This window comes from Shewanella sp. CG12_big_fil_rev_8_21_14_0_65_47_15 (assembly GCF_002783505.1).
Lineage (GTDB): Bacteria > Pseudomonadota > Gammaproteobacteria > Enterobacterales > Shewanellaceae > Shewanella.
On record NZ_PFGL01000006.1, the window covers coordinates 11,361 to 69,031 of the forward strand.

At 48.5% G+C, this 57,671-nt stretch carries 47 protein-coding genes and 3 pseudogenes (1 of these 50 only partly in view); 14 read left to right on the forward strand and 36 right to left on the reverse strand.

What is annotated here, in order from left to right:
- A partial coding sequence (locus tag COW15_RS02165; protein WP_293629406.1) for a leucyl aminopeptidase family protein occupies positions 1–1,480 on the reverse strand: 1,480 nt, incomplete at its 3' end.
- 219 nt (positions 1,481–1,699) lie between these two features.
- Here COW15_RS02165 and COW15_RS02170 point away from each other — a divergent pair.
- The 3 genes from COW15_RS02170 (at position 1,700) to COW15_RS02180 (ending at position 5,697) form a co-directional block, all read left to right on the forward strand.
- Positions 1,700–3,160 (forward strand): aminoacyl-histidine dipeptidase, encoded by a 1,461-nt coding sequence (locus COW15_RS02170; RefSeq protein WP_293629407.1) that lies wholly within the window; start codon positions 1,700–1,702, stop codon positions 3,158–3,160.
- Positions 3,161–3,400: 240 nt separating this feature from the next.
- On the forward strand, positions 3,401–3,955 hold the full coding sequence (locus COW15_RS02175; protein WP_293629408.1) for a cache domain-containing protein: 555 nt from the start codon (positions 3,401–3,403) through the stop codon (positions 3,953–3,955).
- 95 nt (positions 3,956–4,050) lie between these two features.
- A complete protein-coding gene (locus tag COW15_RS02180) occupies positions 4,051–5,697 on the forward strand; it encodes a methyl-accepting chemotaxis protein (RefSeq protein WP_293629410.1) in 1,647 nt (548 codons plus the stop codon).
- Positions 5,698–5,820: 123 nt separating this feature from the next.
- Here the strand turns inward: COW15_RS02180 and COW15_RS02185 are convergent, their stop codons facing one another.
- Positions 5,821–6,753 carry a DMT family transporter gene (locus tag COW15_RS02185; protein ID WP_293629411.1) on the reverse strand — a complete coding sequence of 311 codons (933 nt, stop codon included), beginning with the start codon at positions 6,751–6,753 and terminating at the stop codon, positions 5,821–5,823.
- Positions 6,754–6,845: 92 nt separating this feature from the next.
- Between COW15_RS02185 and COW15_RS02190 the strand changes: the two genes are divergently transcribed.
- Positions 6,846–7,778 carry a LysR family transcriptional regulator gene (locus COW15_RS02190; RefSeq protein WP_293629412.1) on the forward strand — a complete coding sequence of 311 codons (933 nt, stop codon included), beginning with the start codon at positions 6,846–6,848 and terminating at the stop codon, positions 7,776–7,778.
- Between the two features lie 152 nt (positions 7,779–7,930).
- Here the strand turns inward: COW15_RS02190 and COW15_RS02195 are convergent, their stop codons facing one another.
- The 6 genes from COW15_RS02195 to COW15_RS02220 all read right to left on the reverse strand — a co-directional run bounded on the left by COW15_RS02195 (position 7,931) and on the right by COW15_RS02220 (position 16,947).
- The gene (locus COW15_RS02195) at positions 7,931–8,731 is read right to left on the reverse strand and encodes a LytTR family DNA-binding domain-containing protein (RefSeq protein WP_293629413.1); all 801 of its coding nucleotides are present in this window, start codon (positions 8,729–8,731) and stop codon (positions 7,931–7,933) included.
- Positions 8,728–9,789 carry a histidine kinase gene (locus COW15_RS02200; protein ID WP_293629414.1) on the reverse strand — a complete coding sequence of 354 codons (1,062 nt, stop codon included), beginning with the start codon at positions 9,787–9,789 and terminating at the stop codon, positions 8,728–8,730. Before COW15_RS02200 ends, COW15_RS02195 begins: the two co-directional genes overlap by 4 nt.
- A gap of 63 nt (positions 9,790–9,852) precedes the next feature.
- Positions 9,853–12,399, reverse strand: a complete 2,547-nt coding sequence (locus tag COW15_RS02205; RefSeq protein ID WP_293629415.1) for a glycoside hydrolase family 3 protein — start codon at positions 12,397–12,399, stop codon at positions 9,853–9,855.
- Between the two features lie 62 nt (positions 12,400–12,461).
- On the reverse strand, positions 12,462–13,241 hold the full coding sequence (locus COW15_RS02210) for a family 16 glycosylhydrolase (RefSeq protein WP_293629416.1): 780 nt from the start codon (positions 13,239–13,241) through the stop codon (positions 12,462–12,464).
- A gap of 107 nt (positions 13,242–13,348) precedes the next feature.
- Positions 13,349–16,045 carry a TonB-dependent receptor gene (locus tag COW15_RS02215; protein ID WP_293629418.1) on the reverse strand — a complete coding sequence of 899 codons (2,697 nt, stop codon included), beginning with the start codon at positions 16,043–16,045 and terminating at the stop codon, positions 13,349–13,351.
- A 377-nt stretch (positions 16,046–16,422) separates the two neighbouring features.
- A complete protein-coding gene (locus COW15_RS02220) occupies positions 16,423–16,947 on the reverse strand; it encodes a MarR family transcriptional regulator (protein ID WP_293629419.1) in 525 nt (174 codons plus the stop codon).
- Between the two features lie 151 nt (positions 16,948–17,098).
- Between COW15_RS02220 and COW15_RS02225 the strand changes: the two genes are divergently transcribed.
- Entirely contained in the window at positions 17,099–17,539 is a 441-nt protein-coding gene (locus COW15_RS02225) for a cupin domain-containing protein (protein WP_293629420.1), read from the forward strand.
- A 264-nt stretch (positions 17,540–17,803) separates the two neighbouring features.
- Here COW15_RS02225 and COW15_RS02230 read toward each other — a convergent pair whose 3' ends face one another.
- The 21 genes from COW15_RS02230 to COW15_RS02330 form a co-directional block, all read right to left on the reverse strand.
- Positions 17,804–18,469, reverse strand: a complete 666-nt coding sequence (locus tag COW15_RS02230; RefSeq protein ID WP_293629421.1) for a LysE family translocator — start codon at positions 18,467–18,469, stop codon at positions 17,804–17,806.
- Positions 18,470–19,124: 655 nt separating this feature from the next.
- The gene (locus COW15_RS02235) at positions 19,125–19,508 is read right to left on the reverse strand and encodes a YciI family protein (RefSeq protein WP_293629422.1); all 384 of its coding nucleotides are present in this window, start codon (positions 19,506–19,508) and stop codon (positions 19,125–19,127) included.
- Positions 19,509–19,562: 54 nt separating this feature from the next.
- On the reverse strand, positions 19,563–20,411 hold the full coding sequence (locus COW15_RS02240) for a YciI family protein (protein WP_293629423.1): 849 nt from the start codon (positions 20,409–20,411) through the stop codon (positions 19,563–19,565).
- A gap of 100 nt (positions 20,412–20,511) precedes the next feature.
- Positions 20,512–21,753 (reverse strand): RNA polymerase sigma factor, encoded by a 1,242-nt coding sequence (locus tag COW15_RS02245; RefSeq protein ID WP_293629424.1) that lies wholly within the window; start codon positions 21,751–21,753, stop codon positions 20,512–20,514.
- 205 nt (positions 21,754–21,958) lie between these two features.
- Positions 21,959–23,035 (reverse strand): DNA polymerase IV, encoded by a 1,077-nt coding sequence (gene dinB, locus COW15_RS02250; protein WP_293629425.1) that lies wholly within the window; start codon positions 23,033–23,035, stop codon positions 21,959–21,961.
- Between the two features lie 146 nt (positions 23,036–23,181).
- On the reverse strand, positions 23,182–25,185 hold the full coding sequence (locus tag COW15_RS02255) for a methyl-accepting chemotaxis protein (protein WP_293629427.1): 2,004 nt from the start codon (positions 25,183–25,185) through the stop codon (positions 23,182–23,184).
- Between the two features lie 351 nt (positions 25,186–25,536).
- Positions 25,537–26,004: a bacterioferritin gene (gene bfr / locus COW15_RS02260; protein ID WP_293629428.1), complete on the reverse strand. Its 468-nt coding sequence runs from the start codon at positions 26,002–26,004 to the stop codon at positions 25,537–25,539.
- Positions 26,005–26,013: 9 nt separating this feature from the next.
- Complete coding sequence (bfr, locus tag COW15_RS02265) at positions 26,014–26,487, reverse strand: bacterioferritin (protein WP_293629429.1); 474 nt, start codon at positions 26,485–26,487, stop codon at positions 26,014–26,016.
- A 240-nt stretch (positions 26,488–26,727) separates the two neighbouring features.
- Entirely contained in the window at positions 26,728–26,952 is a 225-nt protein-coding gene (gene nqrM, locus COW15_RS02270; protein ID WP_007645837.1) for a (Na+)-NQR maturation NqrM, read from the reverse strand.
- Between the two features lie 11 nt (positions 26,953–26,963).
- Entirely contained in the window at positions 26,964–28,022 is a 1,059-nt protein-coding gene (locus COW15_RS02275) for an FAD:protein FMN transferase (protein WP_293629454.1), read from the reverse strand.
- A 99-nt stretch (positions 28,023–28,121) separates the two neighbouring features.
- Entirely contained in the window at positions 28,122–29,378 is a 1,257-nt protein-coding gene (gene nqrF / locus COW15_RS02280; RefSeq protein ID WP_293629456.1) for an NADH:ubiquinone reductase (Na(+)-transporting) subunit F, read from the reverse strand.
- Positions 29,379–29,424: 46 nt separating this feature from the next.
- Positions 29,425–30,033: an NADH:ubiquinone reductase (Na(+)-transporting) subunit E gene (gene nqrE, locus COW15_RS02285; protein WP_006080469.1), complete on the reverse strand. Its 609-nt coding sequence runs from the start codon at positions 30,031–30,033 to the stop codon at positions 29,425–29,427.
- 5 nt (positions 30,034–30,038) lie between these two features.
- On the reverse strand, positions 30,039–30,671 hold the full coding sequence (locus tag COW15_RS02290; RefSeq protein ID WP_006080467.1) for an NADH:ubiquinone reductase (Na(+)-transporting) subunit D: 633 nt from the start codon (positions 30,669–30,671) through the stop codon (positions 30,039–30,041).
- A complete protein-coding gene (locus tag COW15_RS02295) occupies positions 30,671–31,459 on the reverse strand; it encodes a Na(+)-translocating NADH-quinone reductase subunit C (protein ID WP_293629541.1) in 789 nt (262 codons plus the stop codon). The genes COW15_RS02290 and COW15_RS02295 overlap by 1 nt, the downstream gene beginning before the upstream one ends.
- Complete coding sequence (locus tag COW15_RS02300) at positions 31,452–32,651, reverse strand: NADH:ubiquinone reductase (Na(+)-transporting) subunit B (protein ID WP_293629543.1); 1,200 nt, start codon at positions 32,649–32,651, stop codon at positions 31,452–31,454. The genes COW15_RS02295 and COW15_RS02300 overlap by 8 nt, the downstream gene beginning before the upstream one ends.
- Positions 32,651–33,985 carry a Na(+)-translocating NADH-quinone reductase subunit A gene (locus COW15_RS02305; RefSeq protein ID WP_293629545.1) on the reverse strand — a complete coding sequence of 445 codons (1,335 nt, stop codon included), beginning with the start codon at positions 33,983–33,985 and terminating at the stop codon, positions 32,651–32,653. Before COW15_RS02305 ends, COW15_RS02300 begins: the two co-directional genes overlap by 1 nt.
- Before the next feature lie 403 nt (positions 33,986–34,388).
- Positions 34,389–36,440 carry a TonB-dependent receptor gene (locus tag COW15_RS02310; protein ID WP_293629547.1) on the reverse strand — a complete coding sequence of 684 codons (2,052 nt, stop codon included), beginning with the start codon at positions 36,438–36,440 and terminating at the stop codon, positions 34,389–34,391.
- Between the two features lie 156 nt (positions 36,441–36,596).
- Positions 36,597–37,106, reverse strand: a complete 510-nt coding sequence (gene luxS, locus COW15_RS02315; protein ID WP_293629549.1) for an S-ribosylhomocysteine lyase — start codon at positions 37,104–37,106, stop codon at positions 36,597–36,599.
- 162 nt (positions 37,107–37,268) lie between these two features.
- Positions 37,269–38,381 carry a TRAP transporter substrate-binding protein gene (locus COW15_RS02320; protein ID WP_293629551.1) on the reverse strand — a complete coding sequence of 371 codons (1,113 nt, stop codon included), beginning with the start codon at positions 38,379–38,381 and terminating at the stop codon, positions 37,269–37,271.
- Between the two features lie 219 nt (positions 38,382–38,600).
- On the reverse strand, positions 38,601–38,921 hold the full coding sequence (locus tag COW15_RS02325; protein ID WP_293629553.1) for a BolA/IbaG family iron-sulfur metabolism protein: 321 nt from the start codon (positions 38,919–38,921) through the stop codon (positions 38,601–38,603).
- Positions 38,922–39,068: 147 nt separating this feature from the next.
- A complete protein-coding gene (locus tag COW15_RS02330) occupies positions 39,069–39,728 on the reverse strand; it encodes an alpha-ketoglutarate-dependent dioxygenase AlkB (protein ID WP_293629555.1) in 660 nt (219 codons plus the stop codon).
- Positions 39,729–39,891: 163 nt separating this feature from the next.
- On the opposite strand from COW15_RS02330, the gene COW15_RS02335 reads away from it, so the two are divergent.
- The gene (locus COW15_RS02335) at positions 39,892–41,025 is read left to right on the forward strand and encodes a methyltransferase (RefSeq protein WP_293629557.1); all 1,134 of its coding nucleotides are present in this window, start codon (positions 39,892–39,894) and stop codon (positions 41,023–41,025) included.
- A gap of 172 nt (positions 41,026–41,197) precedes the next feature.
- Positions 41,198–44,336 (forward strand): annotated as a pseudogene (locus COW15_RS02340) (DUF2339 domain-containing protein).
- A 56-nt stretch (positions 44,337–44,392) separates the two neighbouring features.
- On the opposite strand, the gene COW15_RS02345 reads toward COW15_RS02340, so the two are convergent.
- Entirely contained in the window at positions 44,393–45,685 is a 1,293-nt protein-coding gene (locus tag COW15_RS02345; RefSeq protein ID WP_293629559.1) for an aminotransferase class I/II-fold pyridoxal phosphate-dependent enzyme, read from the reverse strand.
- Between the two features lie 194 nt (positions 45,686–45,879).
- Positions 45,880–46,854 (reverse strand): annotated as a pseudogene (locus COW15_RS02350) (PLP-dependent aminotransferase family protein); the annotation flags it as partial.
- On the opposite strand from COW15_RS02350, the pseudogene COW15_RS02355 reads away from it, so the two are divergent.
- From COW15_RS02355 to COW15_RS02370, 4 genes and pseudogenes are all read left to right on the forward strand, one after another.
- Positions 46,847–47,368: pseudogene (locus COW15_RS02355) on the forward strand (cytochrome ubiquinol oxidase subunit I); the annotation flags it as partial. The pseudogenes COW15_RS02350 and COW15_RS02355 sit on opposite strands and share 8 nt — an antisense overlap.
- Before the next feature lie 55 nt (positions 47,369–47,423).
- Positions 47,424–48,431: a cytochrome d ubiquinol oxidase subunit II gene (gene cydB / locus COW15_RS02360; RefSeq protein WP_293629565.1), complete on the forward strand. Its 1,008-nt coding sequence runs from the start codon at positions 47,424–47,426 to the stop codon at positions 48,429–48,431.
- Between the two features lie 61 nt (positions 48,432–48,492).
- The gene (locus tag COW15_RS02365) at positions 48,493–48,627 is read left to right on the forward strand and encodes a DUF2474 family protein (RefSeq protein WP_084789167.1); all 135 of its coding nucleotides are present in this window, start codon (positions 48,493–48,495) and stop codon (positions 48,625–48,627) included.
- A gap of 466 nt (positions 48,628–49,093) precedes the next feature.
- Positions 49,094–49,480 (forward strand): GreA/GreB family elongation factor, encoded by a 387-nt coding sequence (locus COW15_RS02370; protein ID WP_293629569.1) that lies wholly within the window; start codon positions 49,094–49,096, stop codon positions 49,478–49,480.
- Between the two features lie 561 nt (positions 49,481–50,041).
- Here the strand turns inward: COW15_RS02370 and COW15_RS02375 are convergent.
- Positions 50,042–50,821, reverse strand: a complete 780-nt coding sequence (locus COW15_RS02375; RefSeq protein WP_293629570.1) for a helix-turn-helix transcriptional regulator — start codon at positions 50,819–50,821, stop codon at positions 50,042–50,044.
- Between the two features lie 198 nt (positions 50,822–51,019).
- Here COW15_RS02375 and COW15_RS02380 point away from each other — a divergent pair, with 198 nt between their 5' ends.
- Together COW15_RS02380 and COW15_RS02385 are read left to right on the forward strand one after the other, a co-directional pair.
- Complete coding sequence (locus COW15_RS02380; protein WP_293629571.1) at positions 51,020–51,910, forward strand: DMT family transporter; 891 nt, start codon at positions 51,020–51,022, stop codon at positions 51,908–51,910.
- Positions 51,911–52,052: 142 nt separating this feature from the next.
- Entirely contained in the window at positions 52,053–53,684 is a 1,632-nt protein-coding gene (locus COW15_RS02385) for a methyl-accepting chemotaxis protein (RefSeq protein ID WP_293629573.1), read from the forward strand.
- Positions 53,685–53,843: 159 nt separating this feature from the next.
- On the opposite strand, the gene COW15_RS02390 is transcribed toward COW15_RS02385, so the two are convergent.
- The 4 genes from COW15_RS02390 to COW15_RS02405 all read right to left on the reverse strand — a co-directional run bounded on the left by COW15_RS02390 (position 53,844) and on the right by COW15_RS02405 (position 56,806).
- On the reverse strand, positions 53,844–54,311 hold the full coding sequence (locus COW15_RS02390; protein WP_293629574.1) for a hypothetical protein: 468 nt from the start codon (positions 54,309–54,311) through the stop codon (positions 53,844–53,846).
- A gap of 83 nt (positions 54,312–54,394) precedes the next feature.
- Entirely contained in the window at positions 54,395–55,240 is an 846-nt protein-coding gene (locus COW15_RS02395) for an FAD:protein FMN transferase (RefSeq protein ID WP_293629575.1), read from the reverse strand.
- The gene (locus COW15_RS02400) at positions 55,237–55,791 is read right to left on the reverse strand and encodes an FMN-binding protein (protein WP_293629576.1); all 555 of its coding nucleotides are present in this window, start codon (positions 55,789–55,791) and stop codon (positions 55,237–55,239) included. Before COW15_RS02400 ends, COW15_RS02395 begins: the two co-directional genes overlap by 4 nt.
- A gap of 106 nt (positions 55,792–55,897) precedes the next feature.
- The gene (locus tag COW15_RS02405) at positions 55,898–56,806 is read right to left on the reverse strand and encodes a DUF6662 family protein (RefSeq protein ID WP_293629577.1); all 909 of its coding nucleotides are present in this window, start codon (positions 56,804–56,806) and stop codon (positions 55,898–55,900) included.
- A 557-nt stretch (positions 56,807–57,363) separates the two neighbouring features.
- Here COW15_RS02405 and COW15_RS02410 point away from each other — a divergent pair.
- On the forward strand, positions 57,364–57,671 hold the start of the coding sequence (locus COW15_RS02410; protein ID WP_293629578.1) for a Na+/H+ antiporter NhaC family protein. The gene runs 1,021 nt beyond the window's last position; only the first 308 of its 1,329 coding nucleotides appear in the window; its start codon is at positions 57,364–57,366; its stop codon lies beyond the right edge, outside the window.

Genomic DNA, 57,671 nt, shown 5'->3' on the forward strand with positions numbered 1-57,671 from the left:
ACAGCGGATCTCCTTCGGTGGCACTGCCGGCAATATCTAAGTGGGTATAAGCTAAGGGGATAGGAGCATTTATCCCATGGTCAAATAGCCCTGACGCCTTCAGTAAAAACGCCGCAGGATATTGATGTCCACGGGCAGTCACCGATGACGGCGCATTATTTGAGGATAATATTTCAGCAGCACCCGAGACATCACGGATCTTGGCAAAATCTTCGCGACGCAGGCTCGACACTTCAAAGGGTTCACCCCATTGGCTCGCCTGCCGCTGTAAAGTCACGGCACATTGCTGTGCACTCGCTACCGAGTTTTCCACCGCCGCGGGATAACCGCCATAACAACGCACAACATGTCCAGTAAGCGTTGCCACCGAAAATAGTTCAGGCTTTACCGCCGACACGGCTTTAATACGCAGATGGCTCAGTAAATCCGCCAATACTAAGCGTCCTTCGGCATCGGTATTACCAATTCGTACCCGCACGCCCGCATGGCTGGTAATGATTTCATCGGTGACGAAGGCTTCGCTGCCAATGCTGTTACGCACTAAACCCAACTCGGCAATCACGCGAATCCCCTTAGGCTTGAGCATTGATAGGGTTTTAAATAACCCCGCCACGGCAGAGGCACCGCCCTTATCACGGCTCATGCCCGCCATAGCACCGCCAACTTTCAGATCGGCGCCGCCGGTATCGTAAATCACGCCCTTACCCGCAAACAGGAAAGTACGAGTCACTTCACCTTCTGGCAGATATTCTAATTTCACCACCCGAGGCTGATGACGACCGACGGCAAAGGAGGAACGCGCTACCGCGCTGAGCAGCGGATAATCTCGCTCTAAAATATCTCTGTCTTCCACTACCGCAGTTTTGATCACGCTGCCCTTAAAGGATTGCAGACAATAATCGGCAAAGGCTTTAGCCGACATGCGCTCGGGCTCTGTACCACATAAATCCCGCGCTAATACTCGGCCCGCTTCTAAGGCATTGAGTAAATTGCTGTTATGGGTTGCTAAAGATAATAACCCAATGGCCTCAAATGCAGGTGCAAGATCCGTCGCCTCACGCAGTTCTAAGGTTTGCCACAGTTCTTGACCACAGGCTAATGCCGCGACGTCAGCGGCAAAACCAAAGCGTAGATCCTTCGATGGCACTACATATAACAGCGGACGTTTGGCGCCCGCCTCTTTGGCAATGGCAATCGCCGCCCTTGCGGCATCGGCATACACACGCACGTCTACATACTCGTCGTTCACTTGGGTGACAGGCGCGATAATCAAGCGCCCCCCCGCAAGACCCGGGGCAAACAGTAATGTCGGGCTCTTACCGACACGTTTATCCACGTGGGCACCGTGCTGAGCCAATAAACCTATCTCATCAAAATCGATGGCATCCAGATCGGGTGTCACCACCACAACCGCATCCCAACCTTCACCATCAAAAATGGCACTTTCTGCTTTTACATCAACGAAGTTAACTTGAAACATGACCCATCCTTTTTCATTATTGTGCCTGCATTATTCCCGCTCTATCGCCTAATTACCAATCTAAAAGTGGTATCGACACCTTCGAAAAAACTCGAACTGGAAACTTTGGCTGCCAGCGTAACAAAAGCCTATGATACCAAGATTAATGGGTTGCCCAGAATGTGCTAGAATGGCCGCAAATTTGCCCTATACCCACAAGACCTTATGAGGGACACACCAGTGACAGCGTTAAGTCAGTTATACCCACAGCCATTATGGCAATGGTTTGAACAAATTTGTGCTATTCCCCACCCTTCTAAACACGAGCGAGCCTTAAGCCAGTACATCCAAGCATGGGCTAAAGATAAGCAACTCGCCGTAGTCGAAGATGCCGTTGGAAACTTGATCATCCGCAAACCTGCTACGCCGGGAATGGAAGATCGTAAAATTGTGGTGATCCAAGCTCATATCGATATGGTGCCACAGAAGAATGCCGATAAAGTCCATGATTTTACTAAAGATCCTATCGAAGCCTATGTCGATGGCGATTGGGTTAAAGCCAAAGGCACCACCTTAGGTTCAGATAACGGTATCGGCATGGCATCGGCGCTGGCCATTTTGGGCTCAGATGACATCAAGCACGGTCCATTAGAAGTGCTGCTGACGATCGATGAAGAAGCCGGCATGACGGGCGCCTTCGGTTTACAAGCGGGCATGCTCGATGCTGAGATCCTGATCAACACAGATTCTGAGCAAGAAGGTGAAATTTACATGGGCTGCGCCGGTGGCGTCGATGCTCAAATTACCCTGCCTATGGTGTGGCAGGCCTCTGAGCAAAGTTACTCGGCCTTTAGCCTGCATTTATCTGGCTTAAAGGGCGGTCACTCTGGAGTGAACATTCACTTAGGTCGTGGCAACGCCAACAAGTTATTGGCGCGTTTCCTTTTTGAAAATGCCGATGAGTTAGCCCTTGAACTCACTCAATTTACCGGCGGTTCACTGCGTAATGCGATCCCACGTGAAGCCAACATCAGCTTTATGTTGCCAGAAGAAAACGTCGCTGCATTAAACGAAAAAGTCGCCGAGTTTGAAGCGCTTATCCGCACTGAACTCGCCATTGCCGATCCCGATATGCGTTTAGTGTTAAACACTATCCCAACGCCAAAACGGGTGATGAGCGAAAACAGCCAAAATACCCTGATCGATTTGCTGCATGTGTGCCCGAACGGCGTGATCCGCATGAGCGATGAAGTCGAAGGTGTCACTGAAACCTCACTCAACGTAGGCGTTATCAGCACTGACGATGAACAAGTCACTATCCTGTGCCTTATCCGCTCGCTGATCGATTCTGGTCGCTCTCAAGTCGAAGGCATGTTAACGGCACTGAGCAACCTAGCCGGAGCCGATATCGATTTAAGCGGCGCTTACCCAGGCTGGATGCCAGATAACAGCTCGCCTGTGATGGCGATAGTGCGTGAAACCTACCAAGACATTTACCACAAAGAGCCTGTGATCATGGTGATCCATGCGGGCCTCGAATGCGGTCTATTCAAGAAACCTTATCCAGATATGGATATGGTCTCGATTGGCCCCACCATTCGCTATCCCCACGGACCAGACGAGATGGTGAACATCACCACAGTCGGCCAATATTGGACATTATTGCTGGCGGTACTCGAACGTATTCCAGTTAAAGCCTAACGGTTATTATTAATCGATCCCCCAATCCAAGGCCATATCTGCAAAATTCAGATATGGCCTTATTTTTATTGCCACCCAATCTACACAACAATACCCTCGATAAAAGTTTAAGGCCGAGCAGAATAACTTGAATTTTCTACTATAGTTGTTCTGTCTAACCCTAATGTATTTTTGCTTATCACGCTTGTAGAGACAACCGCTTTTCCCCCTTCAACCCTGTGACCTTAAGGAATAGAGATCATGAAATTTGCTAAAATCTTGTCAGCCGCCGCACTGCTGCTCAGCAGTAACCTCAGTTTCGCCGAAGAAGTGCCCCAAGCCGTGATCGATCTCGCCGATTCACTGATGCCATTAGGCAGAGAAGTGGTACTAGTAGATGCCGTTAAAGCACAAAATGCCCAAGGAAAGAGTTTAGATTCGATCAAAACATTAGATGAAAAATGGATCGCCACCGCAGGGATTGATGACTTTATGTCGTCCTTGATGAACAACGCAGCGGCCAAGTTTCTTGTCACCTTCGAGGCGAGCAAACCTTACTATCAAGAAATATTCCTCATGGACAATCAAGGCGCCAACGTCGCCATGACAGCTAAAACGTCGGATTACTGGCAGGGTGATGAGGATAAATGGCAAAAATCCTTCGCCAATGGTAAAGGTGATAAACACATAGGTCCGGTCAAATTTGACGAGAGTTCACAAGCCTACCTAGTACAAATTTCTATCCCAGTAATGGATGGCGATGCTGCAGTTGGTGCCATCACAATTGGGATCAATCTAGATCAATTTGGACTCTAATCGCCAGAGAACGCCAGTGATGAACCACATTGTTTTTGCATCTGAGGTTATCGCGGCCCTCACATTTCAGAGCACCCATTAAGAAGGGCGTTATTATGGAATGGTATAAAGATCTTTCCGTTAACCAGAAACTGATTTATCCGAGCCTGCTACTCGCGGGTGTCGTCATTTTCGCCTCTTCAACGGGTATCTTAGGACTCAAAGCACTGAATAGCAGTGCCAACACGCTCGCACTGGAATACTTGCCGAGCCAATCTGAGCTGCTTCAAGCCGATAAAGAGCTGTATCAGGCTCAAGTCGCCGAACGTAGCCTGATGTTTGTTAACGTAGGCACAGATTCTTACAATAGCCTTCTAAAACAGCACACTAACAGTATTTCACTCGTTAAAGAACACCTAAATAGATTTGCCGATGTGACCACAAGTCCCCTCGCAAAAGATAAACTCAACGAATTAAACCGCAGTTTCGAGGCATGGCGAGCAAGCACCACGGAAATCAGTCATCAGCGTACCCAAAATGGTCGCAATGGCCGTACCACAGCAATTGATCTGAGCTTCGGCCAAGCCGAAGTTCAATTCGAGCAATTGCATCAAAATATCAATCAGCTTATTGAAGACTTAAACAGCAACACAGCCGCTGCGGTAACCCAAGTGGACTATGATGCTAATCATGGGCAACAGATGCAGCTAATAGCCTTAACGATCAGTATCCTGATCTGCATTATCTTTATCGTTGCGCTGCCTAAACTCATCAGCAAACCACTCGCTGTGCTACTGGCAAAAATCCACGATATTACCGATGGCGATGGCGATCTGACCGAGCGGGTTCACTTGTTCTCTAAGGACGAACTGGGCGACCTTGCCAATGCCTTTAATCATTTTCTCGATAACTTACATGGCATTATCTCGCAATTTAAACAATCCACTTCAGAGCTTAATATCGCCGCCGAAGGATTGGCCAAAACCAGTGCAACGGCAAAACATACCTTGATGGATCAACAGGCTGCCACCCATAGGATCGCCGATGCTAGCGATCACATTACCGCCTCGGTGCAAGAGGTATCGATCAGCGCCAGCCATGCCGCCGATGCCGCCAAACAAGCCGATATATTTACCGCCGATGGTCAAGCAAGAGTGAAAAAAACCATCGATGTGATCCGAGAACTCGCCGTGGATGTAGGTACGGCAGAAATACAAATCAATAAACTCGAACAGGAAGGCCAGCATATAGGCCGCGTACTGGAGGTGATCCAAGCCATTGCCGAACAGACGAATCTATTAGCCCTTAATGCAGCAATCGAAGCGGCGCGGGCGGGCGAGCAAGGTCGCGGCTTTGCCGTGGTGGCCGACGAAGTTCGCTCCCTCGCCTCCAAAACGCATCAATCCACCGAAGAAATTAAGTTGATGATCGCCAATGTTCAAAATGGCACCCAAAGTGCTGTAAAGGCGATTAACATTGGTAATGAAAAAGCGATTTCGAGCGTCGAAGCCGCCAGTAATGCCGGTGAAGCCCTAGCGCATATTGCCGAAAGAGTCAGTCAGATCAACGAGATGAATAATCAAATCGCCCTCGCTGCCAAAGCGCAAACCACTATGGCCAATGAGAGCCATCAAAATATTCAGCATATTGCCGAGCAATCGGAGGACAGCTTGCGTACCACTGATGAAATCTATGCCGCGAGCGTACAACTCTCATCAATGGCGAGTAACCTCACGGCTCTGGTCAGTCGTTTTAAACTGTAAGTTGTTGAAAGTGAAAGCTTGCAAATAAGTGACCTTTTGCAAATCAGTGATGTTTGAGAAGTGCCCTCCAACGAATAAGGGAGCATAAACCCGTCGCAGTGATTATCTGAATTCAGGTGCTCCCTAGCAGCGCTTAACCACTAAGCCTCTTGCCGCACGTAGGTTGACTAACATAGGTAACATCAGCGCGAGGATCACTATGACCATCCCCACCAGCTGAATTTCCGTCACCGCCTGCCCCATGGCTAACGCCGTTAATGCCGCAAAAACGGGCACGAGATTAAAAAAGAGCGATGCCTTAGCAGGGCCAAACTCCTTAACGCCATTAATCCAAAACAAATAACCGAGCACAGTGGCGAATAGACCTATGTAGAGCACGCTAGAAAAGGCGATTGTCGACAGTCCCATCAGCTCCTGCCAAGGGTGAAACTCACCACGACCAAGTCCTATTACGGACATAGACACACTGGCAGCGACCATGCTCAGCAAGGTAAAGGGCAACACTGGCAACCAATGGCCGACCCGTTGCGAACAAATGGTATAACCACTCCACGCCAACATTCCGGCGGTAATCATCACATCACCTTGGTTAAAACTAAAATGGAGTAATTGCTGCACACTGCCGTTGGTGATCACTAGCAGCACACCCGCTAAACCGCCCACTAAGCTAAACATTTGTTGCCTGCTGAGCCATTCACGCTGTAATAGCGCATTGACGATTGAAGTCACCAGTGGGCTGAGCGCCATAATCAAGGCGCCATTGGCGGCAGAGGTATGCTGCAGGCCATTGAATAACGCCAGATTTAAGCCGCCAACACCAACCACGCCTACCAGTGCTATGACAGTGTATTGCGCCAAACTCAATTTTGGCCAAGCCTGACGAGTAAAAACGATATATATCGCCAGAGTGACTGCCGCAATGGTAAACCGCCAGAATACGAGGGATTCCCCTGACATCTCCTCCAGCACTCGCTTAGCAAGCGGAAACACACTACCCCAGCTAAAAACACAAATCAGTAGACAAACCAATGTCATGTAAGCTGTATAGGATTTCATATCGGCCTCTGGGGAGGTAATTGGGATTGAGCTTAGTTTATAAGTTTCATATATTATTAAAACTAACAAGATTGAGAGCTTAAATTCCAAATATGAAACTTAATTATTCACTCGATGATATGCGCTACTTTTGTGCGGTTGCTCAACATGGCAGCTTTAAACAGGCTGCCGTAGCATTGGATATCCCGCTTTCAACCTTGAGTCGACGAGTTGCCAAACTAGAAGAAGACTTGTCGATACGGCTACTCAATCGCGATGCTCATCGTGTGCAACTCACCCATTCAGGGCAAAAATATTACGAAAGGAGCTTGCCCCTTTTTGAAGAATTAAACGATGTGGCGGTATGTCTTCTACAAGATAAAACACAAGCAAAAGGCACCATTAGGATCTCTGCGCCAGTGAATTTTGGCGTGCTAGTATTAGCGCAGCATTTTAATGCTTTTTTGAACCAATACCCCGACATCCACTTGGATGTACGCCTGTCAAACCAAACCATAGATATTGAAGAAGAGGCCATCGACATAGCATTTCGCGTCGGTGATCATAATGCGGCTCATTGGATTGGTCGGCACTTAACAAATATTCACTTTGTCATTTGTGGTGCCGTCAATTTAGACATGTTTCAACTAAAATCTCCCGCTGATTTGGAAGGCTTTCCCACAGTCGTCTGTGCTCCAATGTCTACCTGGAAACTGCAACACAATACCTCTGGCGAGATGCAAACTTATACACCAAGCAACAACATTCGGCTCAAAGTAGACGATATCAGCTTGCTCACTCGCGCCATACAAGACGGCATAGGTATCGGCTTTATACCCGATTATCACGCCCAGCCGCTGATTGATTCTGGTGAGCTGAGGCAAGTGTTACCCGAATGGCGCAACCAGCCAAGGGGCTGTCAAATGCTGTATCGTGATCGTGACAACATGCCCTTTCGATTGCGCTTATTGATTGACTTTATGCTCAAGCGTTTTAACGACAATCCACTGCAAAAATGCCTTATTCTGACTGGCCAGATTGATTAGGGTATTCAACTCGTCTTGCAAAGTAACAAAGCCGTGTACCTGCACTGTTTTTTATTGCAATCGTTTATACCAAAAAGACAATATAAACGTTATATATCAATCACTTTTATAACTAACAAGTATATTTATCAATTCCTCCAGCACGGTAAACCTCACCCAGCCTTGCAGCCAGATAAGCTTTCTTTTAGCTGTTTGCTGTAGGTGCGACTGACTTTCAGCGATTTACTATTGGTTAAAATAACCTTGTACTCCGAGTTAATGAGTGGTTCGAGTTTTACGACATGTTGCAGATTAACGATGGTTGATTTGTGAATACGCAAGAAGCCGCCTGGCAACACCTCGTTGATCAAACTCTTCATTCTGGCGCGCATCACAGCGGTGTCCTCTTGAGTGTGTACACACATATAGTCGCCTGCGGCATCTATCCAGAGGATATCCGGGTAGGGGATCAATTGCGCCGGGTGATGCCCGTCTTGGATCACCAATTTTTCCTGCTCAATCCGATATGCCGCACTAGGTTCAGCTTGGCGAGTGGCATTTAGCAAGATGTCTCTAACTTCCAATATTTCCTGCTTGCTCGAAGCGCTATCGAGCCTAGATGACACTCTGGCGATTGCCTCGGCCAGACGTTCTCTTTTCACTGGTTTAAGTAAATAATCCAGTGCCCGTACTTCAAATGCCTGCACTGCATACTGATGAAAAGCGGTTACAAAGATGATGGCCGGACATGATTCCGGTTGAAGCTGTTTTATCAGCTCAAAACCAGACTCGCCGGGCATTTCTATGTCGAGAAAAATTAAATCCGGCGCAGATGCACTAATGAGCGTCATGGCATCGGCAACATTACAGGCATGGCCAAGGATATCTATCTGCGAAAACGATTTCAGCCTAATTGTCAGCCCTTCGATGGCGCTGTATTCATCGTCTACCAATAAGGTCTTCAACTGCTTCATTGAGTATTCTCTGACAATTCAAGCGGGATAGTGATGCTAACCCAGGCACCACCATTTTCACCATTTCCGGCGTCAAAATGGCTGGCATCTGGATAAATCAGTTGTAGCCTGTCCTGACAATTTTTCATTCCTATACCCGCGGGGGTCTGCGCCGACAAGTTAAAGCCGCTACCGGTATCGCTCACCCTAATATGCAACCGGCTGGCATCACACCTAAAGTTGACTGAAATTGCGATATTGTTTTTTTGACCTAGGCCATGTTTCAAGGCGTTCTCAATCAAAGGCTGCACTAACAAAGATGGCATTAGCGCAGTGTTACAGTCCGTGTCTGCGCTGAGCTGTACATTGAGCCCACTCTGAAACCGACACTGTTCTATATCGAGATAAGTCTGCAGTATCGCTATTTCATCTTGCACCGTTATTTTCGCCAGAGGATCTGTGTACAAGCTATAGCGTAAGAAATCACAGAGCTTCTCCAGCATAGCCACAGCATTGTCGTTGTGCTGCTTGAGAATAAGCGTACAGATAGCATTGATACTATTGAACATAAAATGCGGATTGAGCTGGTAGCGCAACATTTTAAGCTGCGACTCTTTGGCTAAGTTAAGCGCTTCGGCCGCTTTATGCTTTTGCTCGGCATTATCCAGATAGATTTTGATGCCATAGTAGCCAGCGGTCCAGGTCGCCAGCACCGTCAAGGAGGCGGATGTCCAAGTACCGAAGTCAAACCAGGTCATCGGCAGCCACCAAGTGCCATACAACCACTGCAGAGTATGCCATTTAAACAGGGTCCACAGCAGTGAAGCCGTCAGTACACAGGCAATGTGTAAGCTGATACTGACACTCGCGGGTTGCAACCTGAACTGCGCATAAAGTTTTCTTAGCAATAAGGTAATACAAAAACCACAGCAGGTATCCAGCAGTAGATGAGGAAGGTGAATTCCCCAAGGTTCCTGCCCCGCTATTTTTATCATCAGCTCGGTAAACACGGCGTAAGCCAACCAGCCACAGCACTGGGATAACCAAAACAGCTGTTTTTTCGATTCTAACTTTATCACTTCACTACCTTAGCGCCGAAACTCGTGTCGGATGCATTTACGCCCGACACGATATCACTGTTTTTACTGCCCGCAGTCAAGCACCAGCGCTGAGGGCGCCGCCGTTTTAACCAGGGCTATGTCGGCAACTGCCAGGCTAAACTGCTGTTTTGTGGTTAGCCGCAGGGCATCCTCCGCAACCTGTGGCCGGTTTGGTGCGCCATCGCAGTGCAGCGGTATTGCCAGCGTATGCCATTGGCCCAAAGCGAGACCACTAACCAGCGGCAGGATAGATCCCGAGCGCAAGCAAGACGTTTGCTGACACATCAGCTCGATACTGACATCCGCAGCGGCCGCCTGATCGAGCCGGACTTTCAGTTGCAAAAACTTATCGCGGATGGCCGGCGATAATGCCTGTGCTCTGATGTATTTCAAGCTGGCAGTGGCATTGGCGCCGCGGCTTTGCCAAACAAATTTACGGCCATCTTCCTGATAGGCCAGATTGACTGATTGCATCGATAAACTTTCACCATCGCCGCTGACGGCTGAAGGCGCATTAATGGCTTGCTGCTTTGTGCTGCTGTCCGATAATGCCCACACCATACCCTCGGCCAGATTTCTGACAAACAAAGGTAACTGTTCGCCACTGTCGTGCGGCGGCACTGCCCGAGTCATTTCAGACAGTGGCGCCAGTGCCTGACTCTCTGCATTATGGTCTGCATAGCTAAGGCCAAAACCATAGGCGAACAAGGGATCATAGAGTTTATCGTTAATATTAAGCAGGTATTGATCATCATATTTTGGCCAAGAAAAACTAAGCTTGCCGGTGAAATCATACTGAATGGCGCCACCGCTGTCGGTCAGTAACACGTCGGCAATGCCCTGCCCCTCTGAGCCGGGGAGCCAGGCAGCCACGAAAGCATCAGACGCATTGAGTTCTTTATTCACCCATAGCGGGCGGCCACTTAAAAACACTGTCACGACCGGGATATTCTGCTGCTTTAATCTTTGCAGCAGCACTAAATCACGCTTGTCGGCATGCTGATATTCTAACTGCTGAATATCACCAAACCATTCGGCGTAAGGCGCTTCGCCGATAACCACAATGGCAACATCGGGTTTGTCGATGTACCGCCCATCCTCGCTGAGTTCGGCGCTACCGCCTGCGGCTTCAATCTGCTGACGTAAGCCTGCATATATTGAGGTCGCATTGGGAAAGTCGGCATTGGTATTGTCAGTGCCCTGCCAGGAAACGCTCCAGCCTCCTGCCTGCTTGGCAATATTGTCAGCGCCGTCACCGGCAATCAGCACTCGGCTTTTGGCCGAGATGGGTAGAATATGATTGTTGTTTTTCAACAGTACCAGTGATTTTCTCACCGCCTCTCTGGCAAGCTCGCGATGCTCTGGCGCATTAAACCACTCGGGATGTCTGGATTCCGGCCGGGCGGATGGCTTGCCACGCTCGAATACTCCCCAACGTATTTTGGCACGCAAGAAACGCCTGACGGCATCGTCGAGCCGTGCGGTAGGAATCACGCCCTCTTTCACCTGACGCAGCGTGTTGTGGTAAAACGCCTCGAAGTGCTCCGGCACCATCATCACATCGACACCCGCATTAAAGGCCGCGGCGCATTGCTCCAAATCACAACCATCGACAAACTTATGGGCATTCCAGTCACTGATGACAAAGCCATCGAAGCCCATTTGTTGTTTCAGCACTTCTGTTAACAGGTAATGGTCACCATGCACGCGTTTGCCGTTCCAACTGTTAAACGATGCCATCACAGATTGCACTCCCGCAGCGATAGCCTTGTAATAACCGGCGGCGTGGATATCCCGCAGGCTTTGTTCATCGGTTACGGTATCGCCGCGGTCAATGCCATTTCCGGTGCCACCATCGCCGATAAAGTGCTTGGCAGTGGCGATGCGATGATAAAAACGTAAAAAATCATCGCCATTCTCGCCTTGTATTCCTGTCACCATAGGGCCGGCGTAGGCCGCCACTATCTCAGGATCTTCGGCGTAACTTTCAAAGGTGCGGCCCCAACGGTCATCTCTGGCCACGGCAACGGTGGGCGCGAACATCCACTCGATACCCGTTGCCGCCACTTCCTTAGCGGTCGCTTGGCCAATTCTGTGGATTAAATACGCATCTCTGGCGGCGCCCAGACCGATATTATGCGGAAATAAGGTGGCGCCGAAGACGTTGCTGTGGCCGTGCATAGCGTCAGTCCCCCACAGAGTTGGAATGCTGCTACCATCCAGGCTGCTGTCAACGGATGCGGCATACATTTCATCGGCATACTTAAGCCAGGTTTTTGCATCGGCTTGTTTCTGACCATAAGGGGCAGTATTGCCGCCATTCAGATAAGAGCCAAAGCCGTATTGACGCATTTGCTCGACACTCAGGTAGCCAATCTCGGGTTGGACTATTTGTGCAACCTTCTGCTCTAGCGTCATCTTTGCCAGTAAAGCATCGAGCTGCCGCTCTATTGCGGCATCGGGTTGCCGTGCAGAGTGGGCTTTAGGCCAGCTAACCTGGGGAATATCGGCGGCAATGCCGCGGGCAGGCAACAACACAGAACATAAAAAAAGTGTTTTGCCGATAGCGAAATGTGGAACAAAAGACATAGTTGGATCCTTTACGTCTGCAGCGGCAATGCTATGGCATTACCGCCGCCAACACGTGCGCACTAATGGGGGATGTATTCAATAAAATCGTAATAAGCCCAGCCGTTGCCACCGAAGTACTGGCCGGGGAAGTAAAAGCCATCTTGGGAGTTGTCGCCGTGCCAATGGTTAATCATGATCTTGGTGTTATCTACCGGCCAGGCATAAGCGGGGATTTCATCGGACGCCAGATAACTATCGCCATTATCTTTATAAACTGTCCTGAGGGTTTGCTCATTACCGCTGGCGTCAAACACATACCAGCGAATGTAGTTCTGGCGCCAGTCAAAACCGATAGTCAGCAAGTTTTGCTGAATATTCAGCCCGTACTGGCCAAGATCTATGTCCTGCTCCCAGCTTTGATAGGTGCCGCCCTGAGGCTGGTAAATGACATTGGTATGCACCACATTACCAAGTGAAGGTAAAAACTCGATATCAATTTCCTGCCATGCTCGGCCGGGCGCATCCCACCATGAGGTATAGGTAAAAATGGATGCGACCGTGCCTGGGGTATTACCGGTTTTCAATGCGCCCTGCACCTTGCCGTAGTGATAACTGCTGCGACTTTGCAGCTCGGAGCAACTGCCTTGACTTAGCGCCAGCGTAATACCGTGGGAGCTTGGTGAGATCATACCCGGCGCGAAGGTACAGCCAAACGGTGAGCCATTGTCCCCACTTCTGGCAGACCACAAATTAGCGTTAAATCCCCAACTGAAGTCATCTTTAAAGTATGCCGCCTGCACCTTTGTTACTGTGCACAGGCTGCAGGCCACTAACATAATGGTCAAAAATGTATTTCTCATAACGATGTCCTGTGATTGCAAAAGAGCTTGGTCCTGTGATTGCAAAAGAGCCTGCGCCCGGACCGTATTACAGCCAGCTCAGGGCGCAAGACTAACGGGGTCCGAGCTTAGAAACTAAAGCCCGCTCTGACGCCATAGTAACGTGGCATCCCAAAGCTGCCTTTGTTAATGCCTTTGCTGGTGTTGTTCCAGTACTGCACCACTTCATCGGTAGCATTATTAACAAACACTTCGGCATACCAGCCCTGGCTTTGCGGTTCATATTTTAATGAGGCATTAACCATGGTATAGGCGTCACGTTTATCCGTGATGTAGAGCGCGGCTTCGTCACTGACAGTGAAGTCCATGTCATCCAGATGTTTATCCAGATTCCAGATAGTGGTGTAGGACTCATCTTTCCAGCTCAGGTTAAACCAACCGTGCAGATAGCCAAACCGGCCTAAATCCAGGCTATGGGTATAACTGATATTGGCGGTAAACCTCGGGGTCATTGCCAGATCGTTGCCTTTAAGATTGGTTGTCAGCTGCGTATTTTCAGGATCGATTGATTCTTCATGAGACAAGCCAAACAGATATTGAGGATCGTAATCCCACTTAGTGATCCAATCATCGCTGACACGGGCTTGAGTCCAGGTCGCATAACCTGTGATGCGTCCATTCTCATAAGGCTTCCAGTCAAATTCAAACTCGATCCCTTTGATGGCTGAGGCCGGTACGTTCTGGGTGAAATACGCAATCACAGCTTGGTTCTGGTAATCGAGTACTGGCATGCCATTTTCATCGAGAATTGGCGCCCCGTCTTCGTCTTTAACCGGCGACAGACGTTCAACATTGCCAATTGAGCCGACAGAGGCGTACTGCATATTGGTATAGTCAGTGTAAAAAAACGCGGCTTGTAGATTGAGTGAATTATCCAGAAAGCTTGATTTTGCGCCCAGCTCTAAGGTCAAGACCTCTTCAGGATCAAACTGGGTTTCGATGCGGCTTACTTCTCCGGTTCTGTCATTAACCACTTCAAAGACATCACCAATACCACCGGCCTTAAAACCCGAGGCCAGATAGCTGTACAGCATAGTGTCCTGGCTCAGGTTGTAATCCAGCCCAATTCTGAAGTCATTATTTTGCCACTGGCCTTTATTGTCATTTTCAAAATAGGAGGCATACAAAGCGGGGTCATTAAAATAATCCGCCGGCAACTCGCTCAGTGTGGTCCGGTTCAGCCAGCCTGGCGCACAGCCATCGGCATTAGAGCAACGATAAGTGCGGCCGCCTTTATCCTGTTTGGTCTCGTGGCTGTAACGGTAGCCCAAGGTAAGATGCAGATCATCGGTTAGATTGTAGGTTGCCTGGCCAAACAGCGCATAGGCATCGGTTGAACGATCCGGCTGATCCCAGAACGCTTTGTCATCCATTGGGTTGTCGTAATAACCCAGTGTCGTGGTCTTTTCATGGAAGTAATTAATCCCCGCTATCCAAATCAGATCGCCGAATTCGTCAGACTGCAGCTGAAGCTCACTCGAGTAAGACTCGGCACCGGTACCGTCAAGGAAATAGATAGCGCCGTCCCACGGGTCCAGTCCGACTTCACTGTCCTGAGCGGACGATCTGTCCATTTTTTCATAACCGAGCAGCCATACTAGGCTCAACTCATCACTCAGGCTGTAATTCAAGGTATTACGCAGATAGGTAATATCCAGGTTCAGTTCACCCGGCAGGTTAACAACGGCCTGATAGGTATTATCACTGGGCAAAAACGACGAACAATCGCCACCATATTCGGCTGGCCGATCACGCAATTGATCACAGTTAACCAAATCTAACGAACCGGCGCTGTGGTTTACATATTGCTGAAAAACGGTGTGGTTGCTAAACATCCCATGCGCGGGTTGCCACAGGGTGCTGATACGAAACGAATATTCGTTGGCATTGTTGTAAAAATCGGCCTTGTCAGCCGATGTCAGCGCACGCACACGTTGAGCCTCAGGATCTGTGCCAGCGTTGTCTATCCACCAGTTCTCCTTCTGTGTCACGGTAGAGCCAATCCCTTGGTATGAATCTTCAGAGATCACCGGAGCGTTCAGAACTTGATCACTAAGGTGGCGGGTGTCGTACTGATTCGGATCCCAATATCCTTCTAGGTAAGAATCCCGCTTTACACCTTTTGCGGCTATGCGCACGGCAAAATCGTCATTCAGTGGGATATTGACAAAGCCGTCCAGATTCTTGCTATTGAAATTACCGGCTTCGGCATTCAAATTGCCGGAAAAACCACTAAAATCAGGCTTCGCCGAGAGGACATTAATACTACCGACAGTCGAGTTTCGACCAAACAAGGTCCCCTGCGGTCCACGCAATACTTCAACCCGCTCGACATCGTACATCAGCGCCAATGCCCCCTGCATGCGGGGCGAGTAAATGCCATCTAAATGCACGCCAACGGCAGGATCGCCCAGTTCGGTGATATTGGTAGAGCGTATACCGCGCATGGAAATAACGGGGGCGGCCTGATCCGTCGCGGTAGAAATATCGAGTCCCGGCACTAAATCGGCGATGTCTTTAATATTATTCGCCCCGTTTTGCCTCAGTTGCGCCTCGCTCAGCGCTGAGATGGCAACGGGTGTTTCCATCAAGCGGGTTTTACGTTTTGTGGCCGTTACCGAAATCACTTCGATTGCAGTGTCATTTTCTACTGTGCTTGGTGTTGTTGACGTCTCCTCGCCCTTTTCCTGCTGGGCTTCCTGGCCGATAACCGGCAACGAAAACGCCATGATCATCGCCAATGTGATGCTATTAAGCTTCTGCATGTATCCATTTCCCCAAAAATGTAGGTGTGCTTAGTTGTTGCAGGTACCACTATCCTGCAGCTGTTGTTTTTTTCACCACACTAGGTGTCACTGGCCACGAAGACTATAGCGATTCGATAAAGCGAATCGCTGATAATACAAACCGATAATTGTTAGCCGCAGGAGGAATGTTTAATCTCAAAAGGAAGGGCTATGACTGTCAGTGGCGTTTGGGTTTTTATCATCATAAACACGCTGCATTATTCATGAGTGTCAATGATCAAGACATCCCGCAGTCTAGCTCGTGTATCTGACACCCGGCTGCAACTTTGCGTGAGTTGGACCTCAGTGCAATTTGCGGATTAAATCGGCGCGTTCAAAAGTCCAGTGAAGCAAGCTTAGAGCACCCCAACGCCACTCTCCAACTCAACACTCTCCAATTCAACACTCCGAGCCAACTTGGTCAACAAAGCAACCAATTGCTCCTGCTCTTTCTCTGTCAGAGCATCAACGATTTGATTCTCTAGCGCCATGTCTTCAGCAAAGGCGACTTCGATGACGGCTCTACCTTCATCGGTTAGCTGTACCAGGGAACTGCGCTTGTCATTGGGGTCCGCTTGTCGGCTGACATAACCCAATTTGGTCAGCCGGTGCAATCTATCTGTAAGACCGCTTGAAGTGATCATCAAAGTTTGAAACAACTCGGTCGGACGCAGCGAAAAAGGCGCGCCGGAACGACGCAACGTTGCCAGAACATCGAACTGTCCCGTATCCAATCCGTGCTTGCTGAAAATGGCCTCGATCTGCGGACGAGCGGCCAGAGTGATACGTCGCGCACGAGCCAGTATGCACATGCCGCGCAGCGATAGCTCAGGAATTTCTTTACTCCATTGGTGTTCAACTCGTCTTACATGGTCTTCCATCGAAAATCCTATATCTGAACTTCTGTTGCGATTATATGGCGTTACAGTATACCCACATTTACCTCGACAGCGAGACAAATTACTTCTAACATGTCTCGGTGGCGAGATAAATTACAAGCAATGGAACCCATTTTTTAAAAAGGAGATCACCATGGATCACACTTCAAAACCTATTCAAACCCATAAGATGCCCTGGATGCCGCTGACCGAGGGGCTTTGGGTAAGGCCATTACGACTTGTGGGCGAAGAGCGAACACTGCAACTGAGGGTTGATCCTGGAGTAACCATTCCACCACATAGGCATACAGGCTTCGTGCATGCGTTGAATTTAAGCGGTCATCGTCAACTTTCAAACGGTCATATCGCCGGTCCCGGTGATTATGTTTATGAACCCCCGAGTAACCTGGATACTTGGTCTTGTATCGGCGATGAGCCCTGCGTGATCCAAATCACCATGTCCGGTCGAGTGGAAAATATCGATGAAGACGGTAATCTGCTGAGCTATACGGATACGGCGAAACTGCGGGAAAAGTACCTGGAGTGGTGTAAGCAGGAAAGTCATGTACCAGTGGCAATTGGCGCATGTGACTAGAGAAAGCCGCTGCAAGCATTAGTTTCTGTCGTGATCAGCTCAGACTGGCCACGGCTTTATTGTTACGCAGTCGACTCGTTCGGACCATGATCCCAATGTGGACGCCCCTAATGCGGACCGCGTTAATAGCGGCCCAGGTTTTATAGGCCTATATGCACAAGGGTGACACACCAATACTTGGTAATCATCCTGAAGCGCATCATCTTGATGTTTTGTAATGGGTGGCCTGATTCTCGTGTGATTCTCCGTGCTGACAGAAAAGCATCAGCTTCTGTCACTCAGAGCCAACTTGATACCGAAAGACACGAACACCAGGCCAACGGTACGATTCAGCCAGTGACCTATGACGGCACTGGCCTTGAGCTTCCGGCTGGCGAAGGCCGATGACAGCGCCAGGAAGTGGCACCAGAGCATGCCATTGAGATTGAAGATGGCGCCGAGGAGGATGAAGGCCAGCGCCTTGTCCGGCGCTTCGGGGGCGATGAACTGGGGCACGAATGCCAGGAAAAACAACGCTACCTTAGGATTCAGCACATTGCTGAAGAAACCCTGCACAAAGATGCGCCGATAGGAAAGCCCCGGCAGATGAACAGGCGCTTCGGCGGCGCCGGGCTTGCGCTTGCTGAGCAGCAAGGCAACCCCGACATAGAGCAGATAGGCGGCGCCTATGAATTTAACCAGAGTGAAGGCCCAGGTAGAAGTCGCGAGGATGGCAGACAGGCCCAGGGCCGCCGCCAGAATATGAATACAGGTACCGGCACCTATGCCGAGTGCGGCGGCCGAACCCGCTCGCCAGCCCTGGCTTGCGCTGCGCGCCATGATGAGCAGGGAGTCGGGACCGGGCGTCATGTTGAGCAACAGGCCTGAGACGATAAACAGCAGCAGATCTTGGGTTCCGAACATCACATATTCCTTGGGTAGTAAATCCATTTCTGAATGGACCAAGGGCGATAATTTACTCTTAAAATCGTCCCGAGGCACGCCGAATTTGCTCATCGATTACATGCGATCTGCTGCCGCATCCAACTGTTACTCTTGCATGGCCTCGCTGTCGGTTATTCTTGGAATCTAGGGAGTACATAACAAGAATGGCCCTAATCTCCATTCAAACTCTAAATGGTTGTTCCGAATTGTAGATCACTTAATAGGATGGCAGGGCATCACTTAGCAGGCCCTCTGCGCCAAGGATGGCGCGGTGGAGCCCTCAGGGAAGAGTTCGTGGCGTGCCTGTGTGCGATGCCATGCCATAGGGCATAATTAGGACCAATTGTTTAGTGTCAAATTGATACTCCCCAACAGCACTGTTGCGCCAGTGACCTTCGGCGGCAGGGTGAGCATTGCATAGCGATTGCCGCGAACGAAAGCCATAGGCTCATGAGCGAGAGGAATGGAAGCCGAGCTGACCTTGTATATGGACATATTTGCGAACTGGCTGTTGTGCATGGACGCATTTACCGCCGGGTAAAATAGCCAGAGGCCATTTCAACAGGGTTTGCCTATTCAGGCATTAAGCTTGCGGCTAATAAAAAGGGCGGGCAATGCTCAAAGATGCAATGCCCGCCCCTCATCTGCTGCGGCGAGTCTGTCAACCCGCCTGACGAGGGCCGCCGTTGTTTTCGGCTTGCAGCTCCCGAACTGGGCGCACTTCCACGCAGCCATAGCGAGCAGGTGGGATCTTGGCCACTAGGGTGACCGCCTCGTTCAGATCCTTGGCCTCCAGCAGGTAATAACCCGCCAGCTGCTCCTTAGTTTCGGCGAAGGGGCCATCGGTAGTCAGCAACTTGCCGTCGCGCACTCGCACAGTAGTCGCCGTATCCACCGACTCCAGCGGGTTGCCACCGAGGTAATGACCCGCCAGCTGTAGCCGCTCGCCGCAGGCGATGCACTCGCGGTTGAGTTCATCCCACTGCTGCTGTGACAGCTGCTGCATGGCAGCTTCCTGGAAATAGACCAGTGCCAGATATTTCATCCTGCCTCCTGCGTTGGTAAGAAAGAGTGTTTTCTAAATGAACCCCGACCAGACTCAGCCCTTGTTCCTGCCGTTGACCATCCAGGGGATGCCAAAGGCGTCGACCAACATACCAAAGCCCTCAGACCAGAAGGTTTCGGCGAACGGCATCAGCAATTGCCCGCCTTCGGCCAGCATCTCAAAGGTCTGCCGCGCCTGGCTCAGGGAGTCGATTTGCAGCTGAACGAAGAACCCTTGGGGTTGCTGATAGCGCCCCTCCGGCACGTCCGAGCCCATCAGAGTGCCGCCGCCGAAGGACAAACAGGCATGCATTATGCCGTCGGGGGCAAAGCCGCAGCCCTCGCCCGCTTCATTGCTTTGGGGCATATCTGGCATATCGGCGAAGCGCAGCATCATCTCTATCTTGCCGCCGAGGAGCTGCTCATAGCGCTCGAACGCCTCGCGGCAGTTGCCGTCGAAGTTGAGATAGGTGCAGGATGAGCTAGGCTGGCGAGTCAGGCGGTCGAACACCTCGGCGGTCTGGGTTATGCCCTCGCCCGGGGCGAAGTCGGCCAGTTCGAACATCCGCCTCAGCTCCAGCTCGACATTGCCGTCGCCGTCGAGCCTGGGCCACTGCTGCATCCACGCCAGCGCCTCGGCCCTGTCCTTCACCTGGATGATGGTATAACCCGCCACCAGGTTATCCGTGTCTTCGAAGGGGCCATGCACCACCGACGGCTGGCCGTCGCGAAAGCGAATGCGCGCTCCCTCGACGCTGGGTTGCAGTCCTTGGCCGTCCACCAGCACCCCGGCCTCGAGCAAGCGCTCGTTGAACTTGGCCATCTCGCCAATCAATTGGTCGCTCGGCATCATGCCACGTTCTGTGCTGGCATCGGCCTTTCTGATCACCATGAATTTCATCATCTCGCTCCTTTTAAGTCAGATCCATTAAGTGAGATCCGTTAAGTTAGTTCCGTTAACTAGTCGAACCGCGGACGGCGATTTCGACAGGGGACAAAAAAAATCAGCACTTTTTTTCACACTCCTGCAGCCGCGCCTGCAGGAAGCGCCGCTCGCTCGCCTGCTGGCAGAGGCGCAGCGCGGCCCGGTAGTCCTCGGCGGCCTCGGCAAATCGTTGCAACCGGCGCAGTAAGTCGGCCCTGACGGCATACGCCAGATGGTAGTCCATCAGCTCACCGCTAGCTAAAAGTGGCTCTATCAACCTCATGGCCGATGTCGGCCCATCAGCCATAGCTACGGCCACTGCGTGATTGAGCGCCACTACTGGACTTGGAAAACGTGCGAGCAATACAGAGTACAGGCCGGCGATTTGACGCCAGTCAGTTTCCTTGTAGTCGGCGGCCTCGGCATGCACTGCGGCGATGGCCGCCTGCAGACCATAGTAACCGGCGACATCGGCGATCAGCGCCTTGCTGGTCCAGTCAAGGCCCTCGGTAATTTGCTCCCTGTTCCATAAGCTGCGCTGCTGCGCCTCCAGCAAGATGATATCGCCAGCAGCATCCACTCTTGCATGGCTGCGCGAGTCCTGCAGCAACATCAGACCAAGCAATCCCATGGCTTCGCCGCTCGCTTGCGGTAACAGGGCGCACAGCCAGCGTGCTAGGCGGATGGCCTCTGTGGTCAACTGAGTACAAAGCAACTCATCTCCCGAGCTGGCCCCGTAGCCTTCGTTGAATACCAGATAAATGATCTGCAACACGGCTTCGAGTCTGGCCCCGAGCTGCGCTAGTGGCGGGACTTCATAGGGGATGTTGGCGTCACGGATCTTATTCTTGGCCCTGACGATACGCTGGGCTATCGTCGGCGCCTTGACTAGAAATGCCCTAGCTATCTGCTCAGTAGTGAGTCCGCATACCTCCCTCAGGGTCAGCGCCAACTGCGCCTCTCTGGACAGAGCTGGATGGCAGCAGACAAAGATAAGTCGTAGCCTGTCATCTTCTATCTCGGGATCGTCCCAAGGATCAAATGTAGCCGAATGCCGTTCTAGCTCCGTCAACTGGGGTAACAGGCATTGTTCGAAGTGACTGCGCCGCCTCAGGCTGTCGATGAGTTTGTAACGGCCGCAGGAAATGAGCCAGGCTCTAGGGTTGGCGGGAATGCCTCGCTCAGGCCACTGTTCCAGAGCCGCTAGACTCGACTCCTGCAGAGCCTCTTCGGCCAAATCGAAGTCCTTGAGCAGCCGCAGTAGAGTGGCAAATGCTGGCCGTGAATTGTCTCTGAGTAGCTGTTGAATTTCTTGCGTCATCGCGCTTGTTGCCCGAGTTAGAAAGCTCAATCTCCCGAGACTAGCATGAAAATATTGAAGAAAATAAGTCCCTGCACGATAAAATCCAAAGAGGGTAAGTGTGCGTAAACCTCACTCCTAACCAGTCTTAGGCCGCAGCAAACCATGAAGGGGCTGTATGTCTGTGAGATGGGTAACGCCGTGAGGGATTTACGAAAAGTTATGGCTAGAGCGCCAAATCCAACTGGGTCAGCTGCGCTTCGGCGGCCCTACCATTTTCAATCTTGCTCGCCAGTCCAACCGATATCCCCAGTAAACGGATCCCGCGACCCTCTTGCCTTGCCATCGCCTGTGCCAGTAGATCATAAAACATCACAATCGAGACTTCATCGCTGCGGTGCTCGATGGTGGTTTGCTTGAAATCGTTAAACTTGAGTTTGACCACTTGCTTGTGAATTTTGCGCTCCTTAGCGCTGCGGCTCAAACGTAGGGCTAATTCTTGGATCAATCCCGGCATCACCTGTTGGCACTGCTCTAGGCTATAAATATCCTTCGCCAGCGTGGTTTCAACACCGACAGATTTACGCTCTTGACCGATGGAAATACCCCGTTCATCAATACCATGGGCACGTTCAATCAAGACAGCGCCAAATTTACCGAATCGCGCCAATAACTCGGGTTTAGAATAGGCTTGCACATCACCACAGGTATTGAGCCCGAGTGAGGAGAGCTTTTCGGCGGTGACTTTGCCGACACCGGGAATTTTACGTAGCGATAGCGTTTTAACAAACTCGGAAAGCGTCTCAGGGGTGATCACATATTGGCCGTTTGGCTTATTCAGATCCGAGGCAACCTTAGCTAAAAACTTCACTGGGGCTATGCCTGCCGAAGCGGTTAACCCAGTTTCGGCTAAGATATCGCGGCGAATGGCCTGCGCAATCAAGGTCGCAGAGCCCTTATATTGTTGGCACTCACTCACATCCAAATAGGCTTCATCTAAGGACAAGGGCTCAATCAATGGGGTGTAGCGGGAGAAGATTTCACGAATTTGCAGCGACACTTCTTTGTAAACCTGCATCCGCCCTGAAACCAAAATAAGATCGGGGCACAACTTAAAGGCATAGGCGGTCGCCATCGCTGAACGCACACCAAATTTACGTGCCTCGTAACTGCAAGTGCTGATCACTCCACGGCGATCGCTACTGCCGCCCACGGCTAAGGGCTTGCCACGGTACTCGGGAAAGTCGCGCATTTCCACTGCGGCAAAATAGCAGTCCATATCGATGTGAATAATTTTTCGCACGTTGAATTCCTCCAACGTCAAAAATACTGTATATAAAAACAGTAATCAAGTACTGCTCATCAATTTGAATGGAATAAGGCGAAAGCAAAAAATAAAAGGAGCCTAAGCTCCTTTTGTGAGTGCACGATAAGCCAGCCCGCTTAGGCTTAGATCTTAAATTGGCCGATATTGCGAGTGAGCGCGCGGGTCATATCCTCAAAGCCTTGCAGACTTTGGGACAGATCCTGACTCGATAGCAGAGACTGATCCGACAGCCCGCGCACATTCTCAACATTCTGGGCCACTTCCTCCGCCACCACGGCTTGTTGACCAATAGCAACGGTAATTTCTACCGTTTGCTGCTGGATTGACGCAATCGCCGTGGCAATATCATTTAGCGCCGCTTCGACCTGAGTCGTTAACGCTTGACCCGCTTTCGCCTGCTCGACACCCGACTCCATCACTTGCTCGGCTTGCAGGGCGCTCTGTTGCAGTGTTTGGATAATGCCTTGAATATTGGCGGTAGAATCTTGGGTACGGGATGCAAGAGTACGTACTTCATCGGCTACCACGGCAAAGCCACGGCCCTGCTCACCCGCCCGCGCCGCTTCAATCGCCGCATTCAATGCTAATAGATTGGTCTGCTCGGCAATATTACGGATCACACTCAGGACTTCACCGATTTGCTCTGAACTGCTGCGTAAGTGTTTAATCACTTTCGCCGCTTCAATCACTTGCTGGGATAGCGCCTTCATACCTTCGGTCGCGCGGGAAACGATTTGCGTACCATCGCAGGCCTGAGTTTGTGCCTTCTCGGCAAAATCATTCGCCCGCTGGGCACTCACTGCCATTTCTTGGCTGGTTTGCGCCATTTGCGTTGCGGCGGTGGCAACCGAATCTATTTGTTGCTTCTGCGAGGATACCGACGACACCGCTAAGTCGCAGATCTGCCGAGCATCGACAACGCCCGTGCCCACCTCTTGGGTTAAACTACGGGTATCCAACAACATTTGCTGCACTTTCTCGGCGAAGCGGTTAAAAGCATCACCCAGCTTACCTAACTCGTCTTCCCGCTGCATAAGAATACGCTGAGATAAATCGCTATCACCTTCGGCAATGTCTTCCATCGCATCGAGCAGCTTAGACAGCTGACGCCTAAAGGGCAGCAACATCAACCAAACCGTCATCCCCACTAAGATCATAATGCCGATGGCAACAAAACAGGCATTCCAAAATGCCGCCGTAACGGGAGCTTCAATCACCTCGTGGGGCAACATAAAGGCTAAGTGCCATTTTTGTTTGGGATAATCACCGCCAACGGACACAAAGACCACGCGCTGGGGAACACCATTGAAGGTGACTTCAGCAAAACCCTCGGGCTCACGCTGCATCTGCTGTCTTAATGCAGTAAAACCTGCAGTGTCCTTAAATTGACTATCGACTTGATTGGCTAATGACCCTGGAGGAAAGCGCTCGGAGAAACCAGGGAAATACACCAACTTACCTTCATCCGTCATCAAGAAGGCTTGGCCGAAATTACGGTATTTGATCGGTGCCAGCAGGGATTTACCAATAGTATCAATCAAAATATCCATGCCGCCGATCCCAATCAGCTCACCATTAGCCCCATAGACAGGGGTTTTAACCGTGGCAGAAATTGAACCATCGTTCGCATCGACCGCTGGATCGCCAACAAACAGGCCACGCTGATCAATCGCCTCCTGCCACCAAGGGCGCTTATTGGTGTAATAGTTAGGATCGCCATCGAAACGGCCATTTAGATCAAAATATTCAAAGGTATTGGCCGAGCCGAAGAATACCGATTTCACATCGCTATCACGTTCGGAGAACGACTTAAAATAGCGAATAATATCTTGGTACTGCACATCAGCGGCGAGGTTACTGCCCCGGGCATGGTACTGACTAAACCAATTGATTAACCCGGGCTCGGCAAACACCGAATGGATCACTTGCCCCTTGGCAACAAAGTAACCACTGATCTCGTTGGCTTTTAACGCTACCAGCGCCGAAATATCCGCATCCACTTGTTTACGGGTATTGTTACTTTCTTTATTAACAAGCAAAGCAGCGACTAAAGTGAGGAGTACAGCAAGCGCCCCAACGATAGTCACCACCAACTGTAAACTGAGAGAGCGTTTTATATATTCCATTAATCTTCCCGTCTGGCTGAACTATAACTGACAAAAGGCGTACAAAAACAGTTTCACACGGTAACAATTTTTACCGACTAACAACAGATGAAATGCTCAGAAAATACGTAAACAAGTATTTGTAAAGACATAAGAATAGTCATTTAACACTATTTGCTAAATTTGATAAAGATCACAGATGATGAGTTGGTGAAATAACTATTTCACAGTCAGTTAGACTATATACTCAAATTAAAGGGGAGCCGCTGTCAGTCTAAGCTCACTCAGCAAGCTCCGTCTCTTGGGGTCGCTTAGATAACATAGGGCCAGTTAAATGATGTCACTGGCCCTATTTTGAGGTACTTCTTTCAACTACATTTTCGTTTGCAGATAATTTTGCAAACCAATTCGGTCAATCAGTCCGAGTTGTTTTTCGAGCCAATACATATGGTCAGATTCAGTATCGTCGAGTAATACTTCGAGGATTTCACGGGTCTGATAATCTTGCTTCTGCTCACACAGGCCGATGACTTTACGTAAATCATCGGCAACCTTGTATTCATAGGCCAGATCGTTACGCAGCATCTGTTCCACATTTGAGCCGATATTTAATGCCTCACGGGCCGCCACATTAGGCGTTCCTTCGAGGAATAAAATACGCTGCACCAGTTTCGCCGCATGACCTTTTTCATCATCCGACTCATGGGCGATACGCTCATAGAGTTCGTTTAACCCCCAATCTTCGTACATATGGGCATGGACAAAATACTGATCCATCGCCGAGAGTTCTCCCGTTAGGAGTCGATTTAACGCATCGATGACGTCTTTATCACCTTTCATATTCAGCTCCTATGACTCGCTCATTTGTGACTGCAGATAATTTTGAATACCGGTTAAGCTAATCAGCTCCTGCTGTGACTCAAGCCAATCTAAGTGCTCTTCTTCGTCTTCAAGAATATCTTCCAGCAGATCGCGGCTGACATAGTCCTGCTCCGCCTCGCAGAGGGCGATGGCATCGCGTAAAAGCGCGAGTTGTTCCTGCACCATGGCTAAATCGCAATCGAGTATTTCTTGGCTGTGTTCACCAATACGTAACTTTTCGAGTTGTTGCAGATTAGGCAGCCCTTCCAAAAACAACACCCGCTCGATAAGCTTATCGGCGTGTTTCATATCTTGGATGGATTTTTTGTATTCGACGTGATTGAGCTTCTCAAAGCCCCAATGTTTAAACATCCTAGCATGGAGAAAATATTGATTGATGGCCGTCAACTCACAGGTAAGCACCCGATTCAGTTGCCCAACCACTTTTGGATGACCTTTCATAAGTTACGATCCTTGTTAAAGGGAAAAAGATTGATCTAAATCAAGCTTCTAGCCTAGTACAATTTAGCAACTAACTCAAATTATCTTATTTTTCACAAACTTAAAGATAAAAAGCATTCTCATTATCGCTTAGATTGGCTTGCTATCCTCCTCATTAATCGAAGGTTATTTTTTGTGCTCAAAAAATTGAGGCAAAAAAAATAGCCCCCTAGGTAGGAGGCTATTGTCGATTAAGATGATTTAAATAATTCGGTCTTTGGTTAGCTTCTCACGGCGAGCTTCTTCAGCAGCCATACGACGCTTACGCTTGTCACAGGGGTCATCACAATCGCAGGCTTTTTCAATCCCTAGCACACCCAAACCGCCACAGCTTCCTTCAACGGCTTTGCGCTTAATGAGATAACCTATCGACATCAGCAAAAAGAACAATAACAAAATCACAAATGCCGCGATAAAAGTGCTCATGTTTACTCCAACTACTTAAGGAAAGGCTTGAAGGCGTCACTATAGTAGACTTTAAATCCTTCACCTTGCTTTTCTATTAGCATTATCGCCAAGTGTTCCTTCTTGGCAAGCTCCAATGATGCTTCTGTGCCCAAAACCATCATCGCCGTCGCAAAACCGTCGGCCGTCATACATTCTTTATGCAGCACGGTCACTGAGGCTAGCTTATGGTCCACAGGTAAACCGGTACGTGGATCAATGATATGGGTAAAACGTTGACCGTCTTCCTCATAGTAGTTGCGATAATCCCCCGACGTCGCCATTGCCATAGTGCCGGGCTCGATCACCTGCTGCACCGCCATGCCATCATCGGTCGGTTTCTCTATCGCTACGCGCCAAGAGCTACCATCGCCCTTAGTGCCTTTAATGCTTAGCTCGCCGCCAATTTCCACTAAATAACCGCTTGCCTGGTATTTATCTAAAATAGAGGCGACCTTATCGACACCAAAGCCCTTGGCAATGGATGATAAATCCACATACAAATGTGCGTTGTGTTTGCTTAAACGATTGCCTTCGATAGACAATTCGTGGATGCCCGTTTTCGCCTTAGCCGCATCAATATCGGCCTGTGTCGGCACTTGAGTTGGACGCTTATCTGGCCCAAATCCCCATAGATTGACTAATGGCCCAAGGGTGATATCTAAGGCTTTATCGGTAACGTCATAGAGACGTATGCCTTCCTGCACCACTTTAATGGTATCGGGAGAGACTTCGACACTCTGCTCTAATGGCAGTTGGTTGAAACGGGATAATTCTGAATGAGGGCGATAGGTAGACATTTGATCATTGACCAGCTCAAGGGCTAAATCAATTTCTGCCTGTAGTAACTGCGCCGTCGGCATCTGCTTATTTGAAACGACTTTAATATGGTAAGTCGTGCCCATAGTGCTACCCGCTAACGAAATCACTTCGTCCGGTTTTGTACAGCCCGACATAAAAAAGGCCAGCCCAAGGAGGACTAGCCAGTTCACTGAATGCTTTAACACTGAGGTTTTTAACACCGCGGTTTTTAACGCTAAGGTCTTAGACATAGTGACCAACAACTCTTTATTGTGCCCTTAAATGCAAAAGTTGCAGATGAGAGATTATCCTCAACATCTGCAACTTTTTTCATCTCAGGCTAATGAACATTAGCCGCCGAAGTCATCCAGTAGGATGTTTTCGTCTTCGACACCAAGATTTTTCAACATACCAATTACGGCAGCGTTCATCATTGGAGGTCCACACATGTAGAACTCGCAATCTTCTGGGGCTTCGTGATCTTTCAGGTAGTTTTCATACAAGACATTATGAATAAAACCTGTGTAACCGTCCCAGTTATCCTCTGGTTGAGGATCGGACAGCGCTACATGCCATACGAAGTTTTCATTCTCAGCCGCGAGGCCGTCGAAGTCTTCCACGTAGAACATTTCACGTTTAGAACGTGCACCGTACCAGAAGCTCATCTTACGCTTAGACTTAAGGCGCTTTAGTTGGTCGAAGATATGTGAACGCATTGGCGCCATACCCGCACCGCCGCCGATAAACACCATTTCTGCATCGGTATCCTTCGCGAAGAATTCACCGAATGGACCAGAAATCGTCACTTTATCGCCCGCTTTTAAGCTCCAGATGTAAGATGACATCTTACCGCAAGGCAGTGTCAAATTACGTGGTGGAGGCGTAGCAATACGCACGTTCAGCATTATGATGCCAAACTCTTCTGGGTAGTTAGCCATTGAGTAAGCACGGATCGTTTCTTCATCAACCTTAGACTCAAGCTTGAAGAAACCAAAGTGTTCCCAGTCACCGCGGTATTTTGCAGGCACATCGAAATCTGCATATTTAACATGGTGAGCTGGCGCTTCAATTTGGATATAACCGCCAGCACGGAAGGGTACAGATTCGCCATCAGGAATTTGCAGCTTCAGTTCTTTAATGAAGGTCGCCTTGTTATCGTTAGAGATAACAGTACATTCCCATTTTTTGATACCGAAGATTTCTTCGTCAAGCTCGATTTCCATATCGTTCTTAACGTTAACCTGACAAGAAAGACGACAACCTTTACGGGCATCACCTTTGCTAATGTGGTCAAGTTCTGTTGGTAGAATATCGCCACCACCAGACTTAATCACCACGCGGCATTGACCACATGAGCCACCGCCACCACAGGCACTCGATACGAAGATACCGCTGTTAGCCAAAACGCCTAACAACTTACCACCCGCACCGGTTTTAATCGCTTTTTCAGGATCGTCATTGATGCCGATCGTGATGTCACCGCTAGCCACTAACTTAGATTTAGCGAATAAAATCACTAACACTAAGACTAGGACGATAGCAGTAAACATACTCACACCGAGGTAAACCTCGAGCGGAGTAGATTTAAAAATACCAAGAATATCCATTAACTTATCCTTAGAAGGTCCAATTCAAGAAGCCGTTTGGTGTCTCTTACAGCGACACGCCAGAAAACGACATGAAACCTAAGGCCATTAAACCAGCAGTGATAAAGGTAATACCTAAACCACGCAGGCCGTTAGGCACGTCGGCATACTTCAGCTTCTCACGGATACCGGCCATCAATACGATAGCTAATGCCCAACCTACTCCAGAGCCGAAACCAAACACCACACTCTCACCGAGCTTGTAGTCACGCTCAACCATAAATGATACCGCACCGAAAATGGCGCAGTTCACTGTGATCAAAGGTAAGAAGATACCTAATGCGTTGTACAAAGGTGGAAAGTACTTATCCAGTGCCATTTCCAGAATTTGAACCAAAGCCGCAATCACACCGATAAAGGTAATGAATTTCAAGAAGCTTAAGTCGGCTTCAGGTGCGCCAGCCCAAGCAAGTGCACCAGGAGCGAGCAGCCCTTGATAGATAACTTGGTTTGCTGGGACAGAGATAGTTAACACTACAACTACCGCAATCCCTAGGCCCATGGCAGTGGTGACTTTCTTAGACACAGCCAAGAAAGTACACATACCTAGGAAGAAGGCCAGTGCCATGTTTTCAATGAAAACAGAGCGAATTAACAGGCTAATATAATGTTCCATCGCACTTACCCTTTTGCTTCAACTTGCTCTGGCTTATAGGTACGAATAATCCAAATCAGCACACCGATCAGGAAGAACGCACTTGGCGGCAGTAATAGCAAACCGTTTGGTTGATACCAGCCACCATCAGAGATCTTGTGCAGGATTTCAACACCGAACAGCGAACCGTTACCAAACAGCTCACGCACAAAACCAACGGCTAACAGAATTGCACCGTAACCTAAACCGTTACCGATACCATCCATAAAGCTCATCATTGGTGGTGTTTTCATCGCGTAGGCTTCGGCGCGTCCCATTACGATACAGTTCGTAATGATAAGGCCGACGAATACCGATAGTTGCTTAGAAATCTGATAAGCATAAGCCTGCAGCAATTGGTCAACCACGATTACCAGAGAGGCAATAATGGTCATCTGTACGATAATACGCACACTGCTAGGAATATGATTACGGATCATTGAGATAAACAGGTTCGAAAACGCAGTTACCGCAGTTAATGCCAACGCCATGACCAACGCGGTTTCGAGCTTGCTCGTTACCGCTAACGCACTACATACACCAAGAACTTGTAATGCAATCGGGTTGTTGTTGACTATAGGTCCTGTCAGAACCTGTTTCAGTTCTTTAGCGTCAGACATTAGCTGAGACCTCCATTGCGTGCTTTTTCAATGAAACTCGCAAAACCTTCTTTACCTAACCAAAATGTCAGTGAATGTTGCACGCCGTTACTGGTCAGAGTCGCGCCAGATAATGCGTCTACACCATATTCAGAGCTAGCCACGGCAGGGTTTTTGGTTACGCTGATGGCAATGTTACCTTGCTCATCAAATAACTTTTTACCATGCCATTTTGCTTTCCACTGAGCATTTTGCACTTCGCCACCTAAGCCCGGGGTTTCACCTTGCTCGTAGTAAACTAAGCTTTGCACTGTGTTGAGATCAGCATCCAGAGCGAGGAAAGCATACATAGTCGACCACAGACCATAACCATGGATTGGCAGGATCACACTGGTTAATTTACCTTGCTCATCACGAACCAAATAAACCACAGCATCCTCTGCAACACGCTTCACCGAAGCAATGTCGTTCTCAGGTATAAATGAGGTTTTCACATCGCGGGACGCTTTGCGTTGATCGAATGTATCAGCATTCATACCATCAACCCATTCACCGGTTTTCAAGTTAACCAGTTTAGCTTCGATGTGTTTGCCGTAAGTATCCAAAATTTGCGCTTTGGTGACTTTGCCCGCTTTAGTATCGATAAGACCTGCGGCCTCCAGAATGTACTTTTGCTTATCGAGCAGTTTATTTTCCGCTTGAGTTGGGCGCAGTAACACTGCTGCAGTAGACACAAATATCGCACAAATTAGACATAAGCCAACGACGATAAATAACGTTCTGCCGAACGAATCTTTATTACTAGCCACGGGCAATCCTCCGCTTGATATTTGCCTGAACCACAAAGTGGTCGAACAATGGCGCGAACAGGTTAGCAAACAGAATTGCCAACATCATGCCTTCTGGGAATGCAGGGTTAATCACGCGGATAAACACAGCCATTGCACCGATCAAGATACCGTATGCCCATTTAGCTTGGTTAGTGAATGACGCTGACACTGGGTCTGTCGCCATAAACATCATGCCAAACGCAAAACCACCTAACACTAAGTGCCAGTACCAAGGCATTGCAAACATTGGGTTAGTGTCGCTACCGACAACGTTCAGCAGAGTAGAAATGGCAATCATACCCACCATCACACCGCCAACGATGCGCCATGAAGCGATACGGGTGTAGATGATGACCAAACCACCTAACAGAATCGCTAATGTAGACACTTCACCAACAGAACCTGGAATGAAACCGAAGAACGCATCCCACCAGTTCTGGTTAATAGCATAATCTAGAGTGCCAGACGCCGCTTGGCTCAGTGCAGTCGCACCTGAGTAACCGTCAGCCACCACCCATGAGGTATCACCCGACATGTTCAACGGATAAGCGAAGAACAGGAAGGCACGACCCGCTAACGCTGGGTTTAAGAAGTTACGCCCAGTACCACCGAACACTTCTTTCGCCACGACCACACCGAAGGTGATACCCAGCGCCACCATCCATAATGGGATAGTTGCTGGCAGCGTTAAAGCGAACAGGATAGAGGTAACGAAGAAACCTTCGTTGACTTCATGACCGCGGATAGAGGCAAACAGCACTTCCCAGAGACCACCCACGGCGAAGGTCACCGCGTAGATAGGTAAGAAGAAACAGGCGCCATACCACATTAGCGCAGGCCAGCCAGAGTTTGCCGTCAGTTCGGTACCGAACAGGCTGAACAAGCTCACTTGCCATACGTCAGGGGTAGCAAAACCAGCCACTAAAGCTAATTGAGCTTGTAAACCTACGTTGTACATACCCACGAACATCGCTGGGAAAGCACAGGCCCAAACCGTAATCATCATACGTTTTAGGTCAAGGTTATCGCGAACGTGGGTTTTGCCCTTGTTCACTTTACCTGGGGTATAAAAAATTGTGTATGCCGCTTCGAATAGGGCATAAAACTTTTCGTATTTACCGCCTTTTTCAAAGTCGGGTTCAATACGTTCGAAAAAATCTTTCAAGCTCATTAGCCTTCCCTCTCGATCGTATCTAAACAGTCACGCAGATATGAACCGTAGTCATACTTGCCTGGACATACGAACGTACACAGTGCGAGATCTTCTTCATCTAACTCTAACGCGCCTAAAGTAGCTGCACCGTCAAAGTCACCTGAAATTAAGTCACGCAACAACATAGTAGGAAGAATGTCCAGAGGCATAACACGCTCGTAGTTACCAATAGGCACCATAGCGCGGTCTGAACCACCTGTACTGGTCGTCATGCTGAACAGACGAGAAGGAGCAAGATGTCCTAAGAATGCACGAGTAATTGAATATTTATTTGAGCCCGGTAATACCCAGCCCAAAAATTCTTTCTCAGCACCTTCTTCTAACAGACTCACTTGAAGGTGATAGCGCCCTAAGAACCCTTGTGGACCAACGGCGGTACGACCATTCAGTACAGAGCCTGAAATCAGACGAACATTGCCATCTAAGGCTTCACCAGCAGTCAATTCCGCCATGTTTGCACCCAACACTGTACGAACCAGTCTAGGTTTAGCCGCTTTAGGGCCAGCAATCGCAATCACACGCTCAGTATTCAGTTCACCCGTCGTAAATAGCTGACCAATAGCTATTACATCTTGGTAACCGATATGCCAAACAGTACGTTTTGCAGAGGCAGATAATAAGAAATGGATGTGGGTCCCCACTAAACCCGCAGGGTGCACACCGGCAAATTCTTCAACTTGAGCGTTTGCGGCGGGGATATCAGCGCCAGGCGCTTTACAAAGGTAAACTTTACCTTCGGTGAGTCTTGCTAAGACTTTAAGACCATTAGCAAAATCTTCTTTATGCTCACGGATCACTACAACGGGATCGGCAGCATGGGGTTGAGTATCAATTGCGGTTACAAAAATACCAGCGGCAGATGAATCTACAGCAGGAACTTTGCTGAAAGGACGTGTACGCAATGCAGTCCATAAACCTGATTCGATCAGATTGTCACGGACCAGTTGCGAGTCGAGCGTATCGAGTGCAGTGGCGTCATATTTAGCAAAGGTAACGCTTTCGTTGCCTTCCACTTGAATAACGACAGACTGCAGCACACGCTGGGCGCCCCGGTTAATGTCTAATATAGTACCACTGGCTAAAGCCGTATATTTAACGCCTAAATTCTTCTTATCTTCAAAAAGAACCTGACCTTTTTGTACTTTATCGCCCACTTTGATCTTCATCGTTGGACGTAAGCCAATATACTCTTCACCCAAAGTAGCTACATGTTTAATGGCTGGGCCATTATGGATAACTTGCTCTGGTCCGCCTGCTATAGGCAGTTCCAATCCTTTCTTAATTGTAATCATATCCACAAGCACTACGTTTTGAAGGAAAGACAATGCGCCGCGTTCCTGCTAAATACTGAGGTTTTAAACAAAACCTACCGCATTGAGCTAGCGCAGATTTATCACGGAAATGCGATCGCAATCACGCTGGTCGCGCGCATTTTACCCCAATTGACTTGGCATCGCCACGAAAATTATAGGTGTTTTCAAACCTAAAATACGGATTTAAAAGAATCATGCGCTACGGCGTTCACCTTCCGACCTAGTGACGGATCAGAAAGAGAGAATATTACGGTCAGCAAATACTATAACATTAATTTCTAAAGATTTAATTTAGCAAAAAGTAGAGTGTCCCCATAAAACTCCCCGATAGTATTTTTCTTATCTATCACCGAATAAAATTCAAACAAGATTTAATCTAGGCTTAGAAACGCCATTGGTAACCTAAATAGCTGATCCGTCCATTTTCCGATCGAATTCCGCTATTTGATGCTGTTGTGATCAGTGATTCATCCAAGAGATTTTCGATGCGAAAATAAAGTTCGTGGTGACGATCAAATTGATAATTGGCCGCTAAATCGACCCGCCATTGACTCGAAACCGTTTGCAGCTCAGAACCAAATTGCGTTAATTCCCGCTCAGATTGGTAGAAGGCATTCAAATTAAGGCCATATTCGGCATAGTTAACCCCAGCACTGAATTGCAGTTGCTGCTCGGGTAACCAAGCCAATTTATCCCCCGCGGAGACACAGCCTTGGATTGCAGTACAAGTATTGGTTTGATACTCAGAACTCAGATATTGATAATTCAGCCCCAAGGGTAACTGCACTTCGCCGAGATCCCAGCGGTAACCTAGACTGAGTTCCACACCATAAGTGAGCACATCTGGCACATTCTCTTGGGTTAACAAGCGTGCATCTGAACACATTGAATAGGCATCGCAGCCCACATGCAGATTATCAAACTCTTGAACATAGGCTTTAATGTCGGCGCTCATGCCGTCACTGGCGTATTGGGCACTGACTTGATAATGGAGCGAAACCTGCGCTTCCTGCTCACTATTGCCCGCACTTGCCGCGCTCCAGGCTCGGCGTATATCTGTGCTAAAACGCCAATCTCCCGCATCGTATAACACCCCTAACTGCGGCATCCAATCACTATCGGAAAAGTCCACAGCCTCGAGTCCGGCATAATCTAAGTTAACTTCACGACTCACATCCACATGCTCATAAGTGAGTGCTAACTTGATTTGCAGCCCTTGCCAGTTGAACAATGAATCAATGGCAGAAGTGAGGGCGGTCGCATCATCTGTGTAAGCCAAGATATCCGTAGCGATACCGCCTGCAATGCTTCTGTCTGCCAACCACTGATCCTGTTGCTCAGCAAAACGCATTTCGGCTTTATCGGTATGATAACGAGCACTATAAATCACTTGATGCTCACCGTACTGAGCGGTCGATTGGGTTTGAGTACCAAAAGAGCTGTAGTCGTTGTCCTGCATTAGGGCTGTTAGCTCTGCGCCATCGACACTGGGCTGTCGATCAAACGCGGCAATAGCAGCAAGGTTCTGAGTATCAATGTCCTGGCCATTGAATTGGCTTAATTGATTTAATTGCTGTGAATAGGATTGGTAGTAAAAGTCGGTAACCACTTTACTGCTACCTAGGGCCACTTGATGTGAAAGTTGGTATTTATGATGCCGCCCTTGGTGTTCATCCCCAGCGCTCGCAGAGTAAAGCATGAGAGGGTCCTTGAGCCAATCGGCCTCGGTCAATCCCAATTGTGAACGGTAGCTATCATCATCGATAAATTGATAGGTAAATTCTGTCACCTGTGGGCTTCGGGCGCCAAGCAGGCTAGAGGCATTCATTTTGAAGAGAATATCTGTGGTTCGTCTGTCGGCATCACTGTCATTGAGAAAGTATCCATCACCTTGATTTTGGCTATAATTTGCCGCCAGAACCATACCATATTCTTTTTGTTTAACACTCCAGTCCATGCTCGCATTAATATCCGAGTCGGTCGTGCCTTCGACCATTAGGCTGGCATTCTGCGCACGATCAGCAATGGCTAGACTCTGGTAATTAATCACCCCAAACGCACCTTGTCCGCCAACGACCATATTCGCGAGGGGGGTGACGGTAACACTCTGTTGCTGCAAAAGATGAGGCAGTAACTGCAACTGTGGTGCGCTATAGGGAGCTGGCGAGAAATACACCCTGTCTTGCATCACAGCCACACCTTGACTGGCGGAGCGCATACCGACATTGGCCATATTGCCACTGTGGTCGGCGGGCAGTAGGGTTAATGAATTCAGGTTGCTGAGCGTCATCACATCATCACTGCTGTGATAACCATCTTTGAGTTCGCTGAGTTCTAGGGTCTGATAGTAAAGCGGGTTTGCAGAGAGAACATTTGAACAAACGAGAGAAACCGCAGCCGCGGTAAGCGATACTGCAAAATAGTGACTAGACATACCAAGCTCCCAAAAGTGTTTGTTAGCGTACGGTGTTTTTGTTATTAAGTTGTAAAATAGCTGAATTTATTCCAAAAAAAAAGCGACATCGTCGCTTTCTTCTACCTGTAGCTAAAACTTTAAGCTGTAATTTTCAATGTTAAGGGCTGCTAAAGTTTAGAGTTTGCCGAGGATCTCATCGCTTAATTTCAGATCATCATTACGATTCACGCTCACACCCGCGGCAATAATATTACGGGCGATATCCTGTGCCTGGGCTAATGAGTGCATTTCATAGGTGCCACACTGGTACTCGTTCAGTTCAGGGATCTCTGATTGCTCAACCACTTTTAGTACATCTTCCATCGAGGCAAGCCAGGCATCGGCCACTTGATGTTCCGTTGGCTCACCAATCAGACTCATATAAAAACCAGTACGACAACCCATGGGGGAAATATCAATAATCTCAACGTCATTACCATTTAGGTGGTCACGCATAAAGCCCGCAAATAAATGCTCTAGGGTATGGATCCCACGCTCGCTGAGGATATCTTTATTCGGCGTACAAAAACGCAGGTCAAATACCGTAATCGCATCGCCCTTAGGCGTGCTCATATGCTTAGCGACTCGGACAGCTGGCGCATTCATTCGAGTATGGTCAACGGTAAAGCTATCAAGTAATGGCATAGGGATCTCCAAATTCTCAGGGCGACATCAACGCCACTGTCACGTCTATATAGGTTGCAAGCATAACATCAAATTAATTAGGTCGATAACAAGATAAGGTAAGATGAAATCATCTCATATAAATCCGCTGCTAAGATGACCATTTAATGTCAACACTGTTGATTATTGTTGCCTTTGTTGACTGTAGGCATCCTCAGATATTTTATGATACTGACGCACACCTTGCTCGTAGGTGTGATAGGCGGCGTACACTTTACGCATCAAAGGATCTTGATTGGCTTGTTCTTCAATCACTTTCAAGGAAATTTGCTCAAGTTCTGTCAGCACTTGGGCGGGGAATTCCCTTAACTCAACCCCCTCATCTTTGACTAAGATCTCAAGGGCCGTCACATTACGGGTCGTATATTCATCGAGCATATCTTGATTGATCGCCCTAGCCGCACTCTTCACAATAACCTGCAAATCCTTAGGAAGCTCATCGAAGGCGGCTTTATTGATTAAAAACTCCATATTAGAACCCGGCTCATGCCAACCGGGGTAATAGTAGTACTTAGCCACTTTATGTAGACCAAAGGCAAGGTCGTTCAATGGCCCTACCCACTCAGCCGCATCGATCGACCCCGTTTGCAGCGCGCCATAGAGTTCACGCCCCGCCATATTCACGGGTACGGCACCGGCTCGTTTTAAGACTTCGCCGCCTAAGCCCGGCATACGGATCTTCAAACCTTTAAAATCGGCGATCGTCTTAATAGACTTATTGAACCACCCGCCCATTTGCATCCCCGTATTACCGCCCGCCAGCGGTATAATGCCAAAGGGACGATACACTTCTTCCCAAAGCGCCATACCACCACCATAGTGCAGCCAGCCATTCATTTCCTGCGCCGTCATGCCAAAGGGAATAGAGGAAAAGAACTGCGCCGCAGGCGTCTTACCCTTCCAATAATAAGAAGCGGCATGGGCCATCTGAATTTTGCCTTGACTGACACCATCGAATACCGCAAAAGCGGGCATTAATTCACCCGCGCCATAAACCTGGATCTTTAAGCGGCCACTGGACATTTCATCGACAAGATGGGCAAAACGTTCTGGGGCCATACCTAAACCGGGGAAGTTTTTAGGCCAAGAAGTGGCAAGACGCCATTCGATAATTTGAGGGCTAGATGAGAGTGTGCTGCCGGGCTCCCCTGATGCATTTCCCGCATTGCCTGCCGGCGGCTTGCAACCGCTAAGCACCAGCAACAGAGCCAAAAGCAGGGACCCAAACCTACGCATCGAATACACTCCCGAGTCGCAATCGCCTCTTTACCAAACCTGAATTAGCATTCTTTACGAGATATGTTAAGCACATTGATGGGGGCTTAACACGCCACAAAATAGAACATATTGTTAACACAGAAAATTCAGCAGGGAAACTAAAGAATGCCCTCTATGTGACTTAAAACAAAAAGCCACTTCCGAGGAAGTGGCTTAGTCGTAAATACCCGTTAACGCTTAACCACGGCAATTGGGGGTACGGGGAACTTCCACATTCGCATCCCACTCACTTGGAGTAAAAGTATGAATAGAAAGCGCATGCACACCTGTGGCTAATTCATGGGCTAAACAGTTATTGACTAAGCGATGACGTGCCAATAAGCGCAGCCCATCGAACTCTTCACTCACTAATACCACTTTAAAATGAGTCTCTGAATTAGGCGGAACATGGTGACGATGGCTTTCGTTAAGAACCTCTAAGTGGATTGGCGAGAAACTATCAGTTAGCTTCTGGGTGATGATCTCGGCCACTGTAACCTGCGTATGCATGTTGGACATATTCGAATCTCAGAATGGGAAAATCCAGTGGGCGCAGAGTACTGCTTCAATTTAAAAAGATCAAATTCACACCGCTAATTTTGTCGGCGATGGCTCACTCTATTGCAACATTAATGGCAATATCAACGCCATATCCTAGGGTAAATACTAACAGTGATAATTCACTACCAGTTGCCTAAAAGTGTAGTTCCAACGGGGTTCTTTGATCTTTAAGCGCTTAGGCACACTGTGCAACCAATCCCGCTGCATTGGCCAGTGCATAATTAATAAGTCACCACTATGTAAACTAATAGTGTATTTAAGCTTGCTGTGTTTATGTTTAAGCACAAAATCCCGTGAGGCGCCAAGGCTAATTGAGGCAATATCACTGCCATGGGCGATCTCGGGTTCATCATCGCTGTGGGCGCCCATACAATCCTGACCATCGGCATAGCGATTGACTAATACGCCATTGCTACCAAGGCCATAATCCCGCTGCAATTTATCGCGCAATTTGTGCAAATACTTAGGCCAAGGGATGGCACGAATAAATAGCCCAGAATATAAATAGTCACATCCCGCATCACCGAACCAAACCTGCTGCCTTGGGATCGAATGATATTCTCCAAACACTTGAATTTGTGGGCGGCTCAGAGGGTAAGATTCGGCCTCCTTGAGTAATGCCGCTTGCTGAGCTGGATTCAAATAATCCCGCACTAAAGTAATGGGCGGTTCGACTAGCCCTATATCTTGACAATCGCTGGCAGAAATCCCCCCATCAGGCACAGGATGCTGCTCAGGCTCGAGTCCTAAATCGACTTGTTTCATACACTACCTTGTTTACGGCTTGTCTTTTAAGTTCTACCCAAAGCACAACAAACTGGATGCTCACAAGGCAAGCATCGCACGATAAGGGGAAATCTGCGATAATCTGCGCCTTATTTAATTGGCGCTGTTTTATTGGCAGCGTTTTTATTGGCTTAGTACAAAGATGACGACACAATTTTCAGTGGCAGGGATCGAGCTTGAACTATTCCGCTACCCCGCTTCGCAGGAATCCAATCTTCAAGCTTGGGATGCAGCAGACGAGCATCTGATTAACACCCTAGTCGAAGGCGGACAAACCGCTGTGCCAACGGCCATTATCAACGACAGCTTTGGTGCCTTAAGTTGCGCCCTATCGCGGCTTAATCCCGATTGGCCACTGAATATCGAAACCGATGCCAGAACCAGCTTTTTAGGTGCAGAGCAAAATCATCAGCGCAATCAGTTAACTATGGATAACCTGCAATGGTTTACCAGTCGCGATGCCTTGCCTGAAAATCTCACCCTCGTATTGATGAAGTTACCTAAAAACCTCACTTACTTTGCCCACCAGCTGATGCGCTTGTCCCAAGTGTTGCCTGCGGGTTGCAAAGTGTTGGTTGGCGCTAAGGCCAAGTCCATCAACGCGAGCTTACTGGAATTATTCGCTAAGCACTTAGGGCCAGCCAGTGCCAGCCTTGCCTGGAAAAAAACCCGGGTTATCACTTGTATTAGCGAGGGTAAGCCAAGAGCCTTGCCGAAGGAAGTCACCTGGGAGATTCCCGAGTTCAAGCTCCATATCAGTAATTTAAGCAATGTGTTTGCCGCCAATAAACTCGATATCGGCGCGCGCATTATGTTGGATAATCTCCCTCAGGGCGATTTTAAAACGATTGTCGACCTGGGTTGTGGTAATGGCGTGCTCGGTCTGCGTGCGGCCCAATTATACCCGAATGCGAATATCCATTTTATTGATGACTCCGAAATGGCGGTGGCCTCGGCGAAAGCCAATTGGATCAGTAACCAACTCCCCGCAGATAAAGGCCATTTCCATTGGGATGACTGCATGACCCACCTACCCGATGGGGTGGAGCCGGATTTAGTGCTTTGTAATCCGCCATTTCACCAAGGTGAGGCCATTACCGATCACATCGCTTGGCAGATGTTTTTAGACGCGCGGCGCCGACTCAAAAATGGCGGGATCTTACATATAGTGGGTAATCGCCACTTGGCTTACCATGTGAAATTACAGCGTTTATTTAAAAACTGCACCACAGTTGCCTCCAACGGCAAGTTTGTGATCCTGCAAGCACAAAAATAACCGCTTTTCGAGTGGCAAAGATAGGGCAAAGGCTTTGCACTATCTCTGCCACGCTTGTCCCATTCCAAGCTCAATACTGGCCGAATCATGGCTTTTCGCTAGCCCTTCCCCCAAGTTGTCAGTACAATCTTTTGCAGCAAATGCATATGGATAGCGTATTTAGGATACTGATATGCCGTTAAAGGATGACGTAGACCAACTCAAGGCAGAATTGGCGCAGTTAACATTGCAGCACCTGTCGCAGCAATCTTCACTCAGCCGCCAATTGGCCGAATTTTCTGCCAAGCTCGATAGCATCAGTCTGCAGCTTGAGCAGCAAGACGCAGGCCATCTCTCGAATTCAATTACACACGTTACCGCACCACTTAGCGCGGCCGATATTGAATCAAGGGTTCAGACCGTCTCGCAGCAATCTGAAGCGCTCGCAACGCCTCTCCAGCCGCAAACGCCTGAGACGAATCCTTGGCAAGACGATCCCTGGCAGCGCCAAACTACACATCCCCAAGAAGCGCATTCAAGGCTGGATTCGCAACAAGTCGGCGATAGAGAGTTTACTCAACCAGCGGGTATTGAGGTGGGCGTACAGGCAGCCAGCCAATTTGAGAGCTTATTGTCCCAGGGCCTTGCCGCCATCGTGGCGCCCTTTGCAGCAATTACTGAGCAGGTCAAAGGCTTCTATCAACACTATCAAGCCAAGGGTTTAGGCCCAGTGTTTTTGAACGGTTGCAGGCATCATTACCCTCACCCTAGGTTTTGGTTATTTACTGCAATATTCCATCAATCATTGGTTTTCCGAGCTCGGTAAAGCCCTGCTCGGTTTTGGCTGCGCCAATGCGATTATTGCGGGCGGGATTTTTATCCGCCAAAAGAGGGTGGGCATGGCCGACTTTGGCTCGGGGATCGTCGGATTAGGCCTTATCCTAAACTTTCTCTGCGCCTATTTTATTGGCCCCTATTTTGAAATCATCCCCAACAGCGCCAGCTTTATTCTGCTGCTATTGATTACTTTAGCGGGCTATGGCCTCTCGATGCGCCTCGATGCCAAGGTCATTGCCGTCATTGCCTTGGTCGGCGGCTCGATGGCGCCTATGATGCTGTTATCCCAAAGCTATGCGCCGCTACTGTATATACCCTATCTGCTGCTGATTGGTGCGGGCGCCCTCGCCCAAAGCCGTAAATTGCAGTGGCCATCGCTCCTTGAAATCACCGCCTTCTTGCATATCGCTTGTATCGAAGCCTTCAGCTATTTTGTCGATTTACCACTCCATCAGTGGAACGGCGCCGCAGTGCTAGCCCTAGTGAGCATTAACGTCCTATTTTATCTCTATGGACTAGTTGGGCTTATCTTTAACTCAGCAACAGCACCACTCAGCCATAGAGCCTTAGTTCTACCGATTGCCTTATTGGCCTTTGTGCTCTTCGAGCTCACACAATTTACTGAGTTGGCAGGGGAAATCTTTATCGCCAACGCGCTAATCTGCGCGAGCTTATATTTCAAACTTAAAGTTCGCCTAGCCCCATCACAGAGCAGCCTCTTGTTAGTCTTTGGCGGCAGTTTTGCCGCCTTTGCCGCACTTTATCTGTTAAGCCATGATTTTCTGGGGTTGGTATTAATCCTCGAGGCCTTGCTCATGCTGTGGATTGGCCTTAAGGAGAAACTGATTTCGGTACGCGCCGAAGCCTATGTGTTACTGCTCACTGGGCTGACTCTCAATTTATATGCCGTGATTACGAGTTTATCCTTACTCGGGCTTGGCGCCCAAACGCCTATGGCCGCCCTTGGTTTTCCGCTGATTGCGTTAGTCTTGAGTACGGGCGCCCTGTTATTTGTTATCCGCCAAATCCAGAGTGATGAGGTGCCACTCTCACCGCTTGAGCGGCAACTGAGTTATCTACTCAAAGAAATCCTCAGCGGATTTTATGTCGCCACTCTCTTGCTCGCGGCTTACCTTGTCAGCAGCGATTATTACCTCGCCATCATCCCGCTAGTGAGTCTGTTACTGCTGTATTTAAGTGGCAAAGATAAGTTGATGGTCAGCGAGTTCGCCGCCTGGCTCTTACTGCTGCCACTCTTATTTACTGTGGTAGAAGGCGTGACGCTCAGTGGTAGCCTGAGCTTTAGTGCGCAGCCACTGATGGCCAAGCTGGCACGCATTGAATTGTTCGCCGCTCTGCTGTTGGCCCACTATTGGTATCGTAGATGCTATCCTGCATCCTTATTTGCCCAGGCCGCCAAGCAGATACAACTCGGCTGTTATCTCCTCTTGCCACTGCTATTATTGCCTAAAGTCATCCGCAGCTATTGGGAGTTTACCGCGGCCGCACTCTGGTTTAGCTGTCTGTTCAGTCTTGGCCTTGCCTATGTGATTAAACACAAAGCCCTTGAGATTGAAGCTAAAATCCTGACTTGGCTTGCCGTACTCACCACAGCAAGTTTATGCCTATTTGAAATCTGGCAAGGACTTATCGGACTGTTGATTGGCATTCTTATCATGGGATTTGTACTCGCTCGTTATCGCACACTACCCGATAGATGGCGTCAGCTATTGACCCTTCAATGGCAACTTAGCCCCTATTATTTTGCGCTGGTATTGGCCGTACTCGTATATGGATTAAACCGCACTGAGGTGGTGGCCTGGTCGATGACAGCTTTAGCACTCAGCGGCTATTTTGCACTGTTGATCCAAAGAGCTTCTCAATACTCAGGCCAAAAAACGGGCTTACTCGCACACATAGCCAGCGAGATCCAAGCCGCGGTTCGCTCAAGCTACAGCTTGGCCTACGGGCTTTGTCTGGGGCTCGCGCTATTGCCGATAATGCTGCACTTTGAGATATCGCTGCGATTGGATTTGAATAACGCCTTACTGATCCTCTGCGAATTTACCGCCTTAGCATTGCTTGCCACGCTGATATTGCGCCGCGGCGTCGCTATCCGTTTGCATCGACGCTTCTTACCGCTGCAATGGCTGAAATGGGGCTGGCATGGGTTACTGGCGCTCAGTTATCTCACCTGGAGTTATGTATTTGATAGCATTATTGCCGCGCCGCTCAGTGCCATTCTGCTCGTCGTGCATGGCAGTGTGTTGATGTTTATCAGCCTAAAACCCCAACATGCGGATATGATCCGCCTCGCCGCCGGACTCTTTACCTTAGCCACACTCAAAGTGTTATTACTGGATATGGCGTCCTTCGAGCTGGTGCAAAAAGTCATCGCCTTTATGTTGATTGGGGTGATCTTACTGACCGTATCTTACTTCTATCAAAAGGCGCGTAATCGCCTGTTGGAAACAAACCCAATAAGTAGCGAGTGATGTGAAACAAAGGAAAGGCCGCTATTGTTAGCGGCCTTTTTGATGGGATTAGAGGCTTAAGCCAAGGCTTTTTCTAGCGCCTGCGCCACATCGGCAATAATATCGTCGATATGTTCGATGCCAACGGAAATTCGGATCAAGTCCTCAGACACCCCGGCTCTGGCAAGCTCGTTCGCGTCCAACTGTCTGTGGGTGGTGCTGGCGGGATGGCAGGCGAGGGATTTCGCATCACCAATGTTCACTAAACGCAAAATCATCTGCAGTGCGTCGATAAACTTACCACCGGCGATTTTCCCCTCCTCGGGCGTGGCCGCCTTAATACCGAAGCTGATGATCCCCGAGGCTTTACCGCCGGTGATTTTTTGGCAGTTTTCACGATAAGGGCTGCTCGGCAAGGCGCCGTAATTCACCCAACTGACCGAAGGATGCAGTATCAAGTATTCGGCCAATGCCAACGCATTCGAGCAGTGACGCTCCATACGTAGGCTCAAGGTTTCAAGCCCCTGCAACAACAAAAATGCGCTGTGGGGTGAAAGCGCCGCGCCAGTATTACGCAGCGGCACCACGCGGCAACGTCCAATAAAGGCCGCAGGGCCAAAGGCCTCGGTATAAACCACGCCGTGGTAAGAAGGATCGGCTTGGTTGAGTAAGGCAAATCTTTCTTTATTCGCGACCCAATCGAATTTACCCGAATCGATAATCACACCGCCAATGGTAGTGCCATGGCCGCCAATATATTTGGTGAGGGAATGAATAACGATATCGGCGCCATGCTCGAAGGGGCGACATAGGACGGGCGTAGCGACCGTATTATCGACAATTAAAGGCACGCCATGTTTATGGGCTATCTCGGCTAGACGTTGTAAATCGACAATATTGCCGGCGGGGTTACCAATTGACTCACAAAATAACGCCTTGGTCTTGGCATCGATTAAGGCATCGAGTTCTTCAAAATCATCGAAGGCCGCCATCCGCACTTCTACGCCTTGGCGCGGCAGCGTATGGGCAAACAGATTATAGGTGCCGCCATAGAGCTGACTGGTACTGACAATATTGTCCCCCACCTGAGTCAGCGCTTGAATCGCATAGGTAATGGCCGCCATTCCCGAGGCAACAGCGAGCGCACCTATGCCGCCTTCAATGGCCGCAAGCCGCTGCTCGAGTACGCTGGTCGTCGGATTCATAATTCGCGTATAGATATTGCCTGCAACTTTTAAGTCAAATAAATCAGCACCATGCTGGGTGTCATCGAAGGTGTAGGAGGTGGTTTGATAAATAGGTACCGCAGCGGCTTTTGTGGTCGCCTCTGATTCATATCCGTGGTGTAACGCCAGTGATTCAAGTTTCATCTTTGTGTCCTTCCCCAATAAATTCCCCAATCATTGCCGCGCACCAAGGCAAACCTAGGGTGAGCGTTACGCAAATTGATGCTCCGATCGCACAAGATCTGTGCACTACATCCAAGCTAACAGATGGCCATCTAGAAGTCTAAATATTTTTAGTTCGCAAGCTAAATGGCTACAACGGCTCACACTTTGGCGTATCAATTCGGGGAGTGATATAGGAGTTGTGCGAGCACTTTTACCGCACGCACTATCTCGACTGAACAATCATAGGAGGCATTAATGCGCATAAAATGGCGAAACTCTGTTTGATTACTAAAGAGATTCCCCGGTGCGATACTGATCCCTCGCTCAAGCGCGCTATGATATATCTGCGTCGCATCCATATGGGCAGGTAATGCCAACCAGAGAAAATAACCGCCCGGCTCAAGGTTCACACTCACGGACTCCGGTAAGTGAGCCCGCAGTAACTGATACATGGCAAATTTGCGATCCGCTAAGGTGTGGCGTAAACGCTTTAAATGACGCTCATATTGGGGCGACTGAATAAAATCGGCGATGGCCAGTTGCATAGGCGCACTGGTTGAGAGGGTCGACATTAACTGCAACCGTTGCAATTGCGGGGCATGCCGCCCCGCGGCGACCCAACCGACCCTATACCCTGCGATCAAGGATTTAGAAAAAGAACCACAATGCAGCACGCAGCCTTGGGTATCTAAGGCTTTAATCGGCCTCGGCGCACTCGAACCGACATAAAGCTCCTGATACACATCATCTTCAATCAGGCTGACATTATGCTCACAAAGTAGTTGATAAACCGCCTGTTTTTTCTGTTCCGATAAACTACAGCCTAAGGGATTTTGATGCAGGCTCATTAACCAGCAGGCTTTGACAGGATAGGTTTTAAGCACTTCGGCCAAGGCGTTAAGATCAATCCCTTCGCGGGGATCCGTCGCGACGGCAATCGCCCTCAGTTTGAGGCGTTCAATGGCTTGCATTGCGCCATAAAAAGCGGGCGATTCAATCACGACCCAATCCCCTGCCTGAGCCAAGGCCGCTAAGCTCAAGTTCAGCGCTTCCATCGCCCCCGAGGTAATCAAAATTTCATCGGGCGAGACGCTCATGCCTAGCTTGGCATAACGTTGGGAAATCGCCTTGCGTAACCCAGCATTGCCCGATATGGATAGCCAAACCAATCATTTCAGCTTGGAAATTCCGGGATTAGCCAGTCTGATTTTAAAACACGATATAAGCAAGCAAGTGCCAGCACTCACAGAGTTTCCTGCCGAGGATTGGCCCAATGTGCCCTTAGTCTTTTGGAGTTTTAGGGTGATGGTGGGCTTAGGTGTACTGATGATTTTGGCTGGAGTCTGGAGCCTCTATCTTAGACGCAAGCAAAAGCTATACAGCAATCCCCTCTTCCTGCGCTTTGTGCTGCTGTTAGGTCCAGCAGGATTAATCGCGACCCTCGCGGGCTGGTTTACTACTGAACTTGGCCGCCAACCTTGGGTTATCCAAGGGTTAATGCGCACTCAAGATGCCGTTTCATCCCACAGTGTGTCTCATTTAAGCCTCAGCCTGATGATGTTCGTTATCTGTTACTTCGGCATTTTTGGCGTGGGATATAGCTACATGATGCGACTCATTAGCAAAGGGCCTGTAGCGCAAGGGATTGAAAACCATGAATAACAAACCAGGCATTTTATCTTGTCTCTCGATTAAACAACCCATTTAAAGGCACACCATGGAATTCGACTTACCCCTGATTTGGTTTGGGATCATCATCTTTGCCACACTCATGTACATAGTGATGGATGGCTTCGATCTTGGCATCGGCATCTTATTTCCCTTCATCCATGATGAAGACGATAGGGATGTAATGGTCAACACCGTTGCGCCAGTGTGGGATGGTAACGAAACTTGGCTAGTACTGGGTGGGGCTAGCCTACTCGGCGCCTTTCCCCTAGCCTACGCCATAGTGCTCGAAGCCCTGACCATTCCCTTGCTGATCATGCTGCTCGCCCTGATTTTTCGCGGCGTTGCCTTTGAGTTTAGGTTTAAATCCAGCGCCAAGACTAAACCCTTTTGGGACACGGCCTTTATGTTCGGCTCGATTATTGCCACCTTTGCTCAAGGCGTAGTGCTCGGCGCATTTATCTCAGGTATTTCGGTAGATGGACAAAGATTTAGCGGTAGCAGCTTCGATTGGTTATCGCCTTTCTCACTCTTCTGTGGCTTTGGGCTGATGCTGGCCTACGCGCTCCTTGGCGCAACTTGGTTAGTGAAGAAATGCACAGGCACTCTTAAAACGACTATGCAGCAGATCGCTAAAATCCTCGCTATCTGCCTGCTGATGAGCATAGGAATCGTCAGTTTATGGACGCCCTTCGTACAGCCCAATATTGCCCTGCGCTGGTTTAGTCTGCCGAATTTATTCTATTTTGCGCCTGTACCTCTGCTGGTATTGCTCTGCACTAAGGCGCTGATCCGCGCCTTAAATACTCAAGATGACTATCGCCCCTTCTTGCTAACGCTCGCGTTAATATTCTTAGGCTTTAGTGGCTTAGGCATCAGCATCTGGCCACATATTATTCCACCGACTATCAGCCTATGGCAGGCGGCCGCACCCGAGAGCAGCTTAGGCTTTATGCTCATCGGCGCACTGATGATTATTCCACTGATCTTGGCCTACACCTTTTGGAGTTATTACGTGTTTCGCGGCAAATTCACCAAGGATGTTGGCTATCACTAAACACGACTTAATGCAGCCGATATCGACTCGGCTGCCAGCAACACAAACTTAGGATCTCGCTATGACGACTCAGACTTCATCTCTACCCAAGCGGCTCGGCTGGTTACTGCTGATTTGGTGCACCAGCGTCAGTTGCCTACTACTGGTTTCCCTGTGCCTTAAAATATTGCTGCAAGGCGCAGGGCTGACGACCTAACCGAACAATATTCAACCAAAAAAAATAAATTTATGCGGTAACAAATCTCTAAAAATTAGCGGCATTTTAATGCGGTAAGTTTTATTTAATCGGGACATCAACACAAACCAGTAATAATGCCGACTGACAAAAAACATGAGTTGATTTATTTTTTTAGTTGGCCTATGGTATCGACAGTTTATTAGTCATTAATCATCAAGCAAGCTAAATGATTAATTTAGCCTTATTTTGATATGGAGATGTAGCACTATGTTTAAAAATGCATTTTCATCCATCACTTTTAAGCCATCTTCTTTTTTGCTGAATAAGCTTCATTATTTAGCCAGCTTCGTGCGCCTTTCACTTAAATTTCCAGTTTAAGCCGAGTGCTACTCGCACTCGGCAGTCCATCTCTTATTTTTTAATTTATTGCTTCAACTTTTATTTTGGAGCATGGCAGTTATCTAGCTCATATTTTGGGGTAGTTATGTTTTATTCTTTTTTTAGCAATCTATTTCAGTCTTTTATGTTGAAAACTGAAACCTATTACCTGCAAAACAGTTTTAATGCCTCACTGCGCCCGACTTCATTAGCCGCAGTGATTGCAAAACTGGATCAACTCAAAAGTGAAGAAACCCTAGATAAAGTGACGGTTGGACGAGAAATTTTACTGGTTAATCAACAGGACCAGCAGGAATACCGTATCGAGCTGGTGTATCCGCCAGGGCATAAACCCAGAGCAGGACGCTACTCGGTGATCTCTGATCTCGGCGTCAGCCTGCTCGGACGCACTAAGGGCGAATATGCCGAAGTCAATATTCTAGGTAAACCCGTACTGTTTATGATCAAGGATATCGCCATTTGTAAGAAATAAGTTAGAGGGAAAAATAGCATTTTCAGAATAAAGCATGTTCAAATTTCAGTGGCAGCATGCTTTTAAATCGCTATTTGCGGCGGCATTTAGCATAAGCAGAATATAAAAGCAGGAGAGCATTATTTTGAAGTTATTAACAGGCCGCGGAATGAATTAAAGCCGATGGCCCAATATCAGAACCTCTTGACTATTTACCGAGTATGGCAGCGCTTATGTAAAAATCATCCAGGGGTGAAAGTAAATTATGGGTCATCGACTTTTTACCATTCAACTTTATCGACAGATAGAGTTGAATAAACTATCGATGGGAATGCGGCGCTACACTCGATAGTCTCATCTTATGAAGTTTCACTTTACTGAGTATCACTTTGCTGAGTTTAAGTTCAGTTAGGAGTATTTGTCATGAGTAAAGAAAAAGCGAAAAAACCGCCGATGAAAACCTTAAAAGAGAAACGTCAGGATAAACGGAATCGACAGAAAAACTCCGATTAATCCCTGTGTAAAAATCCCTTACATCCTCTCTTTATTTGCAATGGGGTACGGTACTACCGTTCCCTATTTTTAGGCCAGTTGGCGGCGATATTGCTCGGGCGAGTATTGGGCGTATTTTTTAAACATCACTATATAGGGCGATGTTTGGTTATAGCCTAAGGTCAGAGCGACCTCCTTGATTGCCAATCCCTCACGCAAGAGTTGTAACGAGTAAATAAACTTATGCCGTTGTCGCAGCTCGGTAAAACGCATCCCAAGACAATCTTGGCAACGCCGCGCCAGAGTGCGCTCCGTGGTATGCAGTTCACTGGCCCAGGTTTTAAGGCTCTTTTGGCTGGCGGGATCGAGTTCGAATTGCTGCAGAATAGGTTGCAACAATTTATCGGTACTCGAGGGTAAAAATTGCGGCTGCGCCTGTCCTAAGATCAGTTGGTCGATTAACACCTCAACCAGACGTTTATCCGCTTCGCCCTCAGCCACCCGGATTTGCCGCTCCCTCAGGTCATTCACTATCGCCTGCGCTATGGGGGTGACCGCCAGCAGACAGGTCTCATCCGGAAAAACACCCGCACGATTTGCCACTATGTTCATCGAGCAATAATGGATACTGCGCCGAGTGTAGCTCTCATGTTCAATCCCCGCAGGCACCCAAATCGCATATTGGGAGGGCGATAAAAATCGCTGCCCGGCGGCATGTAGCTCCATAATACCGCCGCTGATCAACTGCAATTGCCCCCAGGCATGGCTGTGTTTTGGGGTGATGGTATTGGGCAGGAAGGCTTCATAGTTAAAGAAAATATCCGCAACAGGCGCTTGTTCCGCCCTGAGCGGATGATAAACGGGACGCATCTGTACTCCAACAAAGGGCTGGCTCGATTCGAGACATAGACAAAAGCTCAATCCTAGGAATGATTGTCCGCCGACGAACTGACATTGTCTTTTAAGCGATATTTATATCATAAAAGACCAAGGATAATAGCAGTCAATCTATGATATCGGGTTTATGCCGCTCGGCGTAAACCCGTCCTCACGCCAATTAAGTGACCTATGCTGTATTTATTTCCCCTACTCGCCGTCGTGATTTGGGCGGGCAACGCCATTGTAAACAAGCTTTCCTTTGGGATTATCGCCCCCGAAGCCATTGCCTTTTATCGCTGGTTTTTTGCCATGCTAGTGCTAACGCCTTTTATGCTAAAACCCGTCTGGCGCAAGCGTAAAACGATTGCGCCATTACTGCCCAAACTCGCTACCTTAGCCTCCTTAGGCATGGTGTTAAACCAAAGCCTTGCCTACTTTGCCGCAGCAACCACAACCGCTACCAATATGGCCTTAATCAACTCGCTGGTACCTATGGTAAGCTTGTTTTTGGCCGTACCTTTACTCAAACAAAAGCTGACGCCCTGGGTCTTTGGTGGCACAGTGATTTCGCTATTGGGTTTAGTGTTTATGCTAAGCCACGGGGATATGGCCAATCTTGCCATCGGCGTGACCCAAGGGGATTTATTGTTACTTATCAGCGCCTTTGTGTACGCGCTTTACGGTGTGTTGCTCAAACGCTGGCAGCTCCCAATATCGACGTGGGAGTCGGTGTATATTCAAGGCATTATTGCCGTATTGATGCTAACCCCGTTGTTGTTTAGCGCGCCCAGTATCGCCATTAGCAGCCAAGCCGCACCGTTAATTCTCTACGCCGCCCTTGGCGCCTCACTCATCGCACCTTGGGCTTGGATTAATGGCATCAGCAAGTTAGGTGCCGAGCGAACCAGCATTTTCTTCAATTTGATGCCGATCCTCGCGGCCATCCTAGCGGCGATCATTCTGAATGAAACTTTAGCCATATATCACTACTTAGGCGGCGCTATGGTCATCTTTGGGGTGATGTTAGTGCAGGTAAAACCTAAGCTGAAACCCACAGTTCCCATCGCCTGCACCGAATAAATCTCTCTCCTCAACGCCCTAAAATCTTGGGGCGTTTTCTTTAATGTTGCCAATAACGGACTTTTCGCTGACTGCTGCAAACACCCAAATAGCGACTAAGCTATTTAATAAGTCGTTTTGTCAGAGAGTTATGGAGAGTCCCATGTTTAATAGCATTCGAGTAAAGTTTTCGCTGATGTTTGCCATTATGGCGACAGCCTTGATTGTGATGGCAATAACCGATGCGATGCAAAGCCGCACCACCCTCAAGCAAATGCAGGAGTTTAGCCAATTATTTAACCCTGCAATTTCGGCCATTCTCAACGCGGATCGGGACCTCTATCAGGCCCAACTGAGTGAAGAAGTGCTCCTTCGTCCCGATCTCAGCGGCGACAATCGCAAGAGTGAGATAGACAACTGGCAGGAAAACGTCGACCAAGCGCGTGATCGCATGGGGGAGTTTAAACATTACCTGCAAGAACACTTAGAAGTCATACAATCCACCAGTGGTTTTGAGGCGCAGTTTTCGCTCTGGTATCAAGCCTCATCGGAAGTCATCAACGCGGTAAAAAATAATAACTTTGAACTGGCGAGACAACTCCATGAAAACAAATCTAAAAAAGAGTTTAAAGCCCTAAGAAACATCTACAATGCCGCCGGTGAAGCCGCCGATAACCGCGTAAAAGAACTGGATTTACAAGCCTCAGAGCAGGCCACTACCCAAACCCAAATTTCCGTCACCATTGCCACCCTTGTCGCTATCGTTGCCCTAGTGATCGCCTACTTTGGCCCCAAGATCATAGTCAACGCGATTCAAGATATTACTAACCGAATTAATGATATAGTCGATGGCGACGGAAACTTAACCCAGCGAATTCCCATTAATCGTCAAGATGAAATTGGCGAACTGGCCAATGCCTTTAACTTGTTTGTGGCTCAACTTCAGCAGATGGTGATCGCCATTATCAGCCAGACCAAAGATGTTAGCCAAACCGTTGAAAACCTTGCGACTAAGTCTGCCACCACAATCAACATCAGCCACGAGCAGGAGCAGTTTGTCGATACCATAGTCACAGCGGTAAATGAAATGAGCGCCGCAGTGCGTGAAGTCGCCAGCAACGCTCTGCATACCGCCACCGAAATCACTAAGGTCAACAACCAAACCATTGAGGGTAAAAATATCCTCACTCAATCGGTTAACCATATTCAGCAACTGTCTGAATCAGTTAAAAATGCCGTCACTGTAATTGAAAAACTCTCAGTCAACTCGGCTAATATTGCCTCAGTGCTGGATGTGATCCACGCCATCGCCGAGCAAACCAACCTGCTCGCCCTCAATGCCGCCATTGAGGCGGCCCGTGCGGGCGAACAGGGTCGTGGTTTTGCGGTGGTCGCCGATGAAGTGCGTACTCTGGCGAGCCGCACAGAAACCTCGACCCAAGATATTCAGCGGATGATTGAAGAGTTACAACGGGGCGTCAATGATGCCGTGAAGAGTATCGAATCAGGCGCCAGCCTGACCACATCGACAGTCACCCTCGCCAGCCAGACCCAAGAGGCATTAGATGAAATTCTCAACTCCACCTCTAAGGTCAGCGAGATGTCGACTCAAACCGCGACCGCAACTGAAGAACAAACCCACGTAACCGAAGAAATCAATCGTAACTTGACTGAACTGTCTGATAAAACAAGATATTGCAATATGGTGATCCAAGAAACCCAGCAAATCGTCGTCAACACTAAAGCCATTTGCAGCGACCTACAAAAAGAAGTGGCGCGATTTAAAGTCGCTTAAGCTGACAGGTTGCTAACGATACATTGTTAACGACAAGCGGATAGTGACAGCAATAAATAGTGGAAGCTAAGGGAGTGCCCAATAAGGCACTCTTTTTAAATGTGTTTTTTAATAGTTTTTTTAATCGAGTTCAGTTTAATTGGCACTTTGACGCATCACTTATCTTATCCCTTGTCGCCAGAGGGATTGTTGGCGGATTTTACGCCCATGGTAATAATGCCAAGCAAAACCTGAAAACAATAACATCCCCAAAAGCGTATGCAATAAACTGGCGAACAACTGGGCAGACTCTGAACTCAAGTAGTATAGTCCTACACCCGTTAACGCTAAGGTGATAAGGCTGAGCGACATAACTAAGCCACTCCTATAATTCAATTTTTTACGCCACCCAGCACGAATATGACTGTGCCAGAGTGCACCGAGTAACATCAACAGTAACCAGCCTAACAACACGTGCATCACCACGGCAGGTAACCGCAGCTCACCGCTGAGGCCAAAATCCACATCCCACTGCAATTTAAACTCCATTACCCAAGGTAGCATAAACAAGCCTGTGAGCGTGGTGACGCTAATGGCAAGTATAATTAGCCAAAAGAACCAATTTGGATAGCCAGTTAATTTCTTCATAGGAAAATGTTATACACCCGAATCTTTGTTGCTCCTTCGGTAAAAAAGCCTGAAAACTCCAGCTAATCACACCCAAAGACACATTATTCAAAACTAATTAATCGACCACCTAAGTGGATAATTTTTTCAGCGGCCGAGTCAGGATTAAGATAGCCAGCAACCTTAGTCAACGCATCGGCGCGCCAAGCAAAGGGGGCACTCACACTGACAATGCGCTCGCTTTCAGCATCGATACTCACATCGGCAACATTGCCCGTTGGCAGCAATAACGCAGGATAATCGCGGCTTAAGGTTTGTGAGACCCGCGAGCTGGCCAGCGCCATATTGCTAACACCAATCTTTTGGCTCAATCCCAATGGGCCACGGCAGAGTACATTTAGAGAGGCAGTGCCAAAGACTTTTAAATCGCCACCGGCATTGACCCAACCACCGCTGACACCCGCACGGCGCAGCTCACTGACCGCCATATCGACCGCATAACCTTTGGCAATCCCGTCTAAAGTTAAGATGAGCGGCCTAGCGAGTCGCACTTTATTCTCTTTTATTTCAATATCTTGCCACTCACCTTGTAATAACAAAGGCATACCAAGATAGGCAGGCAAGGCACCGCGGGACATCATTTCACCGCCGACGGTGCAATTGAACAAGTTATTGCTCGCCTTGCCTAGCCACTTAGCTAACTTGAGCACCCGTAAACTGTCTTGGCTTACACTAATCCATGTTCCAGGCTGACGATTTAACTGATTTAACTCACTGTCCTGCTGATGAAAACTCAGCAACCGACCAATATGCGCCACACGCGAAAAAGCCGCTGTAATCGCGGCTTCTAAGGCTTTATCCTCAAGTGAGATCCCACCGCCTTGATCTGGCAGTGACTCGGCGGCGATTTCCACCAGAGTCCCGAGTAAAGGTTTAGCGCGGCGGATCACGATAATGCCGACTGTGACAGGAAGAGTTGATGGATCACCAATAAACGCTTCACGCCATCGAGCAAATTACGACAACTCAAGGTCGCGCCACTGATATTGGTGACATCCTCATCCAGTTTAAAGGGATCGTTCAGTGTTTTACCGTGGAACTGCTGGCGCCAACTGGCTTCGCGCACTTGACCTCCATGGGTCTCACGGTAACTCAATACTTCTAAACCCAACACTTCACCTTGGGGGCTAATCCCCACGGCATAGGTAATGTATTCATGTTTACCGACCACATCATCGACCATAAACCAACCGAGGAACTGTCCGTCCTTTTCAACTTTCCAAATCGGCTGTTGATCTTGACGCTGACGCACGCCAGATACGTCCTTGATCTGATCTTTAGCATCAGCACTCAGTAAGGTAGGTCGTTCGCTAAATACGGCCGTTTGATCAAAAATCAATGCCTGCGCCTGTGCAACCGTTAAATAATCCGCACAAAAGGCCGGAGCGGCCACGACGACCATGGGCATAAACCACAAGCTATTCCAATATGTATGCGCCATATCAATACCTAAATTAATCAAATACGTTTAAATGCAGACCATCCTTGGCAATAACAGTGGCTGTACAGTGCAATTAGCTCTCTGCAACAGCCCCAATGCACCTTAATCAAAAGTTAAATGCAACCTTCAATCTAATTTCTTGTTCCGTCTTTTCAATCAGATGCAAGCTAGTATCTTGCTGGCCTTCATACTGCTCACCGCCGCCACTTAACTGGGGTAACCAAGTCAGGGTCGCCCACCAATCGGCACCGCCGTAATGCAATGAAGGACCGGCGAAGAAGGACCAACGCTCCTGACCTACCTCAGTTTCAAATTCAGTTTCAAACAAGACTTCGGCGCTGACAAACCAATTGGGGGCGAAACGATAGCTTAACCCTGTGCCCATTTTCAATTCCAGTTCCATCTCTGGATCCGTCGACCATTCGAAGTCTTCTGGCAGATTAGCGATAGGCGCACGGTCTGCATAGGTTGATTCCATACCTAAGTTCCCCACCCAAATCAGCTCGCCTTCTAGCATGTATTTTTGAGTTTGCAGACCAAGATCTAATGATAAAGTATCTTTATCTTGGCCTGAATGCACATCAATCCAGTCATAGTCAAAAGACGCCGTCATCGATAGACCGATATCGTCCTTCGCTGGACTTAAAAACATATAGCTTAAACCAACTTCGGCACCTGAGGATTTAAAATCAATTTTTTTCTCTGCGGGCAAATAACCATTGATGATCAACCCATTGGTATCCAAGGACATAAACTTAGCAGAGGCTGACACTGCAAGTTTATTGGTCAGTCCATACTCCAATTCAGTTTCGTAGTTAATGCCTCTGTAGGTACCTTGACCCTTATCATTGCGTAGGGTGACTTTTTGGTAGAGTTCGATTGCATCCTTGGGCATGGCTTCTGCGCCTTTGACATAACCGAATAAATCCTCACCCGCGACCGCAACTTGGCTTAGCCCCAAAGTAAGCAAAGAGATTGCAACAAGACTCATAGTGTGACGAGAAGATGTGCGCATTTAAACAAAGCTCCAAAGAGTTATTAACATAATTTGGGGCGATTCTATTAAAGTCTCTTATCTAACGCAAATCATTATCATTAGTGTTTTATAAAAGTGTATGCGGTTAATGTATTTTTACATTTAAAAACAACAAATTAAAAATTAAGGTTTAATTAATATTATTTTGCTATGGCATCGAAATGGTAGTACCGCACAAGCAAACCTAGCCGATTAGCTCCAGCACCGCAGCAGTCAACTTGCTTTGACGCTATTTTATTCAGTTGCAAACTACTCTAAATCATATTAAAAACCACTAGTTCAATCTCAGTAAAAATATGGAACATATTGATTATAAATTAAAATGTAGAATAAACTTTATCTTATACAACCTATTAATAACCTAGCGATCACAATGGAAGTAAAAACATCTAGACGTCTAAATTGACAGGTTGATGGGGATCAAATATGCTTTGCCTCAAGTTGCTAGGATACGATGCCGAAGCGACACTACATTTAAGCGAGTTTGACTGCTAAGGATCCTGCAGAAAGAACTCTAAGCGAAAGAGAGATAACATTTGAGCAATCCAGCAGCACAGCACAGCCCGGCATCTTTCATTGCCCTGTTGCCATTATTGGTTTTCCTTGGTCTTTTCATTGGCGCGGGTGTGTATTTCCAAAGCCAAGGTGTCGACTTCGCCTTCTATCAATTACCGAGCGTTATCGCCATTTTACCTGCGATTATTCTGGCGTTGATTTTATCAAAACAGAAATTAAATCAATCGATTGATACCTTTATAGGCGGTATTGGTCACAGCAACATTATTGCTATGTGTTTGATTTATTTATTAGCAGGCGCCTTCGCAGCGGTCGCAAAAGCCACAGG

Bases quoted from the DNA above. Each gene is read 5' to 3' on its own strand.
- COW15_RS02175 (WP_293629408.1), top strand. From the start codon at position 3,401: ATGAAATTTGCTAAAATCTTGTCAGCCGCCGCACTGCTGCTCAGCAGT.
- COW15_RS02180 (WP_293629410.1), top strand. From the start codon at position 4,051: ATGGAATGGTATAAAGATCTTTCCGTTAACCAGAAACTGATTTATCCG.
- COW15_RS02185 (WP_293629411.1), bottom strand. From the start codon at position 6,753: ATGAAATCCTATACAGCTTACATGACATTGGTTTGTCTACTGATTTGT.
- COW15_RS02190 (WP_293629412.1), top strand. From the start codon at position 6,846: ATGAAACTTAATTATTCACTCGATGATATGCGCTACTTTTGTGCGGTT.
- COW15_RS02195 (WP_293629413.1), bottom strand. From the start codon at position 8,731: ATGAAGCAGTTGAAGACCTTATTGGTAGACGATGAATACAGCGCCATC.
- COW15_RS02205 (WP_293629415.1), bottom strand. From the start codon at position 12,399: ATGTCTTTTGTTCCACATTTCGCTATCGGCAAAACACTTTTTTTATGT.
- COW15_RS02210 (WP_293629416.1), bottom strand. From the start codon at position 13,241: ATGAGAAATACATTTTTGACCATTATGTTAGTGGCCTGCAGCCTGTGC.
- COW15_RS02215 (WP_293629418.1), bottom strand. From the start codon at position 16,045: ATGCAGAAGCTTAATAGCATCACATTGGCGATGATCATGGCGTTTTCG.
- COW15_RS02220 (WP_293629419.1), bottom strand. From the start codon at position 16,947: ATGGAAGACCATGTAAGACGAGTTGAACACCAATGGAGTAAAGAAATT.
- COW15_RS02225 (WP_293629420.1), top strand. From the start codon at position 17,099: ATGGATCACACTTCAAAACCTATTCAAACCCATAAGATGCCCTGGATG.
- COW15_RS02230 (WP_293629421.1), bottom strand. From the start codon at position 18,469: ATGGATTTACTACCCAAGGAATATGTGATGTTCGGAACCCAAGATCTG.
- COW15_RS02235 (WP_293629422.1), bottom strand. From the start codon at position 19,508: ATGAAATATCTGGCACTGGTCTATTTCCAGGAAGCTGCCATGCAGCAG.
- COW15_RS02240 (WP_293629423.1), bottom strand. From the start codon at position 20,411: ATGATGAAATTCATGGTGATCAGAAAGGCCGATGCCAGCACAGAACGT.
- COW15_RS02245 (WP_293629424.1), bottom strand. From the start codon at position 21,753: ATGACGCAAGAAATTCAACAGCTACTCAGAGACAATTCACGGCCAGCA.
- COW15_RS02255 (WP_293629427.1), bottom strand. From the start codon at position 25,185: ATGGAATATATAAAACGCTCTCTCAGTTTACAGTTGGTGGTGACTATC.
- bfr (WP_293629428.1), bottom strand. From the start codon at position 26,004: ATGAAAGGTGATAAAGACGTCATCGATGCGTTAAATCGACTCCTAACG.
- bfr (WP_293629429.1), bottom strand. From the start codon at position 26,487: ATGAAAGGTCATCCAAAAGTGGTTGGGCAACTGAATCGGGTGCTTACC.
- nqrM (WP_007645837.1), bottom strand. From the start codon at position 26,952: ATGAGCACTTTTATCGCGGCATTTGTGATTTTGTTATTGTTCTTTTTG.
- COW15_RS02275 (WP_293629454.1), bottom strand. From the start codon at position 28,022: ATGTCTAAGACCTTAGCGTTAAAAACCGCGGTGTTAAAAACCTCAGTG.
- nqrF (WP_293629456.1), bottom strand. From the start codon at position 29,378: ATGGATATTCTTGGTATTTTTAAATCTACTCCGCTCGAGGTTTACCTC.
- nqrE (WP_006080469.1), bottom strand. From the start codon at position 30,033: ATGGAACATTATATTAGCCTGTTAATTCGCTCTGTTTTCATTGAAAAC.
- COW15_RS02290 (WP_006080467.1), bottom strand. From the start codon at position 30,671: ATGTCTGACGCTAAAGAACTGAAACAGGTTCTGACAGGACCTATAGTC.
- COW15_RS02300 (WP_293629543.1), bottom strand. From the start codon at position 32,651: ATGAGCTTGAAAGATTTTTTCGAACGTATTGAACCCGACTTTGAAAAA.
- COW15_RS02305 (WP_293629545.1), bottom strand. From the start codon at position 33,985: ATGATTACAATTAAGAAAGGATTGGAACTGCCTATAGCAGGCGGACCA.
- COW15_RS02310 (WP_293629547.1), bottom strand. From the start codon at position 36,440: ATGTCTAGTCACTATTTTGCAGTATCGCTTACCGCGGCTGCGGTTTCT.
- luxS (WP_293629549.1), bottom strand. From the start codon at position 37,106: ATGCCATTACTTGATAGCTTTACCGTTGACCATACTCGAATGAATGCG.
- COW15_RS02320 (WP_293629551.1), bottom strand. From the start codon at position 38,381: ATGCGTAGGTTTGGGTCCCTGCTTTTGGCTCTGTTGCTGGTGCTTAGC.
- COW15_RS02325 (WP_293629553.1), bottom strand. From the start codon at position 38,921: ATGTCCAACATGCATACGCAGGTTACAGTGGCCGAGATCATCACCCAG.
- COW15_RS02330 (WP_293629555.1), bottom strand. From the start codon at position 39,728: ATGAAACAAGTCGATTTAGGACTCGAGCCTGAGCAGCATCCTGTGCCT.
- COW15_RS02335 (WP_293629557.1), top strand. From the start codon at position 39,892: ATGACGACACAATTTTCAGTGGCAGGGATCGAGCTTGAACTATTCCGC.
- COW15_RS02345 (WP_293629559.1), bottom strand. From the start codon at position 45,685: ATGAAACTTGAATCACTGGCGTTACACCACGGATATGAATCAGAGGCG.
- cydB (WP_293629565.1), top strand. From the start codon at position 47,424: ATGGAATTCGACTTACCCCTGATTTGGTTTGGGATCATCATCTTTGCC.
- COW15_RS02365 (WP_084789167.1), top strand. From the start codon at position 48,493: ATGACGACTCAGACTTCATCTCTACCCAAGCGGCTCGGCTGGTTACTG.
- COW15_RS02370 (WP_293629569.1), top strand. From the start codon at position 49,094: ATGTTTTATTCTTTTTTTAGCAATCTATTTCAGTCTTTTATGTTGAAA.
- COW15_RS02375 (WP_293629570.1), bottom strand. From the start codon at position 50,821: ATGCGTCCCGTTTATCATCCGCTCAGGGCGGAACAAGCGCCTGTTGCG.
- COW15_RS02380 (WP_293629571.1), top strand. From the start codon at position 51,020: ATGCTGTATTTATTTCCCCTACTCGCCGTCGTGATTTGGGCGGGCAAC.
- COW15_RS02385 (WP_293629573.1), top strand. From the start codon at position 52,053: ATGTTTAATAGCATTCGAGTAAAGTTTTCGCTGATGTTTGCCATTATG.
- COW15_RS02390 (WP_293629574.1), bottom strand. From the start codon at position 54,311: ATGAAGAAATTAACTGGCTATCCAAATTGGTTCTTTTGGCTAATTATA.
- COW15_RS02400 (WP_293629576.1), bottom strand. From the start codon at position 55,791: ATGGCGCATACATATTGGAATAGCTTGTGGTTTATGCCCATGGTCGTC.
- COW15_RS02405 (WP_293629577.1), bottom strand. From the start codon at position 56,806: ATGCGCACATCTTCTCGTCACACTATGAGTCTTGTTGCAATCTCTTTG.